This is a genomic window from Blastococcus brunescens (assembly GCF_035320885.1).
Lineage (GTDB): Bacteria > Actinomycetota > Actinomycetes > Mycobacteriales > Geodermatophilaceae > Blastococcus_B > Blastococcus_B brunescens.
This window is the reverse complement of record NZ_CP141261.1, coordinates 4,473,613-4,526,721: the sequence shown is the minus strand read 5'-3', so window position 1 is coordinate 4,526,721 and position 53,109 is coordinate 4,473,613. Positions and strand designations below refer to the sequence as shown.

Annotated in this window: 61 protein-coding genes, 1 tRNA gene and 13 pseudogenes (1 of these 75 only partly in view); 35 read left to right on the top strand and 40 right to left on the bottom strand. The window is 73.6% G+C overall.

All coding sequences use genetic code 11. The features are described 5' to 3' along the window. The first annotated feature begins 1 nt into the window (after window position 1). The 3 genes from U6N30_RS30440 to U6N30_RS30430 all read left to right on the top strand — a co-directional run bounded on the left by U6N30_RS30440 (window position 2) and on the right by U6N30_RS30430 (window position 2,651). Window positions 2-1,462, top strand: coding sequence for a hypothetical protein (locus U6N30_RS30440; protein WP_324275215.1), 1,461 nt, complete (start codon window positions 2-4; stop codon window positions 1,460-1,462). A 141-nt stretch (window positions 1,463-1,603) separates the two neighbouring features. Continuing rightward, window positions 1,604-2,449, top strand: a complete 846-nt coding sequence (locus tag U6N30_RS30435; RefSeq protein WP_324275214.1) for a class E sortase — start codon at window positions 1,604-1,606, stop codon at window positions 2,447-2,449. A gap of 43 nt (window positions 2,450-2,492) precedes the next feature. Then, window positions 2,493-2,651 carry a hypothetical protein gene (locus U6N30_RS30430; RefSeq protein ID WP_324275213.1) on the top strand — a complete coding sequence of 53 codons (159 nt, stop codon included), beginning with the start codon at window positions 2,493-2,495 and terminating at the stop codon, window positions 2,649-2,651. Window positions 2,652-2,666: 15 nt separating this feature from the next. Here U6N30_RS30430 and U6N30_RS30425 read toward each other — a convergent pair. Beyond that, window positions 2,667-3,949: pseudogene (locus U6N30_RS30425) on the bottom strand (competence/damage-inducible protein A). A gap of 133 nt (window positions 3,950-4,082) precedes the next feature. Between U6N30_RS30425 and U6N30_RS30420 the strand changes: the two are divergent. Beyond that, a complete protein-coding gene (locus U6N30_RS30420) occupies window positions 4,083-4,478 on the top strand; it encodes a hypothetical protein (protein ID WP_324275212.1) in 396 nt (131 codons plus the stop codon). A 110-nt stretch (window positions 4,479-4,588) separates the two neighbouring features. Continuing rightward, window positions 4,589-4,807, top strand: coding sequence for a hypothetical protein (locus U6N30_RS30415; protein ID WP_324275211.1), 219 nt, complete (start codon window positions 4,589-4,591; stop codon window positions 4,805-4,807). Between the two features lie 10 nt (window positions 4,808-4,817). Here the strand turns inward: U6N30_RS30415 and U6N30_RS30410 are convergent, their stop codons facing one another. The 4 genes from U6N30_RS30410 to U6N30_RS30395 all read right to left on the bottom strand — a co-directional run bounded on the left by U6N30_RS30410 (window position 4,818) and on the right by U6N30_RS30395 (window position 7,999). Next, the gene (locus U6N30_RS30410; RefSeq protein ID WP_324275210.1) at window positions 4,818-4,976 is read right to left on the bottom strand and encodes a hypothetical protein; all 159 of its coding nucleotides are present in this window, start codon (window positions 4,974-4,976) and stop codon (window positions 4,818-4,820) included. Window positions 4,977-5,138: 162 nt separating this feature from the next. After that, window positions 5,139-6,026, bottom strand: a complete 888-nt coding sequence (locus U6N30_RS30405; protein WP_324278546.1) for a protein kinase domain-containing protein — start codon at window positions 6,024-6,026, stop codon at window positions 5,139-5,141. Further along, window positions 6,026-6,313, bottom strand: a complete 288-nt coding sequence (locus tag U6N30_RS30400) for a protein kinase family protein (RefSeq protein ID WP_324275209.1) — start codon at window positions 6,311-6,313, stop codon at window positions 6,026-6,028. Before U6N30_RS30400 ends, U6N30_RS30405 begins: the two co-directional genes overlap by 1 nt. A 78-nt stretch (window positions 6,314-6,391) precedes the next feature. Beyond that, window positions 6,392-7,999 carry a protein kinase domain-containing protein gene (locus tag U6N30_RS30395; protein WP_324275208.1) on the bottom strand — a complete coding sequence of 536 codons (1,608 nt, stop codon included), beginning with the start codon at window positions 7,997-7,999 and terminating at the stop codon, window positions 6,392-6,394. A gap of 342 nt (window positions 8,000-8,341) precedes the next feature. Here U6N30_RS30395 and U6N30_RS30390 point away from each other — a divergent pair, with 342 nt between their 5' ends. Together U6N30_RS30390 and U6N30_RS30385 are read left to right on the top strand one after the other, a co-directional pair. Then, complete coding sequence (locus U6N30_RS30390) at window positions 8,342-9,118, top strand: enoyl-CoA hydratase-related protein (protein WP_324275207.1); 777 nt, start codon at window positions 8,342-8,344, stop codon at window positions 9,116-9,118. A 109-nt stretch (window positions 9,119-9,227) separates the two neighbouring features. After that, complete coding sequence (locus U6N30_RS30385; RefSeq protein WP_324275206.1) at window positions 9,228-9,656, top strand: hypothetical protein; 429 nt, start codon at window positions 9,228-9,230, stop codon at window positions 9,654-9,656. 101 nt (window positions 9,657-9,757) lie between these two features. Here the strand turns inward: U6N30_RS30385 and U6N30_RS30380 are convergent, their stop codons facing one another. From U6N30_RS30380 to U6N30_RS30355, 6 genes are all read right to left on the bottom strand, one after another. Next, complete coding sequence (locus U6N30_RS30380; protein WP_324275205.1) at window positions 9,758-11,053, bottom strand: P-loop NTPase family protein; 1,296 nt, start codon at window positions 11,051-11,053, stop codon at window positions 9,758-9,760. Further along, window positions 11,047-11,304: a dynamin family protein gene (locus U6N30_RS30375; protein ID WP_324275204.1), complete on the bottom strand. Its 258-nt coding sequence runs from the start codon at window positions 11,302-11,304 to the stop codon at window positions 11,047-11,049. Before U6N30_RS30375 ends, U6N30_RS30380 begins: the two co-directional genes overlap by 7 nt. Then, entirely contained in the window at window positions 11,301-12,560 is a 1,260-nt protein-coding gene (locus U6N30_RS30370) for a P-loop NTPase family protein (protein ID WP_324275203.1), read from the bottom strand. Before U6N30_RS30370 ends, U6N30_RS30375 begins: the two co-directional genes overlap by 4 nt. Continuing rightward, a complete protein-coding gene (locus U6N30_RS30365) occupies window positions 12,506-13,144 on the bottom strand; it encodes a dynamin family protein (protein WP_324275202.1) in 639 nt (212 codons plus the stop codon). The genes U6N30_RS30370 and U6N30_RS30365 overlap by 55 nt, the downstream gene beginning before the upstream one ends. A gap of 209 nt (window positions 13,145-13,353) precedes the next feature. Beyond that, window positions 13,354-14,298, bottom strand: coding sequence for a hypothetical protein (locus U6N30_RS30360; RefSeq protein ID WP_324275201.1), 945 nt, complete (start codon window positions 14,296-14,298; stop codon window positions 13,354-13,356). Between the two features lie 56 nt (window positions 14,299-14,354). Then, the gene (locus tag U6N30_RS30355) at window positions 14,355-14,843 is read right to left on the bottom strand and encodes an IniB N-terminal domain-containing protein (protein ID WP_324275200.1); all 489 of its coding nucleotides are present in this window, start codon (window positions 14,841-14,843) and stop codon (window positions 14,355-14,357) included. Window positions 14,844-15,129: 286 nt separating this feature from the next. Here U6N30_RS30355 and U6N30_RS34950 point away from each other — a divergent pair. Next, a pseudogene (locus U6N30_RS34950) lies at window positions 15,130-15,708 on the top strand (Hsp70 family protein); the annotation flags it as partial. Between the two features lie 35 nt (window positions 15,709-15,743). Beyond that, a pseudogene (locus tag U6N30_RS34945) lies at window positions 15,744-16,157 on the top strand (Hsp70 family protein); the annotation flags it as partial. Window positions 16,158-16,203: 46 nt separating this feature from the next. Here the strand turns inward: U6N30_RS34945 and U6N30_RS30345 are convergent. Next, window positions 16,204-17,028, bottom strand: a complete 825-nt coding sequence (locus U6N30_RS30345) for a hypothetical protein (RefSeq protein WP_324275199.1) — start codon at window positions 17,026-17,028, stop codon at window positions 16,204-16,206. 155 nt (window positions 17,029-17,183) lie between these two features. Between U6N30_RS30345 and U6N30_RS30340 the strand changes: the two genes are divergently transcribed. The 3 genes from U6N30_RS30340 to U6N30_RS30330 are packed head-to-tail and all read left to right on the top strand — an operon-like array spanning window position 17,184 to window position 19,800. Next, entirely contained in the window at window positions 17,184-18,698 is a 1,515-nt protein-coding gene (locus U6N30_RS30340; RefSeq protein ID WP_324275198.1) for a hypothetical protein, read from the top strand. Further along, window positions 18,620-19,306 carry a hypothetical protein gene (locus tag U6N30_RS30335; RefSeq protein ID WP_324275197.1) on the top strand — a complete coding sequence of 229 codons (687 nt, stop codon included), beginning with the start codon at window positions 18,620-18,622 and terminating at the stop codon, window positions 19,304-19,306. The genes U6N30_RS30340 and U6N30_RS30335 overlap by 79 nt, the downstream gene beginning before the upstream one ends. Next, window positions 19,276-19,800 carry a LuxR C-terminal-related transcriptional regulator gene (locus tag U6N30_RS30330; RefSeq protein ID WP_324275196.1) on the top strand — a complete coding sequence of 175 codons (525 nt, stop codon included), beginning with the start codon at window positions 19,276-19,278 and terminating at the stop codon, window positions 19,798-19,800. Before U6N30_RS30335 ends, U6N30_RS30330 begins: the two co-directional genes overlap by 31 nt. A gap of 88 nt (window positions 19,801-19,888) precedes the next feature. On the opposite strand, the gene U6N30_RS30325 is transcribed toward U6N30_RS30330, so the two are convergent. After that, the gene (locus U6N30_RS30325; RefSeq protein ID WP_324275195.1) at window positions 19,889-20,107 is read right to left on the bottom strand and encodes a hypothetical protein; all 219 of its coding nucleotides are present in this window, start codon (window positions 20,105-20,107) and stop codon (window positions 19,889-19,891) included. A gap of 105 nt (window positions 20,108-20,212) precedes the next feature. Here U6N30_RS30325 and U6N30_RS30320 point away from each other — a divergent pair, with 105 nt between their 5' ends. Next, on the top strand, window positions 20,213-20,932 hold the full coding sequence (locus tag U6N30_RS30320; RefSeq protein WP_324275194.1) for an MBL fold metallo-hydrolase: 720 nt from the start codon (window positions 20,213-20,215) through the stop codon (window positions 20,930-20,932). Here the strand turns inward: U6N30_RS30320 and U6N30_RS30315 are convergent. From U6N30_RS30315 to U6N30_RS30305, 3 genes are all read right to left on the bottom strand, one after another. Next, the gene (locus tag U6N30_RS30315; protein WP_324275193.1) at window positions 20,890-21,165 is read right to left on the bottom strand and encodes a GlsB/YeaQ/YmgE family stress response membrane protein; all 276 of its coding nucleotides are present in this window, start codon (window positions 21,163-21,165) and stop codon (window positions 20,890-20,892) included. The two genes, U6N30_RS30320 and U6N30_RS30315, sit on opposite strands and share 43 nt — an antisense overlap. Window positions 21,166-21,297: 132 nt before the next feature. Beyond that, window positions 21,298-21,771: an SRPBCC family protein gene (locus U6N30_RS30310; protein WP_324275192.1), complete on the bottom strand. Its 474-nt coding sequence runs from the start codon at window positions 21,769-21,771 to the stop codon at window positions 21,298-21,300. Further along, on the bottom strand, window positions 21,771-22,511 hold the full coding sequence (locus U6N30_RS30305; RefSeq protein ID WP_324275191.1) for a GntR family transcriptional regulator: 741 nt from the start codon (window positions 22,509-22,511) through the stop codon (window positions 21,771-21,773). Before U6N30_RS30305 ends, U6N30_RS30310 begins: the two co-directional genes overlap by 1 nt. Window positions 22,512-22,664: 153 nt before the next feature. On the opposite strand from U6N30_RS30305, the gene U6N30_RS30300 reads away from it, so the two are divergent. The 3 genes from U6N30_RS30300 to U6N30_RS30290 all read left to right on the top strand — a co-directional run bounded on the left by U6N30_RS30300 (window position 22,665) and on the right by U6N30_RS30290 (window position 24,423). Further along, window positions 22,665-23,693: an ATP-dependent 6-phosphofructokinase gene (locus U6N30_RS30300; protein ID WP_324275190.1), complete on the top strand. Its 1,029-nt coding sequence runs from the start codon at window positions 22,665-22,667 to the stop codon at window positions 23,691-23,693. Window positions 23,694-23,854: 161 nt separating this feature from the next. Further along, complete coding sequence (locus U6N30_RS30295) at window positions 23,855-24,118, top strand: TetR/AcrR family transcriptional regulator (RefSeq protein WP_324275189.1); 264 nt, start codon at window positions 23,855-23,857, stop codon at window positions 24,116-24,118. Further along, entirely contained in the window at window positions 24,115-24,423 is a 309-nt protein-coding gene (locus U6N30_RS30290) for a hypothetical protein (RefSeq protein WP_324275188.1), read from the top strand. The genes U6N30_RS30295 and U6N30_RS30290 overlap by 4 nt, the downstream gene beginning before the upstream one ends. Window positions 24,424-24,430: 7 nt before the next feature. Here U6N30_RS30290 and U6N30_RS30285 read toward each other — a convergent pair whose 3' ends face one another. The 4 genes and pseudogenes from U6N30_RS30285 to U6N30_RS30270 all read right to left on the bottom strand — a co-directional run bounded on the left by U6N30_RS30285 (window position 24,431) and on the right by U6N30_RS30270 (window position 27,398). Further along, window positions 24,431-25,156 (bottom strand): metallophosphoesterase, encoded by a 726-nt coding sequence (locus U6N30_RS30285; RefSeq protein WP_324275187.1) that lies wholly within the window; start codon window positions 25,154-25,156, stop codon window positions 24,431-24,433. Further along, window positions 25,153-25,800, bottom strand: a complete 648-nt coding sequence (locus U6N30_RS30280) for a hypothetical protein (protein ID WP_324275186.1) — start codon at window positions 25,798-25,800, stop codon at window positions 25,153-25,155. The genes U6N30_RS30285 and U6N30_RS30280 overlap by 4 nt, the downstream gene beginning before the upstream one ends. A gap of 73 nt (window positions 25,801-25,873) precedes the next feature. Further along, window positions 25,874-26,703: pseudogene (locus U6N30_RS30275) on the bottom strand (CHAD domain-containing protein). A 149-nt stretch (window positions 26,704-26,852) separates the two neighbouring features. Continuing rightward, window positions 26,853-27,398: a CYTH domain-containing protein gene (locus U6N30_RS30270; protein ID WP_324275185.1), complete on the bottom strand. Its 546-nt coding sequence runs from the start codon at window positions 27,396-27,398 to the stop codon at window positions 26,853-26,855. Window positions 27,399-27,554: 156 nt separating this feature from the next. Here U6N30_RS30270 and U6N30_RS30265 point away from each other — a divergent pair, with 156 nt between their 5' ends. Genes U6N30_RS30265 through U6N30_RS30255 form a run of 3 tightly spaced genes read left to right on the top strand, consistent with a single transcriptional unit; the run spans window position 27,555 to window position 28,347 of the window. Next, complete coding sequence (locus tag U6N30_RS30265) at window positions 27,555-27,950, top strand: PRC-barrel domain-containing protein (RefSeq protein WP_324275184.1); 396 nt, start codon at window positions 27,555-27,557, stop codon at window positions 27,948-27,950. Beyond that, a complete protein-coding gene (locus U6N30_RS30260) occupies window positions 27,947-28,219 on the top strand; it encodes a YsnF/AvaK domain-containing protein (protein WP_324275183.1) in 273 nt (90 codons plus the stop codon). The genes U6N30_RS30265 and U6N30_RS30260 overlap by 4 nt, the downstream gene beginning before the upstream one ends. Further along, window positions 28,216-28,347: a hypothetical protein gene (locus tag U6N30_RS30255; protein ID WP_324275182.1), complete on the top strand. Its 132-nt coding sequence runs from the start codon at window positions 28,216-28,218 to the stop codon at window positions 28,345-28,347. Before U6N30_RS30260 ends, U6N30_RS30255 begins: the two co-directional genes overlap by 4 nt. 6 nt (window positions 28,348-28,353) lie before the next feature. Here U6N30_RS30255 and U6N30_RS30250 read toward each other — a convergent pair whose 3' ends face one another. From U6N30_RS30250 to U6N30_RS30195, 12 genes and pseudogenes are all read right to left on the bottom strand, one after another. After that, on the bottom strand, window positions 28,354-28,476 hold the full coding sequence (locus U6N30_RS30250) for a hypothetical protein (protein ID WP_324275181.1): 123 nt from the start codon (window positions 28,474-28,476) through the stop codon (window positions 28,354-28,356). A gap of 251 nt (window positions 28,477-28,727) precedes the next feature. Continuing rightward, window positions 28,728-28,877: pseudogene (locus tag U6N30_RS34940) on the bottom strand (hypothetical protein); the annotation flags it as partial. Window positions 28,878-29,146: 269 nt separating this feature from the next. Further along, window positions 29,147-30,079 (bottom strand): annotated as a pseudogene (locus U6N30_RS32980) (DsbA family protein); the annotation flags it as partial. Window positions 30,080-30,284: 205 nt separating this feature from the next. Next, window positions 30,285-30,854: pseudogene (locus tag U6N30_RS34935) on the bottom strand (Na+/H+ antiporter NhaA); the annotation flags it as partial. 200 nt (window positions 30,855-31,054) lie between these two features. Then, window positions 31,055-31,336, bottom strand: a complete 282-nt coding sequence (locus tag U6N30_RS30230; RefSeq protein WP_324278543.1) for a nitrilase-related carbon-nitrogen hydrolase — start codon at window positions 31,334-31,336, stop codon at window positions 31,055-31,057. A 46-nt stretch (window positions 31,337-31,382) separates the two neighbouring features. After that, the gene (locus U6N30_RS30225) at window positions 31,383-31,778 is read right to left on the bottom strand and encodes a nitrilase-related carbon-nitrogen hydrolase (RefSeq protein ID WP_324275179.1); all 396 of its coding nucleotides are present in this window, start codon (window positions 31,776-31,778) and stop codon (window positions 31,383-31,385) included. Beyond that, complete coding sequence (locus U6N30_RS30220; RefSeq protein WP_324275178.1) at window positions 31,775-32,998, bottom strand: pyridoxal phosphate-dependent aminotransferase; 1,224 nt, start codon at window positions 32,996-32,998, stop codon at window positions 31,775-31,777. The genes U6N30_RS30225 and U6N30_RS30220 overlap by 4 nt, the downstream gene beginning before the upstream one ends. Continuing rightward, window positions 32,995-34,429, bottom strand: a pseudogene (locus tag U6N30_RS30215) (RNB domain-containing ribonuclease). Before U6N30_RS30215 ends, U6N30_RS30220 begins: the two are co-directional and overlap by 4 nt. 93 nt (window positions 34,430-34,522) lie before the next feature. After that, on the bottom strand, window positions 34,523-34,738 hold the full coding sequence (locus U6N30_RS30210) for an RNA-binding S4 domain-containing protein (RefSeq protein WP_324275177.1): 216 nt from the start codon (window positions 34,736-34,738) through the stop codon (window positions 34,523-34,525). Beyond that, a complete protein-coding gene (locus tag U6N30_RS30205; protein WP_324275176.1) occupies window positions 34,710-35,468 on the bottom strand; it encodes an MOSC N-terminal beta barrel domain-containing protein in 759 nt (252 codons plus the stop codon). The genes U6N30_RS30210 and U6N30_RS30205 overlap by 29 nt, the downstream gene beginning before the upstream one ends. A 7-nt stretch (window positions 35,469-35,475) precedes the next feature. After that, complete coding sequence (locus tag U6N30_RS30200) at window positions 35,476-36,393, bottom strand: aldose epimerase family protein (RefSeq protein ID WP_324275175.1); 918 nt, start codon at window positions 36,391-36,393, stop codon at window positions 35,476-35,478. Window positions 36,394-36,538: 145 nt separating this feature from the next. Further along, window positions 36,539-37,003, bottom strand: coding sequence for a GNAT family N-acetyltransferase (locus U6N30_RS30195; RefSeq protein WP_324275174.1), 465 nt, complete (start codon window positions 37,001-37,003; stop codon window positions 36,539-36,541). A 187-nt stretch (window positions 37,004-37,190) separates the two neighbouring features. Here U6N30_RS30195 and U6N30_RS30190 point away from each other — a divergent pair, with 187 nt between their 5' ends. The 3 genes from U6N30_RS30190 (at window position 37,191) to U6N30_RS30180 (ending at window position 38,770) form a co-directional block, all read left to right on the top strand. Continuing rightward, window positions 37,191-37,676 (top strand): acyl-CoA dehydrogenase family protein, encoded by a 486-nt coding sequence (locus U6N30_RS30190; RefSeq protein ID WP_324275173.1) that lies wholly within the window; start codon window positions 37,191-37,193, stop codon window positions 37,674-37,676. Then, window positions 37,673-38,218 (top strand): acyl-CoA dehydrogenase family protein, encoded by a 546-nt coding sequence (locus U6N30_RS30185; protein WP_324275172.1) that lies wholly within the window; start codon window positions 37,673-37,675, stop codon window positions 38,216-38,218. The genes U6N30_RS30190 and U6N30_RS30185 overlap by 4 nt, the downstream gene beginning before the upstream one ends. Before the next feature lie 105 nt (window positions 38,219-38,323). Further along, window positions 38,324-38,770, top strand: coding sequence for a DUF1707 SHOCT-like domain-containing protein (locus U6N30_RS30180; RefSeq protein WP_324275171.1), 447 nt, complete (start codon window positions 38,324-38,326; stop codon window positions 38,768-38,770). An 81-nt stretch (window positions 38,771-38,851) separates the two neighbouring features. Here the strand turns inward: U6N30_RS30180 and U6N30_RS30175 are convergent. Then, a tRNA-Leu gene (locus U6N30_RS30175) sits at window positions 38,852-38,932 on the bottom strand. Between the two features lie 186 nt (window positions 38,933-39,118). On the opposite strand from U6N30_RS30175, the gene U6N30_RS30170 reads away from it, so the two are divergent. The 4 genes from U6N30_RS30170 to U6N30_RS30155 all read left to right on the top strand — a co-directional run bounded on the left by U6N30_RS30170 (window position 39,119) and on the right by U6N30_RS30155 (window position 41,200). After that, complete coding sequence (locus tag U6N30_RS30170) at window positions 39,119-39,952, top strand: DUF3662 and FHA domain-containing protein (RefSeq protein ID WP_324275170.1); 834 nt, start codon at window positions 39,119-39,121, stop codon at window positions 39,950-39,952. Between the two features lie 19 nt (window positions 39,953-39,971). Beyond that, entirely contained in the window at window positions 39,972-40,439 is a 468-nt protein-coding gene (locus tag U6N30_RS30165) for an FHA domain-containing protein FhaB/FipA (protein ID WP_116452097.1), read from the top strand. A 72-nt stretch (window positions 40,440-40,511) separates the two neighbouring features. After that, the gene (locus tag U6N30_RS30160; RefSeq protein ID WP_324275169.1) at window positions 40,512-40,805 is read left to right on the top strand and encodes a PP2C family protein-serine/threonine phosphatase; all 294 of its coding nucleotides are present in this window, start codon (window positions 40,512-40,514) and stop codon (window positions 40,803-40,805) included. After that, complete coding sequence (locus U6N30_RS30155; RefSeq protein ID WP_324275168.1) at window positions 40,790-41,200, top strand: PP2C family protein-serine/threonine phosphatase; 411 nt, start codon at window positions 40,790-40,792, stop codon at window positions 41,198-41,200. The genes U6N30_RS30160 and U6N30_RS30155 overlap by 16 nt, the downstream gene beginning before the upstream one ends. Window positions 41,201-41,282: 82 nt before the next feature. On the opposite strand, the gene U6N30_RS30150 is transcribed toward U6N30_RS30155, so the two are convergent. Further along, entirely contained in the window at window positions 41,283-41,852 is a 570-nt protein-coding gene (locus U6N30_RS30150) for a hypothetical protein (RefSeq protein ID WP_324275167.1), read from the bottom strand. A gap of 56 nt (window positions 41,853-41,908) precedes the next feature. Here U6N30_RS30150 and U6N30_RS30145 point away from each other — a divergent pair. The 5 genes and pseudogenes from U6N30_RS30145 to U6N30_RS30125 all read left to right on the top strand — a co-directional run bounded on the left by U6N30_RS30145 (window position 41,909) and on the right by U6N30_RS30125 (window position 47,369). After that, window positions 41,909-43,323 (top strand): annotated as a pseudogene (locus U6N30_RS30145) (FtsW/RodA/SpoVE family cell cycle protein). Window positions 43,324-43,513: 190 nt separating this feature from the next. After that, window positions 43,514-44,761 carry a penicillin-binding protein 2 gene (locus U6N30_RS30140; RefSeq protein ID WP_324275166.1) on the top strand — a complete coding sequence of 416 codons (1,248 nt, stop codon included), beginning with the start codon at window positions 43,514-43,516 and terminating at the stop codon, window positions 44,759-44,761. After that, complete coding sequence (locus U6N30_RS30135; protein ID WP_324275165.1) at window positions 44,761-46,506, top strand: protein kinase domain-containing protein; 1,746 nt, start codon at window positions 44,761-44,763, stop codon at window positions 46,504-46,506. Before U6N30_RS30140 ends, U6N30_RS30135 begins: the two co-directional genes overlap by 1 nt. A 108-nt stretch (window positions 46,507-46,614) precedes the next feature. Continuing rightward, window positions 46,615-46,962: a protein kinase domain-containing protein gene (locus U6N30_RS30130; RefSeq protein WP_324275164.1), complete on the top strand. Its 348-nt coding sequence runs from the start codon at window positions 46,615-46,617 to the stop codon at window positions 46,960-46,962. After that, the gene (locus U6N30_RS30125; RefSeq protein WP_324275163.1) at window positions 46,959-47,369 is read left to right on the top strand and encodes a protein kinase domain-containing protein; all 411 of its coding nucleotides are present in this window, start codon (window positions 46,959-46,961) and stop codon (window positions 47,367-47,369) included. The genes U6N30_RS30130 and U6N30_RS30125 overlap by 4 nt, the downstream gene beginning before the upstream one ends. 151 nt (window positions 47,370-47,520) lie before the next feature. Here the strand turns inward: U6N30_RS30125 and U6N30_RS30120 are convergent, their stop codons facing one another. Then, entirely contained in the window at window positions 47,521-47,676 is a 156-nt protein-coding gene (locus tag U6N30_RS30120) for a hypothetical protein (RefSeq protein WP_324275162.1), read from the bottom strand. 12 nt (window positions 47,677-47,688) lie between these two features. Between U6N30_RS30120 and U6N30_RS30115 the strand changes: the two are divergent. Together U6N30_RS30115 and U6N30_RS30110 are read left to right on the top strand one after the other, a co-directional pair. Beyond that, window positions 47,689-47,769, top strand: a pseudogene (locus U6N30_RS30115) (hypothetical protein); the annotation flags it as partial. Between the two features lie 65 nt (window positions 47,770-47,834). Beyond that, window positions 47,835-48,488 carry a PASTA domain-containing protein gene (locus U6N30_RS30110; protein ID WP_324275161.1) on the top strand — a complete coding sequence of 218 codons (654 nt, stop codon included), beginning with the start codon at window positions 47,835-47,837 and terminating at the stop codon, window positions 48,486-48,488. 73 nt (window positions 48,489-48,561) lie between these two features. Here the strand turns inward: U6N30_RS30110 and U6N30_RS30105 are convergent, their stop codons facing one another. Beyond that, window positions 48,562-49,224, bottom strand: coding sequence for an aminodeoxychorismate/anthranilate synthase component II (locus U6N30_RS30105; protein ID WP_324275160.1), 663 nt, complete (start codon window positions 49,222-49,224; stop codon window positions 48,562-48,564). A 44-nt stretch (window positions 49,225-49,268) separates the two neighbouring features. Continuing rightward, window positions 49,269-49,903, bottom strand: a pseudogene (locus U6N30_RS30100) (DUF881 domain-containing protein). 384 nt (window positions 49,904-50,287) lie between these two features. Between U6N30_RS30100 and U6N30_RS30095 the strand changes: the two are divergent. Continuing rightward, the gene (locus U6N30_RS30095) at window positions 50,288-50,443 is read left to right on the top strand and encodes a cell division protein CrgA (protein ID WP_324278542.1); all 156 of its coding nucleotides are present in this window, start codon (window positions 50,288-50,290) and stop codon (window positions 50,441-50,443) included. 537 nt (window positions 50,444-50,980) lie between these two features. Here U6N30_RS30095 and U6N30_RS35875 read toward each other — a convergent pair. Together U6N30_RS35875 and U6N30_RS30090 are read right to left on the bottom strand one after the other, a co-directional pair. Then, window positions 50,981-51,444: pseudogene (locus tag U6N30_RS35875) on the bottom strand (hypothetical protein). Further along, window positions 51,327-52,138: pseudogene (locus tag U6N30_RS30090) on the bottom strand (thiolase family protein). Before U6N30_RS30090 ends, U6N30_RS35875 begins: the two co-directional pseudogenes overlap by 118 nt. 85 nt (window positions 52,139-52,223) lie before the next feature. Between U6N30_RS30090 and U6N30_RS30085 the strand changes: the two are divergent. Then, window positions 52,224-52,640 carry a PH domain-containing protein gene (locus U6N30_RS30085; protein WP_324275159.1) on the top strand — a complete coding sequence of 139 codons (417 nt, stop codon included), beginning with the start codon at window positions 52,224-52,226 and terminating at the stop codon, window positions 52,638-52,640. Window positions 52,641-52,651: 11 nt separating this feature from the next. Here U6N30_RS30085 and U6N30_RS30080 read toward each other — a convergent pair whose 3' ends face one another. Then, a protein-coding gene (locus U6N30_RS30080) for a rhomboid family intramembrane serine protease (protein WP_324275158.1) crosses the window boundary here: on the bottom strand, window positions 52,652-53,109 show its 3' portion. 217 nt of this gene lie beyond the right edge of the window; 458 of the gene's 675 nt are visible here — the last part of the coding sequence; its start codon lies off the right edge, out of view — the gene reads right to left on this strand; the stop codon is at window positions 52,652-52,654.

Sequence of the window (53,109 nt, the reverse complement as noted above, 5' to 3'; positions counted from 1 at the left end):
GGTGGCCAGCGCCGACGAGGGCAGCAACAACGCCTCGGCCGGTGACGGCGCCGGCACCGTCGCCACCGCCTCCAACACCTCCGACTCCAACGCCACGGGCGGGGACGGCGGCGAGGACGGCAACGGGGGCGACGCCGACAGCAACGTCGACCAGGACAGCTCGGCCAGCAACGACGTCGACAACGACGCCACGACCGGCGACATCAATGCCGGCGGTGGCACCTCCGCCGTCATCATCGTGGCCGGCAACGGCAACGAGGTCGAGGCAGGCAGCGAGGAGGGCGACGTCGACGCCTCGCAGGACGTCCACAACGAGGTGAACGTCGCCTCCACGGCCGGCGGCGCCCACGTCAGCGGCAGCAACAACGCCGCGGCCGGCAACGGCGCCAGCAACCACGCCGACGCCTCCAACACCTCCGACTCCAACGCCACGGGCGGGGACGGCGGCGAGGACGGCAACGGCGGCGACGCCGACAGCGACGTCGACCAGGACAGCTCGGCCAGCAACGACGTCGACAACGACGCCGAGACCGGCGACATCAACGCCGGCGGCGGCACCTCCGCCGTCGTCGTCGTGGCCGGCAACGGCAACGAGGTCGAGGCCGGCAGCGAGGAGGGCGACGTCGACGCCTCGCAGGACGTCCACAACGAGGTCAACGTCGCATCCAAGGCCGGCGGTGCCCACGTCTCGGGCAGCAACAACGCCGCGGCCGGCAACGGCGCCAGCAACCACGCCGACGCCTCCAACACCTCCGACTCCAACGCCACGGGCGGGGACGGCGGCGAGGACGGCAACGGCGGCGACGCCGACAGCGACGTCGACCAGGACAGCTCGGCCAGGAACGACGTCGAGAACGACGCCGAGACCGGCGACATCAACGCCGGCGGCGGCACGTCCGTCGTCGAGGTGATCGTCGGCAACGGCAACACCCTCGAGTGCTACTCCGAGGAGGGTGACGTCAACTGCGACCAGACCATCACCAACATCGTCAACGTCATCTCGCTGGCCGAGGGCGCCGAGCTCACCTGCTCGAACAACGCCTCCGCCGGCAACGCCGCCATGTGGGTCTGCACCGTCAAGGACCACGGCAACGGCACTGACAACGGCACTGACAACGGCAACGGCAACGGCAACGGCAACGGCAACGGCAACGGCAACGGCAACGGTCACCAGCCGGGTCACCAGCCCGGTGCCCAGCCCGGTGCCCAGCCCGCCGGTCACCACCACCACCACGACGACTGCCCCGAGCACAAGTCGGCAGCCGCTCCCGTGCACCACATGAAGAAGGCGGCCCCGGCCTACCACCGGACCGCGATGAACACCCACGCACAGCCCAAGGGCCAGCTGGCCTACACCGGTGCTGAGACCACCGCCCCGCTCGCCCTGGGTCTGATCGCCCTCGGCTTCGGTGGCGCCCTCACCTTCGCCGGACGTCGTCGCAGCACCACCGCGGCGGCCTGATCCACCGGCCCGCCGCCCAGAGCACCAAGGGCGGCGGGCCGGGCTCCACAACCAGGACGTCGCCTGCCGGGAAGCAGTCCCCGGCAGGCGGCGTCCGTCCCGCACCTCAGCCGTACCGCCCTCCGGCAGACAGGATCCGTGGTGAGCAGCGCAGTCGACCTCGAGGCCCCGCCACGCGAGACCGGGCCGGACGCCGAGCCCCGTCGCCGAGGCGACTGGCTCCGAGCCCTCGTCCGTGGCGTGGGGCAGACCCTGATCACCTTCGGCCTCGTGGCGCTGCTGTTCGTGGTCTACGAGCTCTACGTGACCGACATCCTCGCCGCGCAGGAGCAGGACCAGCTCTCCCAGCAGATCCAGGAGCAGTGGGCGGATCTGCCTCCTGCGGACGCACCCACCGTCACCCCACCCGAAGGCGCCCCCGCCCCCGGGCCGGCACCCGCTCCCGCGCCCGCGCCCGCGCCCGAGTCGATCGACGCCGGTCTGGGCGACCCCTTCGCCGTGCTCCACATCCCGCGCCTGGGCGAGGACTACGAGCGGGTCGTCGTCGAGGGCACAGCCCAGGTGCAGCTTGCCCAGGGGCCCGGCCACTACCTCGACACGGCCATGCCGGGCCAGGACGGCAACTTCGCGGTCGCCGGCCACCGCATCGGCCGCGGCTCACCATTCCTCGACCTGGACCGGATGCAGCCCGGCGACGCCATCGTCGTCGAGACGGCGAGCAACTGGTACGTCTACCGCGTGCTCGGCGACCCGGCCACCGGCGACTTCGGCACGGACCCGAGCGGCGTTCCCGGCCGCCAGATCGTCCACCCGTCCCAGATCGACGTCATCGCGCCGACGCCGGGCGGGGGCGATCCCTCGGGCGCCTATCTCACGCTGACGACCTGCCACCCGAAGTACTCCGCCGCCCAGCGGCTCGTCATCCACGCGCGGCTGGACGGCTCCCCGTCAGCAAGGCCTCGGCCCCCGACGGGCCACCCGCCCTGAACGGCTGACCTCCCTACCGATCGATCCGACTCGGAGCTCCCGCATGTACAGCTGGATCTGGCGACACCTCCCGGGCAACGCCGCGGCCAAGGTGCTCGCAGCGTCGGTCATGGCGCTCGCGGTCGCCGCCCTGCTGCTGTTCGTCGTCTTCCCGGAGGTCGAGCCGCTCCTGCCGTTCACGAACGTCACCGTCGCCGAGTGATCCCGGCCGGTCGGATCAGGCGGCCGGGCCACCGAGCAGCGACCAGCGCAGCAGGTGCATCGCCATCGTGACGGACCGTTCCCGGACGGCGGACCGCGTGCCCGGGAGCCGCAACGCTCGCGTCTGCCTCCCGTCGGGGCCGGCGACGCAGACGTGCACGGTGCCCACGGGCTTGTCCGCCGTGCCCCCGCCGGGACCGGCCACCCCGGTGATCCCCACGCCGACGTCGGCGCCGAACCGCGATCGGGCCCCTCCGCGAGCGCCACGGCGACCTCCGGGCTGACGGCGCCGTGCTCGGCCAGCATCTCGGCCGGGACGCCGAGCAGCTGCTGCTTCGCCGAGTTGGCGTACGCGGTGACGCCGCCCAGCACCCAGGCCGACGACCCGGGACGCTCGGTCAGCCGGCCGGCCAGCAGTCCGCCGGTGCACGACTCCGCCGTCGCGACCGTCCATCCCCGATCGAGGAAACCCCGTGCGACGAGCTCGTCGAGGGTCGGACCGGTCGAGAAGAGGGTGGTCGCGTAGTCGTCGGCGAGCACGGCCGAGAGCCGCTCGTAGGCCGCCTGCGCCGACGCCGGGAACCGGGTGACGATCTCCAGCTCGCCGTCCCTGAGGCACGTGGTGATCTCCAGTCCGGCGAGCTCCTGCTCGTGCGCCCGCAGCGTGGCTGCCAGCTGCGCCTCGAGCGTCCCCCACAGGCGGACGGTCTCCTGTCGCAGTTCCTGCGCGCCGGCCAGCGCCGCACTCGTCGCCGGGGCGGCCACCGCGGCCGGCCACATCCCCTGCAGCTCCGACGGTGGCCCCGGGAGCACCACGACCGTCGGTCCGTCGCGGCCCTCTCCCGGCGGCACCACAAGCCCCGGCGCGGTGCCGATCGGTTCCAGCACGGTGGCCCCGGCAGGCACCCGGGCCTGCTTGCGGACCCCGGCTGCCGTCGCGGCGGGAGCGGAGTGCCAGCCACGCCGGGCGGCCAGCCGTTCGACGATCGCGGCGATCCGCCGCTCCAGCTCGGCATCCACCGACGACGACCGTCCCTGGACGTCGCCCACCACCTCGGCGGTGAGGTCGTCCGCCGTCGGACCCAGCCCGCCGGTGGTGATCACCAGCGTCGCGCCCGTCCCGGCGAGGAAGGACAGGGCGGCCCGGAGGTCCTCCGGGCGGTCACCGACGACCACGATGTGGCCCACGTCGACGCCCAGCAGCCGCAGCTGCTCCGCCAGCCAGGGGCCGTTGCGATCCGCGACGCGACCGGTCAGGACCTCGGTCCCGGTGACGACGATGCCTGCGCGCGCGCTCACGCCGACGACCCTAGGGGCGACACCCACCGGGGCGCCTCGCCGGGCCGCCCCCGGCGCGCGGATAGCGTGCGGGGCGGCGCGGTCCGATCAGCGGGCCACCGGAGTTCCTGACGCAGGACGCAGAGGAGGAGCCGTGAGTTCACCCGATCCCCAGCTGCCCGTGGAGCCGGAGGCCGGCAAGCCGCCCCGCACGCAGGAGATCCCCGTGGCGCAGTCCTCCACCGGGGCGACGGCCGCCCCGAACCTGCCCCCGCATCCCGGCGCCACCACGCCGGCGCCCGTGCAGCCGGTCGACACCCCTGCTCCCACCGGCCCGGTCGACTTCGTCCCCGGGCTGCCCGGCGCAGGCACGCCACCGCCGCCCCCACCGTCCCGGCCCGTGCCGGAACCCGCGCCGGTGGCCGCGGAGGGAGCAGCCGCCCCCAGCTGGCCCGAGACCCTCGAGTCCGAGGGCGTCCCGGAGAAGAGCCCCGGAAGTTCCGGGTCAGGGTCCCGGGGGACCGCGCGACCGTCGTCGGCCTCGCCCTGACCCTGCTGTCGGTCGTCCTGCTCGAACTCGGGCTGATCATCCGGTGGGACGACGTCGAGTCCTCCTGGGACAGGATTCCGCTCTGGTCGGCGTTCGCGACAGCGTGCGCGTTGCTCGCAGCGGCGGCGTTCGTCGCCGTCGCCGTCGCGGCCGACCGGGTGCGCTCCGGCACGGCCTGGAAGGTGGCTGCCGCAGGCCTGGTGGGCCTCGCGGCCTTCTGGCTGCTGGTCGTCCTGCCCGTCGTCGCCACCGACCGCGGCTTCGTGCTCACCGCCGCGCTCGCCGCCCTCGGCGGGGCGCTGTGGGTGGGGCCGGCTCGGAAGGACTGACCGTCCCGGCTCAGCCGTTCCGGCCGTTGCCGTTGCCGTTGCCGTTGCCGTTGCCACCGCGGTTGCCATTGCCGTTGCCGTTGCCACCGGCGTTCCCGTTGCCGTTGGCGTTGCCGTTGGCGTTGCCGTTGCCATTGCCGTTCCCCGGCCCGCCTCCCGGCTCGACCACGCCCCCGCCGGGGCTCCCGGCCCCTGGCCCAGCAACCTCCGACAGGGGCGGGGACCCGGCGCCGCCGGGGGCGCGGCCGGGACGTCGGGGACGACGGCGGCAGGTGGCGCCACCGCGTAGGAGACGACCACGGTCTGCCCTCGCGGACCGCGCCGGCCGGAGTCACGCCGGTGACAATCCCGGGGCCCTGCGCCGCCGTCTCCTCGGCGACCCGCTCGACGGAGAGGCCCAGCGCGCCGAGCTCGGCCTCGACCTCCCCACTGGCCGGCCGACGTAGTCGTCGGCGACCAGCACCACCGGTGAGGATCCGGCCTCCTCCGTGACCGGTGGTGGCGAGTTGCCGAGGAACTGGGTACCGGCGAGGGCGACTCCGGCCCCCACGAGCACCGCGGCGAGCGGCGCGAGGAGCCGCCTCGTCCGACGCCGGCCGGGCACGGATGCGGGCGACAGGGCGGCGAACTGCCGCGTGCCCCCGTCGCGCGGTGGCGGGGTGAGCATGCGGCCGGCCAGCACGTCGGTGACGGCCGCCCAGAACGCCGCTCCGTCCGGGAAACGGGCGTCGGGATCCTTGAGCAGCGCGCGACCGATCAGGTGGCGGACGTTCTCCGGGACGTCGCCCGGCAGCTCGTCCGGCACGTCCCGCAGCTGCTTGAGCGCAATCTGCACGGAATTCTCGCCGTCGAACGCGCGCCGGCCGGCCAGGCACTCGTAGCCGATGAGGCCCAGTGCGTAGACGTCGCTGGCTGGTCCCGCCTTGCCGCCGGCCGCCTGCTCGGGCGAGAGGTAGTGGGCGGTGCCGACAACCTGCCCGGTCTGGGTGAGCGGCACGCTGGACGCCGACCAGGCGATCCCGAAGTCGGTGATCTTCACCGTGCCGTCGTCCCCGACCAGGATGTTGCCCGGTTTCACGTCCCGGTGCACCACCCCGGCGGCGTGCGCGGCGGCCAGCCCGGCCGCGGTCTGCTGCAACAGGTCCAGGGTCGGGCCGAGCGGCAGGCGCCGCTCGCGGGCCAGCACGTCGCTGAGCGCCTCGCCCCCGACCAGCTCCATCACGAGGTAGGCGAGGTGTTCGGGCGCGCCGTCCCCGCGGGGACCTCGCCGTAGTCGTGCAGCGCGGCGATGTTCCGGTGCGCCAGGACGGCGGTGTGCCGTGCTTCCGCCTGGAACCGGGCCAGGAAGGTCGGGTTGCCGGTGTACTCGCTGCGCAGCACCTTCACCGCGACCGGACGGTCCAGGAGGGTGTCCCGGCCGCGCCAGACCTGGCCCATCCCGCCGGTCGCCAGCAGGGAGACGAGGTCGTAGCGACCGCCGAGGGCGCGCCCGCCCGGTTCCACCATCCCGTCCCCTGTCACCGATCAGCCCGACCTCCCAGCCTGGCACCCCATGGGCCCCGGCACCTCTCGGAGGCCCTTCTGTCACTCGGGCGGGGGCGTCACCGCACTGGAGGACGTGGACGTGGTGGCCGTCGGTGAGGGCTGCTCGCTGACGGTGCTCCGGGTGGTGGTCGGCGATGCGGACGTCGAGGACGTCGTGGGCGTTCCGGCGAGGGTGGGAGCCGGGGCAGAGGTTCGCGCGGTCGTCCGCGGCGCCGGCTCGGGTTCCGGTTCCGGTTCCGGTTCCGGCACCGGGGCCGGGGCCGGGGCCGGGGCCTCCTCCTGCACCGCCGGTGACCCGCCGCCCGCGGCGCCGGTGACCGCCGGCCGGTCGGTCGCGCCGTCGCTCGAGGCGTCCCCCGTCGCGTACGTGACGACGACGGTGTCGCCGGGCGAGAGCGGCCTCCCGGCCGGCTCGACGCCGGTGACCTGATCGGGGATGACGTCGTCCCGGGGCTCGGCGCGGGGCTGGACGTCCAGCCCCAGCCGGGTCAGCTGCCGCACGACCTCGTCGACGGGCCGGCCGATGTACTGGTCGGCGTCCAGCACGATGGACCCGCTGTCGCGCTGCTCGGCCGCCTCGGCGGGGTGCCGTCGGTGTCGTCGGCGAGGGCCATCAGCAGGGCGACCGCGATGCCCGCACCGGCGAGCAGGCCCAGCAGCGGGAGCAGCACCATGGCCGCCCGGCTCCTGCGGCGCCCGGCCGGAGGGCGGGTGACCGATGCCGTCTGGAGCGTCTCGGGACCGGAGGGCCGCGGGGAGGGACACCGTCGAGGGGACCGCCACCGTGGCCGGGGCCGCGGGCAGCGGACGTCCGGCCAGCACGTCGTCGATGGCCGCCACGAAGGCGGCGCCGTCCGGGAAACGGGTGTCGGCGTCCTTGGCGAGCGCCCGGCCGATGAGCTCGCGCACCTCGGCCGGCAGGTCCTCGGGCAGGGGCTCGGGATCCTGCTGGACCTGCTTGAGGGCGATGGTGACGGCGTTGTCGCCGGAGAACGCCGGCTGCCCGGTGAGGCACTCGTAGCCGATGAGCCCGAGGGCGTAGACGTCGCTGGCCGGTGTCGCCGGGCGGCCCTCCGCCTGCTCGGGCGAGAGGTACTGCGGTGTGCCGATGACCTGACCGGTCCGGGTGAGGGCGACGCTGCGTGCCGACCAGGCGATGCCGAAGTCGGTGATCTTCACCCCGCCGTCCGGGCGCACGAGGATGTTCCCGGGCTTGACGTCGCGGTGCACCATCCCGGCGCCGTGGGCCTCGCCGAGGCCGAAGGCGGTCTGGCGGAGCAGCGCGAGCGTCGTCTCCGTGCCGAGCGCCCCTTCGCGGGCGACGAGCGCGGACAGCGGCTCGCCCTCGACCAGCTCCATCACGAGGTAGGCGAGGGTCTCACCCGTACCGTCCTGCGCGGTCTCCTCGCCGTAGTCGAAGACGGCGGCGATGTTGGGGTGGCTCAGGGAGGCCGCGTGCTGGGCCTCGGCCCGGAACCGGGCGACGAAGGTGGGGTCGCCGGTGTACTCGCTGCGGAGGACCTTGACCGCCACCGGGCGGTCGAGCGCGAGGTCGTGGCCGTGCCAGACCTGCCCCATCCCGCCCGCGGCGATGAGCTGGTGCAGGTCATACCGGTCGCCCAGGCACCGACGTCCTGGTTCGACCACGGAGGTCACTCCTTCACCCTGTCCGGCCTGCTGCGGTAGGCCGCCACGATGCCGCCCGATGGGCCGGCTCCCGCCTACCCCTCGGGACTATCTGTCCATTTCGAGTCCCGGTTACACATGCAGGACGACGCAGGAGCCGGTGTCGCTCGGCACACCTGTGCGCTCCTGCTCGCACGCGGGCCGGTTCGGGGTGCGCGCTGCGGTGGGTGCACTGACGGGCACGCACCTGCTCGGGACCCGGTTCCACGTGGAACGCACGGCCGGTCCGGCCCTCCGCGTCCATGGATGGGCATGGCAGGGTTGGCTCTGCTCGAACGACCGACACGAGGAGGCGGGACGACGATGTCCGACACCGTGACCAGGGCCGACGACGGCGGCGTGGCCGTCCTGACGATGCTGCGCCCCGGCCTCTCCTCCGCGCTGCGCACCGACCTGCTGGCCGCCGTGCACGAGGTGGCCGCGGACGAGTCGGTGCGCGCGGTGCTGCTGACCGGTTCCGGCCGGGCGTTCTGCGTGGGCCAGGACCTCGCCGAGCACATCGAGGCGCTGCGCGGGAACGCCGCGACGTCCCTCTCGGTCGTGGAGGACGAGTACAACCCGCTGATCCTGGCCCTGTCCGCGCTGCGCGTCCCGGTCGTCGTCGGTATCAACGGCGCGTGCGCCGGGGCGGGGCTCGGGATCGCCCTCGCCGGTGACCTGCGGGTGGCCGCGGTGGGAGCGAAGTTCACGACCGCGTTCACCGGGGTGGGGCTCTCCAGCGACTCGGCGCTGGCATCGCGGCTGGTGCACTGCGTCGGGGGATCACGCGCGGCCCAGCTGCTCCTGACCCCCGACCCGTTCGCGGCCGAGACGGCCGAGCAGTGGGGTCTGGTGCACCGCGTGGTCCCGGCGGAGGACGTGCTCCCCGAGGCGCGGGCGCTGGCCGCGCGGCTGGCCGCCGGGCCGACGGCGGCCTACCGGGCGGTGAAGACGGTGCTGGCGACGGCGGCCACCGACTCGCTGGAGGAGACCCTGGCGCTGGAGGCCCGGCTGCAGACGCAGCTGGGGCAGACGGCGGACCACCGCGAGGCGGTCGAGGCCTTCCTGGAGAAGCGGGCGCCACGGTTCGTCGGCAACTGACTACGGCCGGGCGGTCACCACCTCCTGAACCGGCCCGTTCGTTCGTCCCGTGACAAGGCGTCGACCGTGTTGCAGGCTGCTCACGACGAGCGCCCTTCGAGGAGGTTGTGTGTCCCACCCTCTCAGCGAGCCGGCAGAGAGCGCCCCAGCCGGCGGGTCCGGTGATCGGCCCCCTCCCGCCGCCGCCCCGGCCGGGTTTCAGCCCGGCACCGCCGCCACCGGACACCCCGACCGGGGGCGACGGCCCGGCTTCCTGCGCGCCTCGGCATGGCTGTGGGTGGGCAGCTCCGCAGCAGGCGCGCTCGGTCTCGCTGCCGCGTTCGTCAACTACGACGCGGTCCGGGGCCGCGTGACCGACGCCGCGCTGGCGGCTGACCCGGCGCTCGATGCAGGCGTCCTCGACACCGGGGTCACGGCGACCCTCAGCGCCATCCTGGGAGGCACCGGTGTGCTGATCGTCGTGGCCGTCCTGTCCCTGGTGCTGGTGCTGCGGCGCACCCCGGCATGCGCTGGGTTCTCACGGTCACGGGCGTGCTGACGCTGTTACTGCTCCCCTGGTACTGAGCCTCGTCGCTCGGGGCACCGCCGTCGACGACCTGGCGTTTCTGGTCCAGGCCGGCCTGGTCGTGCTCGCCGTGGTCACCCTGTTCGGCCGCTCGTCACGGGCCTGGCTGCGCGGACCCCGCACCTGAGTCCGGCACGTCGAGAGTTGCGAGCACCCATTCGCAGGACCGGAGCAGGACGCCGCACGCATCCACGGTGGCCCGCCCGGCCAGCGGGTCCTCTGCCCGTGTCCGCCACCGGTCGAGGGCTGCCATCGCGGCTGCGCGCAGCTGCTCGACCGTGGCGTCCTCCGGCAGGCCCAGCCGGTCCGCCGGTCCGTCCCCTCTGCACCGAGCAGCCGCTCGGCCTCGGACCGGACCGCCAGGGGAACGGCCCGTGCATGGCGCGGGAACGCGCCAGCAGATCCAGTTCCACGAGTTCCTGCGAGCCGACCTGGATGCGTTCCACCTGCACCATCAAGTCCGCCGCGGCCGGGAGCGGTCGCTGCCGCAGCAGCCGCTCGACCAGTCGCACGGCCGTCGCCGCCCTGAGTGCTGCGCTGCGACGGGTGAAGTGGACGGCGAGCAGCCGGTGCAGCTCCGCCAGTCCACTACGCCGGAACAGCTGGTCGCTCAGGGCGCCGGTGTCGGAGACTCCCGTGCGGATCAACGCCACCGCCAGCCGGATGCCGAAGAGCCCGAGCCGTTCGAGAAGGGTGACCCGGAGATCCCGCGAGACGGGAACCGGCGCCTCCACTCGGCAGAACCGGTCCGCGGTCAGGAGCATCGCGTCGAGGTCGGCGCGGTCGGCCGTCGCGAGGCTGCGCAGGGCTACGAAGTCGCGGTGTCGCAGCATCCGGCCGGCCAGGCCGACCAGTCCGGCCACCGGGACGACCGCCTGGCTCAGCGCGCGCACGGCGGGGTCCTCGGACGTCCGGCGGGCGACCTTCTCCGCGGCCAACAGGGCGTCGATCCGGCCTGCCCCCACCTCGTCGGCCCGGGACAGGACGGTGATCGTGGTCGTGTGCACGCCGGCCCCACCGGTCGCCTCCTGGAACCGGGCGAGAAATGCGAGGTCCTCGGGCTGCATCTGACGGGTCAGGAACACCACCGCGTCGGCACTCGGGAGCTGCTCCTCGCCGAGGAGTGCCCACGCGCGATCGCTGACGCCGACGCTGAGCGAGGAGATGCCGGGAGTGTCGATCAGCGTCGCCGCGGCCAGCCCGGCCGTGGGCCAGTCGACCACCAGGCGCTCGACGTCCTCGGGCGCGGTGCCACCCAGGTCGAGCTGCAGCGCCCCGTCGACGCGGTGCACCGGCAGAGGACGCCACACGCCCTCGACCGGGTGCAGCGCCACCCGCGGCACGGCGCCGTGGCGGTACCAGGTCACCACCCGGGTGCACTCCCTGCGTCGGTCGGCGCGAGTCGCTCGCCGACCAGGGCGTTGAGCAACGTCGACTTTCCTGCCTTCACCCGCCCGACCAGGGCGATCCGCAGCGGCTCGTCGAGGCGCTGCCGCTGGGCCCGCAGCAGCGCGAGCACGTCCGGCTCGTCGCCGTAGGCCTCGACGGCGTCGTCGAGCAGCACGCGGACGTCGTCGACGACGCCGGCGCCGTGGGGTTCGGGATGCGGCGCTCCCGTCACCGGAGGGCCGCCGGGGCCGCTTCCAGCCGGGCGACCTCCTTGCCCAGCCGGTCGAGCGTGTCCAGCTGCGCGCGCACCGACCGGATCCGGTCGGTGCGCTCCGCCGTGGCCGCCTTCGTCGACCGTTGCGCCGCTGTCACCGCGTCGGCCAGCGTGCGGGACAGCTCGTCGACGGTGTCGGTGATCAGGTCCCGCAGCGTCCGCTGGACCAGTCGCAGCCGGTCCTTGAGCTGCTTGCCGACCTGGAAGACGACCTCGTCGAGGTGCCGGCGGACGATGGTCTTCGCCTCGTTCTGCCGACGTTGGCGCCGGGCGGCCTTGTCGTCCTTGTACGCCTTGCGACCCAGGACCACGCCGACGGCGAGGGAGAGCGGGTTGATGACGGCCATGCCGGCCAGGCTGGTGACCAGCCCGGTCATCAGCACGCCGGTATAGGAACCGCGCAGCCCGATCAGCAGGCGCTCGCGCATCGGCAGGAAGCCGTTCTCGATGGTGGCGACGTCGACGAGCGACCTCAGCGCCTCCGTGGCGGTGCCGATGTCGAGATCAGGTGCGGCCACGCCGCCGTCCCGGGCAAACTGCTCGACGACCCGCTCTGCCAGGTACTCCGAGCGCTGGCCGGCCCAGACGTAGCTGTCGGTCACGGCCGACGCCAGTCGTTCGTCCAGCCACTCGGTGAACTCCGCCCAGACCGGCCCGGGGTCCCGGGCGTCGATGGCCTCCTCCGCCTCCCGGATGATCGCCCGCGACCGGTCCCGCAGGTCGTAGTCGATGTCGGCCATCAGATCGGTGACCCCGTCGCCGAGCAGCTGCTGCCACCGCGACGACCGGCGACGCAGGTCCTCCACCCGCGTGCGGGCGTTCGACAGCTCCGTGAGCAGGGCCTCGTTGCCCGCCGGGTCCTGCAGTGCAGCGAGTTCGGCCCGCAGTGCCAGCGACAGCTGCTCGGTGACCGAGGTGAGGTCGTGCACCGTCGCCCGCTGGCTCAGGGTCTCCGCCCGCCCGACCACTTCCCGGCGCAGGTGGTCGGCGAGGGCGCCCAGCCCGGACTCGGCATGGAGCTCGCCGTCCTTCTGCTGCACTGCCAGGACGGCGAGGCTCGAGGACACGGGGAACAGCGGCGCCTCGATGTCCTCCCGGGCCAGGTGCCTGCGGTCGAGGTCGACGATCGCGCGCCAGTCCGGGTGCACGTCGATCTTGGTCACCACGCACACGACGGCGGGGCACATCGCCAGCGCGTGCCTGATGAACGACATCTCCGGGGCGGTGTACTCCTGGGAGGCATCGGAGACCACGACGACCGCGTCCGCGCTGGGCAGGAGATCGATGGTCTGCAGCGAGTGCCCCGCGCCGATACCCCCGACCCCGGCGGTGTCGACCAGCTCGAGCCCGCCGGCGAGGAAGCGGCGGGGCAGCTCGACCTCTGCGCGGACGAGTTGGCGGCCGTCGGCAGGCTCCGCACCGCGCGTCGTGCGCGCCGACAGGGACTCGATCGGTAGGGGACCCGCTCGACCTGCCCGTCCACCGTCGGCTGGGCCGCCCCGCCCCCGGGCATGCCCTCGGCGGCGTCGTAGACGAGTTCCGCCCGGGCCGCGGATCCTTCCCGGATCACGGTGGGGACGACGGTCGCGACGTCGTCTGCCACCGGGCAGACCGGCGCGCCGACGAGCGCGTTGACCAGTTGACTCTTGCCCTGCTTCGGCTCGCCGACGACCAGCACCCGGACGCTCGGTGCCTCCATCCGCTCCCGGACCAGCGCCAGCCGGCGATGCAGGTCCGCCCGGCCGGCGGTATCGGCGAGGGCGCGTGCCCGGTCTATCAGCTCGATCGGTGTCGCCACAGTGCCCCTTCCGACGTTCCTGCCGCCATCACACCAGCACCCTCACACGACGGCCATCACAGCAGGGGACGCCGACTGGCGCACAGGCCCGAGCCCGGCCCCGAACCTGCCCGGGAGGGCAGGAGGGCCGGGCTCGGGACGGATCACCCGGTGGCGGCGATCGGTCTACACCGCCACCGGGTCGAACCCATCCGGTCGGACAGCGGCTGTCAGGCGGCGCCGTCGATGGTGGCCTCGTTGTCGTTGATCTGGAACGAGTCCTCGATCTCGGTGTCGATGTTGGTCGAGTTGTCGTTGAAGGAGTCCTCGAACTCGACGTCGACGTCGGTGTTCGTCGAGTTGTCGTTGAAGGAGTCCTCGACCTCGACGTCGGTCGAGTTGTCCGTGTTGAACGAGTCCTCCACCTCGACATCTGTGTTGGTGGAGTTGTCGGTCGAGTTGTCGTTGAACGAGTCGCTGACGTTCGTGGAGTTGTCGGTCGAGTTGTCGTTGAACGAGTCCTCGACATCGACATCGACCTCGGTCGAGTTGTCGGAGTTGTCCTGGAAGGAGTCCTCGATCTTCACCGAGTTGTCCGTCGAGTTGTCGGTGTTGAAGGAGTCCTCGACGTCGACGTCGACATCGGTGGAGTTGTCGTTGAACGAGTCGCTGATGTTCGTCGAGTTGTCCGAGTTGTCGTTGCCCGAGTCGTTCACCGAGTTGTCGGAGTTGTCCTGGAACGAGTCCTCGATGCGGACCGAGTTGTCCGAGTTGTCCTGGAACGAGTCCTCGATGCGGACCGAGTTGTCCGAGTTGTCGGAGTTGTCGTTGAACGAGTCGGTGTAGGTGTTTCCGACGTTCTCCGAGTCTTCGACGACCGTGTTGCCGTCTCCGACGATGACATCCTTCGAGTCCTCGATGACGGTGGTGCCGTCACCGATGAAGACGTCCTCGATGTCGAACTTGTACTCCTGGCTGTTGTCGACGTAGGCGTGGTTGTTGCTGCCACTGACGACCGTGCCGACGGTGGTGGAGTTGTCCGACTTGTCGTTGAAGGAGCCGTTGAACGAGTCCTCCACGTCCACGTCGACATCGACCGAGTTGTCCGAGTTGTCGACCTCGTTGCCCTCGCCCACGGCGTTGCCGTCGCCGGTCACGGTGTTGCCCGAGTTCACGTTGTTGAACGAGTCCTCGATGTCGTCCCCGGCGACGACGGCGTGGTCACCGGTGTTCAGGACGATGTCCTCCCCGAAGACCTTGTAGGAGTCGCCCCAGACGCTGTGCGAGGCGTCGATCTCGTAGTGGTAGTTGTGCGAGATGTACTTGATGTGCTCGATCGCGGCCGACTCGTGACCGTGGCCGTAGTCCTTGTCGCCGTGGTCCTTGCCGTGGTCCTTGTCGCCGTGGCCGTAGTCCTTGCCGTGGTCCCCGGCCGGCTTCTCTTCGTCGCACTCGTCCTTCGCCGGCGCCTTGTAGCCGCCGTCGTGCTCGTCCCGGCCCCAGCCGCCGCCGTACCCCCACCGGATGAACCGGCGGCCGCTGCCACCGGGGCCATGTCGGCGACCATCGGCATGACGGCCTCCACGTCGGCCGCCGTCAGGTCATCGAGGCCGGCGGCCTCGAGCTCGCCCTGCGGGTCCTCCTCGAACCGCTCCGCCGCCTCCGGGTCGCGCAGCAGGTTGAGGATGAAGTCGAGGAGCGAGGTGTAGAGGTCAGACATGGCTGTTTCTCCTGAAGGTCCGGGCCGCCCGCCGTGGTCGGCTGCCGGATGCAGTCAAGGTCCGACCGGGCGAGCGGCCCATCGGGGAATCCCCCTCTCTGCACCCCCATTGGGGGTTCAGCCGCTGACACAGCGTTAGGGGTGCGGGGTGTCGCCGCTCCCTGGAGCCCCACCCGCCCCAAGAGTCCGATTCCGACCCGCAATCGGGTCGCGCACAGTTACGTTCGCCCGGTGCATCGCGGACAACTGATTCCCCAGGTGAGGCGGTCCCTGCGCGCAGCAACTCATCGGAGGACCGGACTCCCGGCGATCCGTACGGGGTCGGCATCGACATCGGCGACCAGACCATCGCCGCCGCCACCTGCGGAAACGGGGCCGCAGCGACCGCCCTTCCGCTCGGCGCGACGGTCGTCGTCCCGGCCTCCGTGCAGCTGCCCCCGACGGGCACCCGCAGCTGATCGATACGTCGGTCGCACTTCCGGGCTCCTCAGCACCGGTTCTCCGTAACTATCTGTCACGGGTAGGTGTTCCGATTCCCCTCCAGGTATCGGGCCGACCGGTGCACGCGCCCGACGTCGTGGCCTCGGTCGTGTCGGCCGTCCAGGCGATCGCTGAGGCGCGCGAGGGGCGGCCGCCGTCCTGGACGGTGCTCACCGTGCCGCCGTCGTGGGGACAGCACCGGCGCGCCGCCCTCAGCGAGGCCCTCACCACCGCTGTGCACAGCCCGGTCACCCTCGCGTCCGCTGCGGTGGCGGCGGCCCGTTCGCAGGTGGCCGCCGACGGAGCGGTGCGCATGAGCACGCTCGCGGTGTACGACCTGGGCGCCAGCACCCTGGACACCGCCGTCGTCCGGATCGCCGACGACGGGACCGTCGAGCACCTCGGCGTACCCCCGCCCCGCTGGCATGGGGTGGCCGCGATGTCGACGACGCCGTCCTCGGCCACATCCGGTCCTGCCTCGGCCTGGCGTCCGGAGAGGCGCGCATCACGCCCGAGGTGCGGCGCTCCCTGGCCGGGCTGCGGGCCCGGTGCGTGGCGGCGAAGGAGGCCCTGTCCACCGACACCGACGTCCGGCTCGACATCGAGCTGCCCACGGGCGACACGGTGCTCCGGCTCGTCCGGGAGGAGCTCGAGGAACTCCTCGTCGAGCCGATCCAGATCTCTCTCGACGCCCTCCGGGACACCGTCGAGGCGGCCGGTCTACGGGTTGCCGACCTCGATGGTGTGGTTCTCGCCGGCGGTGGTGGGCGGATGCCGCTGATCGCCGAACTGCTCTCCGCCGGCCTGGACCGCCCGGTCCTCGTGCCCGCGGACCCGGCGCTGGTCCCGGCGCTCGGCGCCGCACAGCTCGCCGTCGACCTCATGGGCACCTCGGCCACGGAGACGGCGGACGGGGAGCACACCGCGTCGACAGCGGCGATCCCGGTTCCGGTCGGCCCGCCGCCGGCCGAGTCGGTGCCGGCCGGAGCCGCCGCAGAGCGGTCCGCCGCCGTCCCGCACCGGAGGCCTGCGGTGCGGCGCGCCCCGGCGGCGCGTCCCCAGGCCGCCCCGCGGTCCCCACCGCGCCGGGCGGCCGGCGCAGCGGGTCCCGTGCCTTGGTCGTCGCGGCACTGCTCGTCGCCCTGCTGCTCGTTCCGGCGTCAGTGGCCGCCCTGCAGAACTGGGAGCCGGTCACCGCGACGACAGCGGAAGCCGGCGCCGAGAAGAGCGACCAGAACCAGTCGCCCGGATCGTCGAGCAACCGCCGACCCGGCAGCGCCGGGAGCAGCAGCACCGACGTCAGTTCGGACACCACGGACCGACGCTCGCCCGCCGCGCGTTCGGCGAGCGGGATGTCGCTCGCGGCGGCCGGACGGACCGCCCCGGCAGCCCGCGGTGCGGCCGACAGGGAACCGCTCGCCGCGGCCGCCGGCCGGCGGGCGCTCACCGCAGCGCCCGGCAGCACACTGGACGCTGCGGCAGCGGACGGCTCGTCCAGCGCGCCGGCGCCCAGCACGTCCGCGCCCACCACCCCCGCGCCCACCACCCCCGCGCCCACCACCCCCGCGCCCACCACCCCGGCACCCACCACCCCGGTACCCACCACCCCGGCACCCACCACCCCGGCACCCACCACCCCGGCACCCACCACCTCCGCGCCCACCACCCCGGCGCCCAGCAGTTCCGCACCGCCGCCGGAACCCACGACGCCCGAGCCGACGGCCCCTCCCCCGCAGCGGAGACGAGCACGGCGCCGGAGAGCAGCAGCCCACCCGAGCCCAGTGCCGCACCCGAGTCGGGGGCGGATCCGTCCGCAGGTACCGCCACCGGCGATGCCGCCACGGGCTCGGGGACGGCAGAGTGAGCGAGGCCCGCACCCTCGCCCGGATCCCGGTCCGCGCGACGGAGAGCCCGCCGACGTGGGCAGGATCCTCCCGCGCGCTGGCCCGCCGGGTGGTCGACGAGCACGACGGCGGGGACGGCGCCACCCATGTCGCCGTCCGCGGGGTCGGCGGCACGGGGAAGACCGCCCTGCTGGCCGAGCTCGCGCGAAGTTACCGGGCCGCGGGGATCACGGTGGTGGATGCCCAGGGCGCCCCGGAACCGGGCGACGTCACCCATCCGCTGGCGGTCCTGGTCGATGACGCCCAGCGCCTCACCCTCCGAACCACCGGCCGGCTGCGCGCTCTCCTGCAGCAACCCCGGGTGCGGCTCGTGCTCGCCTACCGTCCGTGGCCCCGCCCGCCCGCGCTGCTCGACCTGGTCGAAGCGATGGCGGGGGACCGGCACCTGGTGGTGCTCAACCATCTCGACCGGGATGCGGTCCGCGACTGCGCCGAACACCGATTCGGCCCCTTGGCCCCGGAGCTGATCGACCTCGTGGTGCACCAGACCGGCGGCCTCCCGGCACTCGTGGAACCGATGCTGCGCGCCCTGGCCGCAACCCGACCCCAACGGGTCGGCGGAGCTCCGGCCCACCGGGCGACCGGCACCCCGTCCGCGCTCACCCAGGCGCCGGCTCCGGTGACCGAGCGGGTCCTCGCCGACCTGGCCGAGCTTGACGAGTGCACCCGGTGGGCGCTCCACGCACTGGCCGCGGGCGCGCCGCTGGACGCCGACGTGCTGGCCGATCTGGTGTCCGTGCCCAGCGACGAAGCGGTCGACCTCGTGCAGCGGGCACAAGCGACCGGCGCCGTACTCCCGTCCGGAAAGATCGTTCCCGTCGTCCGAGCGACGCTGCTGTCCAGCACACCGGCCGACGCCACCCGGGCAGTCCGGCGCAGGCTGTTCGTCCTGTCGCTCGATCGCGGGGAAGAACCGATCGAGCTGGCCCGGACGCTGGCCACCGACCGGGTACGTGATCCGCGGGTCGCCCAGCTGCTCGTGGCGCACGCGGATGCCGCGGTCACCGGGGACCCCGCGCTGGCCGGAGAGTTGCTGTCGGAGGCGGCCGACGCCGGCGCCCCGCCCGCGTCGCTCGCCCTGCGCCGGGCTCTCGCCGCTGCGCTCGCCGGGGACCTCGACGGCGCCCTGCAGTGGGCCGACGCCACGCTGCGCGACAGTTCTGCCCCGGATCACCAGCAGGCCGCCGGAGTCACCGCCGCCGTGCTGGCCCAGCGAGGACTCCTGCACAACACCGCCCAGCTGTACCGCGTGGCTGGTCCGGACCGCGCCGGGTCCGCGGCGCTCGCCCTGCTCGCCCTCGGGGCGCGTGACGAGGCCGAGACGGAGCTGGCCGCGGCCGAGGAGGCGGCACGGGGCTGGTGCCCCACATCCTGTCCGGCTGCGAGTCACTCATGGCCCAGGGAGTCCTGGAGTCGATCCGGTCGGGGCCGAGCACGGCGGAGACAGCGGCGACCGCGCTCTCCACCCTGACCCGCGCCGCGGCCCTGCTGGAGCCGGTCGGTCGCACCGCGCTGCTCATGGACACCCCTGCGGCTCTCGCCGCCCTGGTCGCGTTGCACACCGGCGAGCTGGACAGCGCCGAGTCCGTGCTCGAACGGGCGATCGCCGCCGACGTCGGCGGTCCCCCGGCCCGCCCCCGCCACCAGCTCCTCCTCGCCTGGGTGGCCATGCTCCGGGGACGGCCGGCCACGGCGGCGCAGCGGATGGCCGAGGCGCAAGCGGGCAGGGACCGACCGGAGCCGCGCGACGAGCTGTTCCTGCGCGCCCTGGAAGTAGGGCTCGCCCGACGGGCGAGCGACCTGCCCGCACTGCTGCGCGCCTGGGCCCGGGCGCGCGAGGCTGTCCTCCGCCATCCCGTGGACCTCTTTACGCTGCTGCCCCTCGGGGAGCTGGTCGTCGCCGCGGCGCGCCTGGGGAGACCGCCCGACTCGCGCCGCACCTCAACGAAGCGAATGCGCTGCTCGCCCGGCTGGGCGACCCGCCGTTGTGGTCGACGTCGCTGCACTGGAGCGGCGCCCAGGCCGCGATCGTCACCGGCGACCCCGCCATGCTGCGGCCGCACGCCACCGCACTGGTGACCGCCGCCCGCACGAGCTTCTACGCCGCCGTGCTCGCGGACGCCGGGCGCAGCTGGCTGCGGATCCTGGTCGGCGAGGTCGACGCGACCGCGGTGCTCACCGCGGCCGAGCGGCTCGCGGGGATCGGACTGACCTGGGACGGGTCACGGCTGGCCGGCCAGGCCGCGGCGCGGGCGGTCGAGGCGCGCGATCGCACCTGCCTGCTCCAGTGCGCTCGAGCGCTCGCGGGCGAGGAAGAGGTGTCCCCGCCCACCGGCCGTGAACCCGCGAAGGCCGCGGCGAAGGGCGCGGCCACGAGCATGCTGAGCACACGGGAACGGGAGATCGCGGCGCTCGTCGTCGAGGGACGGACCTACCGGGAGGTCGGCGGCAAGCTGTTCATCTCGGCCAAGACAGTGGAGCACCACGTCTCCCGGATGCGGCAGCGGCTCGGCGCGAGCAACCGTTCCGATCTGCTGGCGCGGCTGCGCGCCGAGCTGGCTCCGGAGGAGTGACCCCTCCGGGACGAGTGCACCTGCCGTCGGGGCGAGCTCCCCCACCCGGCGACAGGGCGTCAGTAGGGCCGGCCTCGGAGGGCCGGCGTCATCGGGAGAGCAGGGCGCAGGCAGGGCAGACGTCGCGCGCAGCCACCGGCCACGACTCCTCCGTCGACACCCGGGCCAGCGAGCCGCAGAGCGTGAGCTCGCAGGCGCCGTCCACCTCGGCCGGCGGACGGTGCACCTCGACGGCGTGCCACATGGCCGCGGTCGGTCCGTGCGCGCGGCTGCGGGCGGCGACGAAGAGGGTCGTCTGCAGGATCATGCTGACAACGTCGGCACCGGACCCGTCCGGGGTTACGCCCGGCGCGGGCGCCCTCCCCCGAAGGGTGAGCCAGCGCCACCCGCGCCGCGGGGCAGGATCGCCGTCATGGAGCTGACCAAGCACGGCCACGCCTGCGTGGCCCTCAGCGACGGAGACCGCAGGATCGTCATCGATCCCGGCGCCTTCACCGATCCCGCCGCGTTCGCAGGAGCCGGTGCGGTGCTCATCACCCACGAGCACCCGGACCACTTCGAGCCCGAGCGGCTGCGCGCGGCGCTGGACGCCGATCGCGCGCTGGAGGTGTGGACCACCACGCCGGTGGCGGCCCGGCTGGAGGGGCTCGGTACCCGGGTGCACGTGGTCGGCCACGGCGACGCCGTCACGGTGGCCGGCTTCGACGTGCGCGTGCACGGCGAGCTGCACGCGGAGATCCATCCCGAGATCCCGCGGATCGCCAACATCGGCTTCCTGGTCGACGGCGGCGCCCACGGGGCGGTCTTCCACCCTGGGGATGCGCTGACCGTCCCGGACGAGCCGGTGGCCACGCTGCTGGTGCCGCTGCACGCACCCTGGTCGCGCACGGCGGACGTCATCGACTACGTGCGGGCCGTACACGCCGACCAGGTGTTCGCCGTGCACGACGGGCTGCTCAACGACACCGGGCTCGGCGTCGTCGGCGGGCTGCTGGGGAGCGAGGGCCAGGGACCCCCACGCCCTACAGCCGGCTGGCCCCGGGGGACACGACCGAGCTCTGAGGCTCGTCCGCGTCCCCCGGGAGCGGATCAGCGGACGGCGCGGTTGGACCGACCCGCCATGCCCGCGTAGGCACCGACCAGCACGATGGCGGCGACGACCGCGAGCACGAAGCCCAGGACGTTGAGCTCGAAGATGTCACCGGTGCCGATGAGGCTGGCGATGAAGCCGCCGATGAGCGCGCCGAGCACGCCCAGCGCCAGGGTGGCGACGATGCTGATGGACTGCTTGCCCGGAAGGATCAGCCGGGCGAGCGCACCGATGATGAGGCCGACAACGATCAGGCCGAGGATGTCGAAGAGCACAGCGTTCTCCTTCGTTCGACCGGCGCGGCCCCCATCCGGCAGGTGCCGGTTGCGCACGCCGGTGCACGACAGGAGCCAGTACCCCCAAGATCGCTGCCTGATGCACTCATCCACCGAAGGGGTTGCGTCGCGTCAGGAGGAGTGGGCGACCCGGTCGACGTGCGCGGGCACCTTGGCTACCTCCGCGTCCACGGTCCGCTGCACCAACCGTCGGAGGGCACGGCGCTGGAGGTGCCGGACGATCCGGCTGCCCCCGATCGGCTCGTGCGTGACGCTCATCGTCACGCGCGTGCCGCCGTCGCCGGTGCCGGCCAGCTCGATGCGCGTCGTCCACGTCTCGGGCGTGAGCCGCAGGCGGGTGGTCACCACGTGCGGCGGCTCCCACGTGAGGATCTCGCCCTGCGGCGCTCCGGCGACGGGCGCGCCGTCGAGCCGGCCGGGGGCGCAGACGAACGTCGTCCCGACGCCCGGTGAGCCGGGCTCGTCACCCAGGACGTAGGAGACGTCGCAGACCGAGCAGTACGGCTCCAGGACGGCGAGCGCCTGCCAGACCCGGGTTGGCGACTCGGGGACGACGCAGTCGCCCGACGCGGTGGTGGCGCTCATCAGCGGCCGCCGACCGAGACCTCGAACTCGACCTGGCTGACGTCGGGCCGCAGGCGCGAGAAACTGTGCACCAGCGGGTGGCCGGTGCTGTCGCGGACCGTCGTCCGCACGACCAGCAGGGGCGAGCCGGCGACGATGCGCAGCAGGTCGGCCTCGTCGGGGGCGGCGGTGCCGACGTCGACCACGATCCGTGCGGTGGCCAGGTCGGCCCCGTACTCGCGGCGCAGGTAGTCGTACAGCGAGCCCTCGCTGAAGTCGGCCTCGACGGCGCCCGCGTACAGCTCGGCGGGCAGGAAGCTGTGCGCGACGTGGTTGGGCTCGCCGTCGACGCTGCGCAACCGCTCCAGCTCGACGACGTCGGCCGTTCCGTCGAGGGCGAGCTCGACCGCGACCGCGGCCGGCACCGGGACCACCCGCTGGGTGAGCACCTTCGTGCCGACCTGGGCGCCCTGCTCGCTCATCACCGAGCTGAAGCCCGCGATGCGGTGCACGAAGCTCTCGCGGTACTCGTGCCGGATCGCCGGCCGGGTGACGTAGGTGCCCCGGCCCTGCTCGCGCACCAGGTGCCCGTCCGCGACGAGGCCGTCGACCGCCCGCCGCAGCGTGATCCGGCTGACGCCGTACTCCGCGCACAGCACCGGCTCCGGCGGCAGCACGGTCAGTTCGGGCAGTGCGGCCACCCGGCGACGGAGATGCTCCCGCACCGCGAGGTACTTCGGTCCGGAGACGGGGCTGCCCACGAGGGCAAAGGTACGGGATTCCAAGACGTCTGGTCGTCATGTCGTATGAGACGTCACAGCGGATCCCACGCGATGAGACACATGCGCGTGACAGCCGAATCGTCAGGACGTCATGACGTATGGTCGGGGCTCGACCATCGAGGGAGAAGCCCGTTGCGCATCGGTGTCCTCACCGGCGGGGGCGACTGCCCCGGCCTCAACGCCGTCATCCGGTCGGTCGTCCGCACCGCGTCCACGCACTACGGCAGCGAGGTCGTCGGTTTCCGGGACGGCTGGCGCGGGCTGCTGGAGGACCGCACCACCCCGCTCGACATCGCCGCGGTCGATGGCCTGCTCACCCGTGGCGGGACGACGCTCGGCTCGGCCCGGGTGGCACCGGAGCGGCTGAACGCCGAGCTACCGCAGATGAAGGACGTCCTGGACACCCACGGCATCGACGTGCTCATCCCCATCGGTGGCGAGGGCACGCTCACCGCGGCGCACCTGCTGTCCGAGGCGGGCGTCCCCGTCGTCGGCATCCCGAAGACGATCGACAACGACATCGACGAGACCGACCTGACCTTCGGGTTCGACACCGCCGTCAGCATCGCCACGGAGATGATCGACCGGCTGCACACCACCGCCGAGTCCCACCAGCGCGTGCTCCTCGTCGAGGTCATGGGCCGGCACGCGGGCTGGATCGCGCTGCACGCCGGCCTCGCCTCCGGGGCCCACCTCACCCTGGTGCCCGAAGAGCCGTTCGACATCGAGCAGGTGTGCCGGCTGGTCACCGACCGCTTCGAGCGGGGCGACTCCCACGTCATCGGCGTCGTGGCCGAGGGTGCCCATCCCCTGCCCGGGACCATGGAGCTCCGCGACGGCGGGGTCGACGAGTACGGGCACCGCCGGTTCACCGGGGTGGCCCAGCAGCTCGGGGCAGAACTCGAGCGGCGGACCGGCAAGGAGGTCCGCACCACCGTGCTCGGGCACGTCCAGCGCGGCGGCACCCCCACCTCGTTCGACCGGGTCCTCGCCACCCGGTTCGGCCTGCACGCCACGATCGCCGCCCACGAGGGGCAGCACGGCCAGATGGTCGCGCTCCGCGGCACCGAGATCGAGCTCGTCCCGCTCGAGAAGGCCGTGGCCCGGCTCAAGACGGTCAGCCGGTCGCGGCTGGCGGAGACGGCCGCCTTCACCGGCTGACCCAGCGGCCGTCCGGCGACATATGCCCAGGTGATGGCCCATGACTTGGCGTCCTGTGAAGGGCGTCCGGGAGATCGGGGGCGCACAATGGGGCGGCCGTCATCGCTCCGCAACCCTCGGCGCGACGACGACGCAACGCCGGCAACGGAGGACGACCGAACGTGACCGACACGCTGGACTGGCGCGCCCGCCGATGGGCCACCACCCATCAGCGGATCTACGACACCGCCATCGCGCTGTTCCAGGAGCTCGGGTTCGACGCCGTGAACGTCGGGCAGATCGCGCGCGGCGCCGAGGTCTCGGTGCCGACGTTCTACGCGCACTACCCGTCCAAGGAACACCTGGTCATGCAGCTCCCTCCGCGGAGGAGATCAGCGCCCTCGTCGCCGCGCTGCCGACCGACCTCCCGCTGCGGGAACGCATGAGGCACGCCGCGCCGCTCTGGGTGTCGTCGTGGAGCCCCGAGCTCCACGAAGCCACCCTGACCCGGTGGCGGATCATCGCCGGCGTACCCAGCCTGCGGACACGAGCTGCGGAGTTCGAGCGGGTGACCGCCGGGCTGATCTCCCAGGCACTGGCAGCCGAGGCGGCGGGCTCCATTCCGCCCGGGGACGCAGTCGTCGTCAATGCCTACATGGCCACCTTCACGTCGGCCGTGCTGGCCTGGGCCGACTGCGACGGCGAGCGGAAGATCGAGGAGCTCGTCGACGAGGCGTTCGACGCCCTGTAGTCGCTGCTCAGGAGAGCGGCGAGCGCAGCTCGATCACGGTCACCTCGGGGCGAGCGCCCACCCGCATCGGCGGGCCCCAGTAGCCGGCTCCCGACGTGACGTACAGCTGCGTGTCCCCGTGCCGGGACAGCCCTTCGACGGCCGGCTGGTCGAGCCTGATCACGTAGTCGAAGGGCCAGAGCTGACCGCCATGGGTGTGGCCGGAGAGCTGCAGGGCCACGCCGGCCGCGGCCGCCTGCTCCACCTGCACCGGCTGGTGGGCCATGAGGACGACGGGTACGGCATCGTCCCGCCCGTCGAGCGCCGCGTCGAGGTTCGCCCCGTGCCCGGGCAGCCCGGACAAGGCAGCGGTCCGGTCGTCGATGCCGGCCAGGTCGACGAACGCCCCGCCGGCACCGATCGCCACCCGCTCGTTGCGCAGCACGTCCACCCCGAGAGTGCCCAGGTGCCGCAGCCAGGCGTTGGTGTCGACGAAGTACTCGTGGTTCCCGGTCACGAAGAAGACGCCCTGCTCGCTGACCAGGTCCGCCAGCGGGGCCGCCTCCTCGCGCAGCTCCGCGACCTCGCCGTCCACCAGGTCCCCCACGATCGCCACGACGTCCGGCCGCTGCGCGTTGACCAGCTCGACCAACCGCTCGAAGCGGCGCCCGCCGTAGGTGGCCGACAGGTGGCCGTCGGAGAACGTCACGATGCGCAGGCCGTCCAGTGCCGGGTCGAGGTTCGCCAGCGTCACCGGAACCCGTCGGACGACGGGCGGGGAGTTCGCGAGATAGGCCCCGGTACCCGCCGTCCCCAGCGCGACGGCGCCGGCCGTGACGGCGAGGCTCCGCGCCAGGAACAGGCGCCTGGGCAGCGGGTCCGTGGCAGCGCGATCCTCCCGGATCGCACCGCTCTGCACATCGCCGTCCTCCCGGACGGCCCCGCCGCCAGGTGCCGTTCCCCCGACCGGCAGAGCCGCTGCGTCGCCGCTGCGCGGAGCCCTCCGGGCCCCACTCGCGACGACCTCGTCGGCGGACTCCCGAGCACGGCTCTCGGCCCCACTCGGCTCGACCTGCCGGTCCGTGCGGCGCAGCCAGAGCCCTCCCACCAACCGGACGGGTTCGAGGACGAGGAGGACGAGGAAGGCGTAGAAGGCGACGCCGAGCCAGGAGTAGGCGATCCAGTCCAGGGGCGCCGCCGCGTCGAGGGGAGGGCGCGCCGCAGGGAGATGGCGAGGGCGGGGAGCAGGGCGAGGGCGACGGTGAGCAGCGTCAACCGGCGGCGCAGGCGACCGGGGCGGGTCGTGCTCCGGACCAGCCGGAACCAGAGGTAGCTGTGCAGGAGCAGCATGGCGAGCAGCACCACGGTGGCGAAGCCGAGCAGTGCGATCAGCGGCACGGACACGCCTCCCGCCCGGTGCCCGTCACGGGTCCACTCTCCCAGGTGGCCGGGCCGGCGCCGGGACGCCGGGCTACCGAGCCGCGCGCTTGAGCACCCTGCGCACGTGGGACTCCATCGCCCAGAACTCCTGCCGTGCGCGCTCGGCCCGGGATTGCTCGAGGGCGTGCAGCAGTCCGTAGGTGAAGGAGTTCGCCCCGCCGTCGGCCGCCGCCGCGCCTGCTCGCAGGCAGAGCTCGCGGGTGACGACGGTGTCCTGCAGGACCCCGAGCACCTTCTGGATCCGCTTCGCCGCCCGCACGACGTCCTTGGCGCCGCCGAGTTCCGGGCGGGCGATCTCGGTCACGTAGCGGACGCCCTTGGCCGCCTTCCGCACGTCGTGGAGCGGCTCGTCGCCCTCGCTCTCCGGAGCGTTCTCGGCCGCCTTCAGCCGACGGCGCAGCTTGCGCACCGAGCGGCCGACGGCGTCGCGGAGCACCGGCTCGACCCGCTCGTCGGCCCGGCCGGTGAGTGGCGGGTCCGCGACCATCCCGTGCAGGGCGTCGAGCAGTCGCAGGTACCGCCGGTCCGAGAGGGTCGCTCGTGCGCGGTCCAGACCGGCGTGCGCGTCCTCCGCATGCATCTCCCTGAGCCGCGCCTCGACCGGTCCGAGGACCAGCTCGACCGGCTGGTCGGCCACCAGCTCCCGCAGGTGGGCGAGGGCGACCTCGTCGTCCCGCGCCCGCCCCAGCTGCCCGCCCAGCCAGGCGAGCTCCTCGCGCAGGGGTCGGTCACCTGCCGATCGAGGACGATGCGCAGCGCAGCCAGCGTGCTGCGCAGGCGGCGGGCACTGACCCGCAGCTGGTGGAGGGCATCGGGCTGATCCGTCCGCAGCGCGACGTCCGCGGCCTGCAGCAGGTCCACCTGGTCCGCGAGGGCCGCCGTGACGAACTCGCCCGCACGGGGGCCCTTCTTCCGCCGCGCGGGCTCCGGACGCCCGGTCGCCTGCAGCCGGCCGGCCAGTGCCCGCCCCACCTTGGACGCCGTCGACGCGGGGCGGGCTCCGGCCGCGGTCAGGCGGTCCCCACGGCGGCGCCCAGCTCGACGGTTCCGTCGCCCAGCTCCACCTCCACCTCGCGCCAGGTGTGCGCCTCGTCCGGGCGATCCGGACCCGCGGCCGGGACGGTGGCGGTCACCCGGTCGTCGGCGACCTCGGCCAGCAGCCGCCCCTCCGCGTCGCGCAGGGCGGTCACCACGCGCCGGGTGCGCAACGTGGCCACCGGCGCGGTCGGCGCTCCACGCAGCAGGCCGACGACCGGTGCGCCCAGCACCTTCGGCGGGTTCTTGACCGACCGGCCCAGCGGCGCGTGCAGTTCCCGGCGGGCGGTGCCCGCGGGGAGCTTCAGGTGCCAGCCCGCGTCGGACCCACCGGTCCGGCGGCGCAGCGTCACCCGCGCGCGCAGCAGCCGCAGGTCCGCGGTGTCGTGGTAGACCGCCTCCAGCTCGTGCTCCACGGGCGGGTCGACGCCCGCGACGCCGTCCAGCCCGGTCAGCGCCGGGAGTTCGAAGACCTCGTCGACGTCGTACTTCGTCTCGATCTCGAGGTGCCCGCTGGCCATGCCGGCCTCCCACTCCGGCCACGCACTCGGCGGCCACTCCCCCGAACCTAGGTCGGGCGATGTTCGCTTGCGACCGCGGCTGGGCACCGCAGACCCCGACGGGCGCTCGTCGGCGGGCGCCATGCGGAGGGAGCAGGACCATGCTGGACGAGAGAGGTGTCCGCAGCCATCGGCAGTACCGCCTACGACGCGAGCGGCGAGAAGATCGGCACCGTCGAGCACTTCTACGTCGACGACCGCACGGGCGCGCCGTCCTGGGTGGCCGTCACCACGGGGCTCTTCGGCACCCGCCAGTCCGTCGTCCCCGCGCTGGACGCCACCTTCGCCGACGGCGGCCTGCGCCTCCCCGTCGCCGTGGACGCGGTGAAGAGCGCGCCGCACCTGACCGGGGACCACCTGACGCCCGACGACGAGGCCGAGCTCCGCCGGCACTACGGGACCGGCACCGCTGCCCCCGGCACGAGGAGCCGCCGGTGGCCCCGGCCGCCGCTCCCACCGTGGAGATCCCCGCGGAGGCGCCGCCGCCTCCCGCGACCGACGACGGGGCGATGACCCGCAGCGAGGAGCGGCTGGTCGTCGGCACCGAGCGCGTGGCGACCACCCGGGCACGGCTGGTCAAGTACATCGTGACCGAGGAGGTGCAGATCACCGTGCCGATCCGGCGCGAGGAGATCCGCCTCGAGGAGGTCCCGATCGACGCACCGGACGACGGTCCCGGCGAGTCGCTGCTGACCGAGAGCACCTCCGTGTCGGGGGCAGGCACGCCATATCCAGCGGCCTGCCCGACGAGATCGTCCTGCACACCGAGCGGCCCGTCGTGACCGTCGAGGTCGTGCCGACCGAGCGCGTGCGGCTGCGGACCCAGCTGGTCGAGGGGCAGGAGACGGTCACCGGGCAGGTGCAGCGCGAGCAGGTCGTCGTCGACGAGGACGCCTCCCGACGCGTCTGACGTCCCTCAGCCCGGACCGGGGCGGACCGTCCCGAGCAGGTCCTCCGGTCCGGGGTCGACCAGCACCCGCCCGTCGGGGGCGACGACGACGGGGCGCGCCTGCGCGAGGGCGTCGTTCTCGGCGAGCACCGCACGTGCCGCCTCGTTCTCGGCCGGGTCCAGCCACTCGTGGACGAGGCCGTGCTGGTCCAGCAGCTGCCGCAGCCGGGCGCTGGCGGGCCAGCGGGGTCGCCCACGACGCGCAGGGCCGAGGCCCGGCCGATCAGCATGGCCCGGCGCAGCAGGAATGCCCGCATGATCAGGTCGGCCAGCTCCCGGTCGGCAGCCATCACCTCGCGCAGCCGCCGCACGGCCAGCGTGACCACCACACCGGGCTCGGCCACGACCACCGACCGGACGGCTCGCTGGCCGGCGAGCAGGTTCAGTCCGCCGAGGAACCGGCCGGGACCCACCACGGACACCACGTGCTGCTCACCACCGTTCCCGGGCTCCGGGTCCTCGACCACCGCGACGGTGCCCTCCAGCACCACGACGAAGTCCCACTCACCGGCACCTCCCCGGACCAGCACCTCGCCCGCCGTCGTCGACCGGCGGCGTCCGGCCCGGCGCAGGACGGCGAGCTGCCGGTCGTCCAGCCGGGGCGAGGCGCCGCTGAGGTCGGCGGTCTCCGCCAGCCCGTCGACCGCGGGCAACCGGGCCGGCGGCGACAGGGGCGCCGGGGCGCGGCTCCCGGATGCGGGCGCCGCCTGGGAGCGCTCCACGGGCGCGCCCTCGGATCGGTGCGCAGCAGGGCCGCCGCCAGCTCATCGGTCCCGGCCCGGCCGGTGTGGCGGACGCCGTTGACGAAGAAGGTGGGGGTGCCCTCGACCCCGCTGGCCTCACCCCCGGCCACGTCGTCCCGGATGTGCTGCGCGTGGGTGCCGTCGCCGAGCTCGCGGGCGAACCGCTCGAGGTCCAGCCCCAGGGCCGACGCGTGGTCGAGGAGGTCGGGCGCTTCCAGGGCGTCCTGGTGGGCGAACAGCTTGTCGTGCATCTCCCAGAACCGCCCTTGGGCGCCGGCGGCCTCGACCGCCTCCGCGGCGAGCTGGGCGTGCGGGTGCACCTCCAGCAGGGGCAGGTGCCGGAAGACGTAGCGCAGGTCGTCGCCGAACCGGTTGCGCAGCTCGCTGACCACCCCGGTGGCGCGTCCGCAGAAGGGGCACTCCATGTCGCCGTACTCGACCAGCGTCAGCGGGGCGTCGACCGGACCGCGGACGTGGTCCACCGCCGGGTCGACCGGCGGGTCGAGCAGGACCGGCCGCTCCGGCGGGCCACCGCCCCGGCCCAGCAGCCGGAAGAAGAGGGCGCCGAGCGCGGTGGAGACCACGGCGGCGGCCAGGATGCCGACGGTGGCCTCCTCCCGCAGCGCCTCGTCGTCGAAGGCGAGGTCGGTGACGAACAGCGAGACGGTGAAGCCCAGGCCGGTGAGCGCGGCGCCGCTCCAGATGCTGGCCAGGCTGATGCCGGGCGGCAGGACGCCGAGCCGCGTGCGGACGGCGAGGGCCGCGGCCAGCCCCACCCCCAGCAGCTTGCCGACGGCCAGTCCGACGAAGACACCGATGGTGACCGGTGAGGTGAGGGCCCGCTCGACCAGTGCGCCGTCGATGCGCACCCCGGCGTTGGCCAGCGCGAACACCGGGACGACGACGTAGCTGCTCCACGGCACGAGCACCGCGCCGATCCGCTCGTTGGGGAGATGGCCCGCTCGACCGACAGCTTCGCCTCGCGGGCCAGCGCCGGCTCCGGCGACTGCCGGAACGCGCGCGCCAGCGACCCCGCTCGCTCGACCTCGGCCCGGCGCGGCGGGTAGGCGCTGACCAGCAGGCCGAGGACGACGCCGCCGATCGTGGCGTGCACCCCGACTCGTACATCGCCACCCACATCACGGCGCCGACCGCGAAGTAGGCCGGCCCGCGCCACACCTGCATGCGGGACAACCCGATGAACGCCGCCACGCAGAGCGCGGCGACGCCGAGAGCGACCAGATCGATCTCGTCGGAGTAGAAGATGGCGATCGCGCTGAGCGCGCCGATGTCGTCGACCACCGACAGCGACAGCAGGAAGACCCGGAGCTGGACGGGGGCGTTGCGGCCGAACAGCGCCAGGGCGCCGAGCACGAAGGCGGTGTCCGTGGCCATCGGGATCCCCCACCCGACCGCCCCGTCCCCGCCGGCGTTGATGGCCAGGTAGAGCAGCGCCGGGATCACCAGGCCCGCGACCGCCGCCAGCGCCGGGACGGTGAGCCGGCTGCGCTGCACGAGCTCGCCCATGGAGAGCTCGCGGCGCACCTCCATGCCGATGAGGAAGAAGAAGAACACCATCAGGCCGTCGTTGACCCAGTGCTGCAGGTCCATGGCGATCTCGGCATTGCCGAACCGCAGCGCCAGCTCGGTGTGCCAGAGCCGCTCGTAGGAGCTGGCCCACGGCGAGTTGGCCCAGATCAGGGCGGCGAGGGTGGCCGCCACCATGAGGCCGGCCCCGGCGACACCGGAGCGCATCAGCCTCCGAACGGGGGCGGAGAACTGCGCGGCGAGGTGCGCCGACCCGGTGCGGCTCCCGCCGGCGAGCGTGGTCACCCCGCGAACGCTAGGGCCCCGACGTTCCCGGCGGGAGTCCTGGTCGGTCCCCCTGCGATCGGGCAGGAAGCGGAGCCGGTCGCGGGTGGCGGTCACCTCGGCCGGGTCGACGTCGGCCAGCACGATCGTCTCGACCCCGGCCGCCGTGGCCAGCAGCTCCCCATCGGGCTGATGATGCGGCTGTCGCCGGCGTGCTCGGTGCCGTCGCCGGCCGTGCCGACCCGGTTGCAGCCGACGACGTAGGCCTGGTTCTCGATGGCCCGCGCCTGCAGCAGCGTCTGCCAGTGCAGCCGCCGCGGACTGGGCCAGTTCGCCGGCACCAGGTAGACGTCGGTGCCGGGCGCGGCCCGCCAGAAGACGTCGGCGAAGCGCAGGTCGTAGCAGATGAACGGCGTGATCCGGAGGCCCCGATCTGCAGCGTCACCGGCCCTCGCCCGCCCGGAACCGCTCGTGCTCCCCGGCGTGGGTGAACGGGTGCAGCTTGCGGTAGCGGTGCGTGCTGCCGTCCGGCCCGGCGAGGACGAAGGAGTTGTACGGCAGCCCGTCCTCCTGACCGGCGTCCGCGGCGATCTCGGGGCAGCTGCCGCCCACCCACACCCCGTGCTCGGCGGCCTGCCCGGCCAGGAACCGCGCCGAGGGGCCGTCCTCGGGTTCCCCGATGCCCGGCGTCATGGAGAACCCGGTGCTGAACGTCTCGGTGAGCAGCACCAGCTCCGCGCCCGCCCCGACGGCGCGGGCGACCTGCGGGGCCAGGCGTGCGAAGTTGGCGTCCCGGTCCTCCCACACGATGTCGTGCTGCACCGCCGCGATCCTCATGATCGTCCACTCCCCTTCCTGCCCAGCCCGGTCAGCCGTTCCACCGCGTCCGCCAGCACCGCGTCGCTCTTGCAGAAGGCGAACCGGACGAGGTGCCGGCCCAGGTGCGCGTGCTCCGGCGCGTAGAAGACCACGGTCGGGACGCCGACCACCCCGGCGCGCTCGGGCAGCGCGCGGCAGAACGCCAGCCCGTCGCCGTCGGGCTGGACCGGGCGGACGTCCACCGTGGCGAAGTAGGTGGCCTCCGGGCTGATCACGGGGAGCCCGGCCCCGGCCAGCCCCTGGACCAGCACGTCCCGGCGGTACTGGAGGTCGCGGGCGACGCCGGCGAAGTAGGCGTCCGGCAGCGCCAGGCCGGCCGCGACGGCGGGCTGGAAGGGGCCGCCGTTGACGTAGGTGAGGAACTGCTTGGCGGTGCGGACGGCGGCGACGAGGGGCGCAGGTCCGCAGATCCAGCCGATCTTCCAGCCCGTGACGTTGAACGTCTTCCCGGCGCTGCCGACCACGAGCGTGCGCTCGCGCATGCCGGGGAGCGTCGCCATCGACACGTGCTCGGCGTCGTCGAACACCAGGTGCTCGTAGACCTCGTCGGCGAGGACCAGCAGGTCGTGCTCGACCGCGGCCTCGGCCAGCAGGGTGAGCTCCTCGCGGGTGAACACCTTGCCCGTCGGGTTGTGCGGGGTGTTGAGCAGCAGGATCTTCGTCCGCGGCGTGATGGCCGTCCGCAGGTCGGCGGGGTCGAACGTCCAGGAGCCGGCCGGGTCGGTGGACGACGACGGAGCCGGCGGGTGCAGCGGCACCGGCCGGGCGACGCCGCCGGCCATGGCGATGCCCGCGGCGTAGCAGTCGTACATCGGCTCGAAGAGCACCACCTCGTCGCCGTTCTCCAGCAGCGCGAGGAGGGCGGCCGACAGGGCCTCGGTGGCGCCGGCGGTGACCAGCACCTCCGTCTCGGGGTCGTGCGACGGCCCGCCGAAGCGCTGCACGTGCGCGGCGATCTCCTGCCGGAGCTCGGGGATGCCGGGGCCGGGCGGGTACTGGTCGGCTGCGGTGCCGATCGCGGCCCGGGCGACGTCGAGCACCTCCGGCGGGCCGGGGTAGTCGGGGAAGCCCTGGCCGAGGTTCACCGAGCCGGTGGCCACGGCGAGCGCGCTCATCTCGGCGAAGACCGTCGTCCCGAAGCCCTGCAGCCGGGCCGACAGGTACGGGGCCCGGCTCATCCGGCTCCCTCCAGGGCGAAGCGCACGGTCCGGCCGGTGACGTCGGCCTGCTCGAGCCGCACCTGCACGCGCGTGCCCGGGCGCAGTCCTCGCCGGTGCACCGGCCGCGGATCGCCAGGTCGTCCAGGACGACGGTGCCCCGGCCGTCCTCGGCGTCGACCACCACGGCGGAGAAGGTCTCGCCCTCCCGTCCGCGCAGCAGCCACGCCTCGGTCGCGTCGAGCACCGCGCGCTCGACGTCCCTGGTGCGCCGGTCGGAGGCAGCCATCAGCGCCGGCAGCTCGGGCAGGGCCGCCCGCAGCTCGGGATCGGGTTCCCGGCCGGCAGCCAGCGCGAGGCAGACCTCCGTGCCGAACCGGTCGACCAGCCGCCGCAGCGGCGCGGTGACGTGCGCGTACGGCGCGCCCACCCCGCCGTGTCCCGGCTGCCCGGGCGGTGCGCCGTCGAACGCGGTGTAGGCCGCGCCGCGCAGCAGCGTGACCGCCTCCTCGAGGAAGGCCGCGTGGCCCGGCCGGGCCGGGTCGAGCCCGGCGATGACGGCGCCCGGTCCGGCGCCGTCCGGCCAGTCCACCCCCAGCGCCGGGGCGAGCAGGCGGAGCCGGTCGACGTCCTGGGGCCGCGCCGGCGGGAGCGTCCGCAGCAGACCGACGCGACCCTCGAGCATCAGCCCGGCGGCGCACCGCCCGGTGAGCAGCGAGATCTCGGCGTTCCAGCCCTCGACGGGCAGGTCACCGCGGAGCACCAGCGTCCACCCGCCGTCCGGCGTCGCCTCGACCTCCTGGTCGGGGGTGCCGAGCTCGATGGCGCCGCGCTCGGCGGCCCGACGCTGGAGCAGCGCGCCGAGGGTGGGCAGCAGGGCGAGCGGCTCGGGCAGCGTCCCGGCGTCGGCCTGGGCCTGCACCGACGGGTAGTCCAGCTGGGCCCGGCTGCGCACGCGGGCCCGGCGCAGGTCGACCCGCACCGGCTCGCCGTCGGCGTCCAGGTCGATGGTCCAGAGCGCGGCGGCGCGCAGCTGCCCCGGCAGCAGGCTCGCCGCCCCTCGCTCAGCACCGGCGGGTGCAGCGGCGTGCGGCGGTCGGGACTGTAGAGCGTCTGCCCGCGGCGGCGGGCCTCGGCGTCCAGCGGTCCGCCCAGCTGCACCACCGCGCCGACGTCGGCGATCGCGTAGCTGACCCGGTAGCCGTCCTCCAGGAGCGCCAGGTGCACGGCCTGGTCGAGGTCCCGGCTGCCGACCGGGTCGAGGGTGACGAGCGGGACGTCGGTGGCGTCGAGCTCGGGCAACGGCGGCCGGGCGGCGCGGCGCTCGGCCTCGGCCAGGACCTCGCCGGGGAACTCCTCCGGGACGTCGAACTCCGCGCGGATCCCCGCGAAGTCCGGCTCCTCACCGGCGGCCACCGGCCACCGGGGCACACGGACGGGGGCGCGGACCATGCCGTCAGCCTGGCAGAGCAACCGGTTCCACGTGGAACCACGGCCGCCTGCAGGGGCCCACCGCGCGCGCGTGAGTGGTGGGAGCAGGAGTCCTCACCCGATGCGGACGTCCTCCATGCCGTCGATCTGCACGACGTCGCCGTGGTGCAGCTGCCGGCCGCGGCGCTCCTCGGGCTCGCCGTTGACCCGGACCGCGCCGGAGAACAGCACGTCCTTCACCTGGGCGCCGGTCGGGACCGCGTCGACGAGCTTGAGCAGCTGCCCGACCCGGATGGTGTCCTCACCGGGGCGGAGGTCGACGGCACGCATGCCCCTCAGTCTGCCGATCCGTCGAGCAGCAGGGGATCGCCGGGGCGCACGGTCCCGGCGCTGAGGACGGCGGCCCGCACGGCGAGCAGCCCTCGCGCTCGCGGTGGATGTCCTTCAGCACCGAGGTGTCGCGGGCGATGCCGCCGGGCTGCGGTCGGGTGGTCATGACGCAGCGGGGGATCGGGACACCGAACCGCAGCCGCACCGTGCCGAGATCCGCTTCCTGCCCCCGCAACCCGTCCTCGCCGTCGCCGTCGAGGACGACGTTGGCCCGGAACCGTCGGCGGTCCCAGGTGCCGAGCGTGCCCGTCGAGACCAGGGACAGCCGGATGCGCGGGCTGTCGTGGAACGGTCCGGGTGCGCCCTCCCACTGCAGCCACTCGGTCGGGTCGGGCACCTCCTCGTCGACGGGCGCCTCGTAGGTGGGTGCCGCATCGTCGTCGTCGGGTGCCGCCCGCAGCTCCACCCGACGCCCCAGCCAGTCCGAGAGAACGGTCTCGTCGGTGGTCACCGTGCCGTCGGGCAGCACGACCTCCACCCCGCCGTCGGCGCGCAGCCGGGCGGAGCCGAACAGCAGCTCGGGCACCCGCCGGGCGGTCAGGCCCAGACCGGTGTCGCGGTCGAACAGCGCCCATCCCCGGTCGCCGGCGATGCCGAGCGGGCCGATCTCCGCCTCGTCCAGCCGCTCGCCCTGCAGCGACTTGACCGGGTAGCGCCAGAGTTCCAGCACGCGCACGTCAGGCCGCCGTCCAGGACAGGGTCCAGGTGCCCGCCCACTCCTGGCCGGGCTCGAGGACGAGCAGGTCGACGCCGTCGGCCAGCGAGTTCGGCGGGCACGTCATCGGCTCGACCGCGAGGGTCCGGCGGTACCGGCCCTCCGGGAGCACGTCGCCGGTGAACACCTGCAGCCACGACCACGCGCCGTCGACCGCCAGCTCGAGCTCGCCCGCCGAGCCGCGCAGCCGGGTGCGCGCCCAGCCGTCGTCGTCCCGGACGAGGTCGGTGAGGGCGTCGTCGATCTCGCGGTCGCCGATCCGCCCGACGCCGCCGTCGAACGGTGTCCGGTTCCCGGTCGGCAACCCACCGTGGAGCTCCAGCAGCGTGCGGACCGGCACGGTCAGCTCGGCGTCGCCGATCCCGCCGTCCCGCGTCGCGCCGACGGAGAGGTAGGGGTGCATCCCCGCGCCGAGCGGGGCGGCCTCGGTGCCGACGTTGCGCGCCCGGACGGTGACCGTCAGCCGGTCGGGGGCCAGCCGGTAGTCCACCGCGCCGGCGAGGCGGAACGGGTAGCCGGGGTGCGGCTCGATCACGGTCCCGACGGTGACGGCGTCGGCCGCGGACTCCAGCACCGTCCACGGCTGAGAGGTGACGAGGCCGTGGATGGCGTGCGGCGCCTCGGGCGAGGCGACCTCCAGTTGGAGGTCCTGGCCGGACCACGCCCAGCGGCCGTCGCGGAGCCGGTTGGGCCACGGCAGGAGCACCGCACCCGGGTAACCCGCGGCCACCGTGCCGGCGGGGTAGGTGTCGAGCAGCTCCCAGTCCCCCACCGCCAGCCGGCGCACGCCACCGCCGCGCAGATCGACGGCCAGGTCGGCCGCGCCGGCGGTCAGCCGGACGTCGGTGGGCTCGGACTCGGGCCACGCATGCTGGGACATGCCGATCAGCTCACCACAGCAGGGGCAGCCGGTCAGCGGGGAACACCGGCGCCGGCTCGCCGACCAGCCGGATGCCGGCCTCCTCGGCGTAGGTCCGGCCGTGCCGCGCGAGCACCGCCGCGGCCGTCTCTCCGGGGTACCCGCGTCACCGCCGGTCGAGGACCCGTTCGAAGAAGAGACTGTCCGTGGCGTCCGGGTCGCCGACGTAGCCGCCGAAGGCCCCGATCGGCAGGTAGCCGGTCGAGGAGTACAGCCCGATCGCCTCCGGCTGCAGCGGGCCGGTCTCCAGTCGCAGCGTCGTCCAGCCCTGCTGGCGGGCGGCGCCCTCCAGTGCCTCGAGCACCGCCCGGGAGACGCCCCGCCCACGAGCGGCCGGCACCACGTACATGCGCTTGACCTCGGCCACGCCGTCGGCGAGCGCTCGCAGGGCGCCGCAGCCCAGCGGCGTCCCGTCGTCGTCCCGGGCCAGCAGGACGACGCTGACGTCGGCCGCCGACGGGTGCGTGCCCGGCTCGTCCTTGCCGCCGTACCGCGCCCGCACCTCGACCTGCTGATCGGTGGTCAGCCGCTGGACGTCGGGGTCGTCCCAGGCCGCCCGGTGGATCTGCACGCGAGGATCCTGCCAACCGCGTCGTACCGTCCTGGGTACCGCCTGATCCGAGGAGCACCGTGCCGGTCGACCGCGAACTGCCCACCCCCGAGGCGCACGACCTTCTCGCGCTCACCCGCGAGCTGGCCGACGCCGAACTCGCCCCGAAGGCCGCGCAGTACGAGCGCGAGGAGCGCTTCCCCGCGAGGTGTTCCGCACCCTGGGGGACGCCGGGTTGCTGGGGCTGCCGTTCGGCGAGGACGTGGGCGGCGGCGGGCAGCCGTACGAGGTCTACCTGCAGGTGGTCGAGGAGCTGGCCGCGCGATGGGCCAGCGTGGCCCTGGGCGTCAGCGTGCACACCCTCGCCTGCTTCCCGATCGACCGGTTCGGCACCGACGCCCAGCGTCGCGACCTGCTGCCGGACATGGTCGGCGGGCAGCTGCTCGGCGCCTACTGCCTGTCGGAGGCGCACGCGGGCTCCGACCCCGCGGCCATGCGGGCCGCCGCCAAGGCGAGCGAGGGCGGGTGGCAGGCCAACGGGGAGAAGGCCTGGGTCACCCACGGCGGGCACGCCGACTTCTACTCGACCTTCCTGCGCACGCCGGACGACGGCGAGCGGGCCATCTCCTGCTTCCACCTGACGCCGGACCTCGCCGGCTTCTCCCCGCCAGGCCCGAGGAGAAGATGGGGATGACCGGGTCCACGACGGCCGCGATCCGCCTCGACGACGTCTCCGTGCCCGCCGACCGCCTCGTGGGCGACCGCGGCCGGGGGCTGTCCATCGCGCTCGCCGCCCTCGACTCCGGCCGCCTGGGCGTCAGCGCCGTCGCGGTCGGCCTCGCCCAGTCCGCCCTCGACGTCGCCGTCCGGTACGCCGGGGAGCGGGAGGCGTTCGGCCGGCCGATCATCGACCACCAGGGCGTGGCGTTCCTGCTCGCCGACATGGCTGCGGCCGTCGAATCCGCCCGGGCCACCTACCTGGTCGCCGCCCGCCGCAAGGACGCCGGCAAGGAGTACGGCCGCCAGGCGAGCATCGCCAAGCTGGTGGCCACCGACGCCGCCATGAAGGTCACCACCGACGCCGTCCAGGTGCTGGGTGGCGCCGGCTACACCCGCGAGTTCCCCGCGGAGCGCTACATGCGCGAGGCGAAGGTGATGCAGATCTTCGAGGGCACCAACCAGATCCAGCGGATGGTCATCGGCAAGGCGCTGGCCCGCGAGGCCGCAGCTAGCTGACGCCCGGCCGCCGGGCGTTCTGCACATCGAAGCCGTGACGTCCGTCAGTGGACCTGGCGGGGCGGCACGGACGAGACTGGGAGCTCCCGCACCAGGAGAGCAGCGATGCCCGAGCCCCACCTGCGCGCCGCGGACGCCGACCGCGCCGCCGTCGCCGACGTCCTCGGCCGGCACATGTCCGCCGGACGGCTGACCGTGGCCGAGTACGACGAGCGCCTGGCGCGCGCCTACGCGGCGAAGACCTACGGCGAACTGGAGTCACTCACCGCTGACCTGCCCGCCGCGGTCCCGGATCACCGGCCGGATCCCCTGCCCACCCCCAGCGCGGGGTCGACGGTCGCCCGGCACGGCTGGGACGGCGACCCGCACTCCTGGCGCTCGTGGCTGACCACGTCCTTGATCGTGGTCACGATCTGGGCGGCGACCTCGCTGGCCAGCTGGGAGTTCCACTACTTCTGGCCGGTGTGGGTGATCGGCCCGTGGGGTGCGGTCCTGCTGGCGCAGACCCTCACCGGAGCGAAGGGCGACGCGCACCACGACCGGCCGGCCTGAGCGCTCCGGGACGCGGAGCACCCCGGACGCAGAGAACCCCGCCTCCGGAGGCCCGGGAGACGGGGTGCTGGTCGAACTGGGTGGGCAAGGGGGAGTTGAACCCCACGTCCTTTCGGACACACGGACCTGAACCGTGCGCGTCTGCCATTCCGCCACTTGCCCTGGCGCCCGACGAGATTAGCAGCCGGGGGCCGCAGCCCGGCCGGGGGGCGTCGTTCCCCCGGCGATGGCGCCGCTCCGGAAGTGTCGTGCGGGGAGTCGCGAGTTACCGGCCGGTCCGCCCGGCACGTCCCGGCTACGATCACGGTTGGCACAACGGGACGACAGGCCGAGCGTAAAGGAGCGACTGTGGGTGTGCTGCAGCGCTTCGAGCGACGCCTCGAAGGCATGGTCGGGCTGGCCTTCGCCCGGCTGTTCAAGGGCAAGGTGCACCCGGCCGAGATCGCCAAGGCCCTCCAGCGCGAGGCCGACGAGCAGAAGTCCGTCATGGGCGAGGGCCGCGTGCTGGCGCCCAACGTCTACGTCGTGACCCTGGGCCGCACCGACTTCGAGCACCTCGGGCAGTGGTCGGACCAGCTGGCCGGCGAGCTGGCCGACATGGTCACCGAGCACATCGACGACGAGGGCTACCAGGTCTTCGACAAGGTCACCGTCCGGCTCGAGGAGGACGCCGACCTCCCGACGGGCGTCTTCGAGGTCAGCTCCCACGTCGCCGACCCGGCCCGTCCCCCGGCGCGCGACGACTTCGCCGTCGCCGCTCCCCCGCGCCCACCGACCGGTGCCCACCCGCCGCTCCCGCCGCTGCCCCCGCTCCCGCCGCTGCGCGGCCGGGTGGCCACCGACACCGGCAAGCAGGGCCCCTCGTTCACCGGACGCGCGGGCCAGCGGCCCGGGGTCACGCACGTGCTGGTGGTCGACGGCCCGGGCACCCGGCACGAGCTCACCACCGGCCGGAACGTGATCGGCCGCGGCACGGAGGCCGACATCCGGCTGCCCGACACCGGGGTCAGCCGCAAGCACGTCGACGTCGTCCTCGACGGCGGCACCGCGACCGTCGAGGACCTCGGCTCCACCAACGGCACGCTGGTCAACGGCCGGCGGGTCAACCGGCACGCCCTCTCCGACGGCGACGTCATCCGGATCGGCCACTCGGTCCTGGTGTACCGGGCGGAAGGCCCGTGAGCGGATCGGCGATGGTGCCGTGAGCGAAATCGTCCTGCAGGTCTTCCGGTTCGGGTTCCTGCTGCTGCTCTGGCTGTTCATCTTCGCTGCCTTCCGCGTGGTCCGCGCCGACCTGTTCGGCGGGCGCACCGGTCGCGTGGCGTCGGTACCGCCCCGTGCCGCCGCGGCGGTCACCGGCAGGAAGCGTGGCCAGCGCGGCCCCAAGACGCTCGTGGTCACCGCCGGTCCGCTGACCGGCACGAAGATCACCCTCGGCGACCAGCCGATCCTCATCGGCCGGGCCGACGACTCGACCCTGGTGCTCACCGACGACTTCGCCAGCTCCCGCCACGCCCGCCTGACCAACCGCGGTGGCCAGTGGTACGTGGAGGACCTCGGCTCCACCAACGGCACCTACCTCGACCAGCAGCGCGTGCAGGGTCCCCTGCTGGTGGGTCCCGGTCAGCCGATCCGCATCGGGCAGACTGCCCTGGAGCTGCGCACGTGAGCACACGCGCCGGCTCCGTCAGAAGGACAGCCATCGGGCGCACACGCCCCCGAGCGCCAGCGAGGTGGATGCATGAGCCTCGTCCTGAGGTATGCGGCGCGCTCGGACCGCGGCCTGATCCGCGGCAACAACCAGGACTCCGTCTACGCCGGCCCCCGGCTGCTCGCCGTCGCCGACGGCATGGGCGGGCACGCGGCCGGCGACGTCGCCAGCAAGGTGGTCATCGCCGCGCTGGAGCACCTGGACGACGACGCGCCCTCCGGCGACATGCTGCAGGCGCTGCGCGAGGCGGTCTTCGAGGGCAGCGAGCACCTGCGCGAGGTCATCCGCGAGTCCCCCAGCTCGAGGGCATGGGAACCACGCTGACGGCGATCCTCTTCGCCGGCGGCCGGCTGGCCCTGTGCCACGTCGGCGACTCCCGCGCCTACCTGGTCCGCGACGGCCAGCTCTCGCAGATCACGCACGACGACACGTTCGTGCAGACCCTGATCGACGACGGCCGGATCACCGCCGAGGAGGCGAACAGCCACCCCCAGCGGTCCCTGCTGCTGCGGGCCCTCAACGGGCAGGAGGTCGAGCCCGACCTCTCCATGCGCGAGGTGCGGGACGGCGACCGCTACCTGCTGTGCTCCGACGGGCTGTCCGGCGTGGTCAGCGAGGAAACCTCTTCGAGGCGCTCAAGGACCCCGATCCCCAGTCCACGGCCGACCGGCTCATCGAGCTGGCCCTGCGCAGCGGCGGGCCGGACAACATCACGGTGATCGTCGCCGACGTGGTCGAGGACACCGGAGGCCGCGGCCGGCTCGACCCCGTGATCGACGGCGCGGCCGGCGACAACGTCGGTCAGCGCCAGGTGGACAACCGCTCGGCCGCCGGCCGGGCGGCGCTCGCCGATCCGCAGCCCCCGGCCCCGCCACCACCCACACCGCCGACGGGCGGCGGCTCCTCCGCCCGCCGCCGCCCGCTACGACTTCTCCTGGTGGCGGTGGCAGCTCTCGTCGTGCTCGTGGCGGGAGCTGTCGGTATGTACGTGTGGGCGCTCGGGCACTGGTTCGTCGGTGTGGAGGGCAGCGGGGACGAGGAGCAGGTGGCGGTCTTCCGCGGCCTGGACGTCTCCATCGTCGGCTTCGACTTCTTCGAAGTCGACCGGACCAGCGGCATGGCGGTCACCGACCTCACGCCCGCCGCCCGCAACCGGGTCCGTGGCGGCATCACCGCCGACGACGCCGACGACGCCGACCGGATCCTCGCCGCGCTGCGCGCGCAGCGACTCCCGCTCTGCCCCTCCAGCGCATCGGCCGAGCAGGCCCCGGAGGAGTCCACCGCGACGCCGACACCCGAGCCCACCGGCTTCCCGGACGCACCGCTGACGACCGAGGGCGTCCCCGGGGACAGCGAGCCGTCGCCGACCACGTCGGCACGAACGACGACGTCGTCCGTGCCGGGGAGAACTGCCGGGAGGCCGACTGATGGCCGGGCCGGCGACCGATCCGCGGGGCACCGCGACCGGGCAGTCCGTCCCGACCCGTCGCGGGACCGAGGCGCTGCTGCTCGGCTTCGCCGTCCTGATCACCGTCGTCGCGCAGTGCATCGTCGACCTGACCATCACCGGCTCGCTGCGCCCGGAGATGGCCGGGTTCAGCGTCTGGATCACCGCGCTGTGGGTGGTCGCGCACCTCGTCATCCGCAAGTGGGCCCCCTACGCCGACCCGCTCCTGCTGCCCGCGGTCGCGCTCCTCGTGGGTCTCGGGCTCACCGTCATCCACCGGCTCGACCTCGCCGCCGAGCAGGTCGACAGCGACATCACCCGCGAGGACGCCCCGGTCCAGCTGATCTGGGCAACCCTCGGTGTGGCGCTCTTCGTGGCCTTCCTGGTGTTCGTCCGCGACCACCGCACGCTCTCGCGCTACGCCTACACGCTGGCCCTCGGCGGGCTCGCCCTGCTGGCGCTCCCGGCCCTGCTGCCGGCCTCCATGTCGGAGGTCAACGGCGCCAAGATCTGGATCCGGGTCGCCGGCTTCTCGATCCAGCCCGGCGAGTTCGCCAAGATCTGCCTGATCGTCTTCTTCGCCGCCTACCTGGTCGACAAGCGCGACGTCCTGGCGCTGGCCAGCCGCCGGGTCGCCGGCATCGAGCTGCCCCGCGGTCGCGATCTCGGCCCGGTGCTCGTGGCGTGGATCCTGTCGATCCTGGTGCTGGTCTTCGAGCGCGACCTCGGCAGCTCGCTGCTGCTGTTCGGCATCTTCGTGGTGATGCTCTACGTCGCCACCGAGCGCTCGAGCTGGCTGCTCATCGGCGTCGGCCTCTTCGCCGGCGGCGCGTTCATCGCCTACCAGGTCTTCGGTCACGTGCGGGCCCGCGTCGACACCTGGCTCGATCCCTTCGCCTACCAGGACGGCGCGGGCTACCAGCTGGTCCAGTCGCTGTTCGGGCTCGGCACCGGGGGCATCTTCGGGGCGGGCCTCGGCGGGGGCGGCCCGACCAGGTGCCGGTCGCCAAGAGCGACTTCATCGCCTCGGCCGTCGGCGAGGAGCTCGGCCTGTTCGGCCTGGTCGCCGTGATCATCGTCTACCTGATCCTCGTCGAACGCGGGCTGCGGACCTCCCTCGTCGTCCGGGACGCCTTCGGCAAGCTGCTCGCCGCCGGGCTGGCCTTCGCGGTCGCCTGGCAGGTCTTCGTGGTCCTCGGCGGCGTCACGGGGCTGCTGCCGCTCACCGGTCTGACCACGCCCTTCCTGGCCTACGGCGGGTCCTCGCTGGTGGCGAACTTCGTCCTCGTGGCCGTGCTGGTACGCATCAGCGACGCGGCCCGGCGGCCGGCCACCCCGCAGGCGCCGCCGCCGGTGCGTCTCGGTGATGCGCCCACCGAGGTGGTCACGCCGTGAACGCCCCGCTGCGCAAGGTCGCGATCAGCGTGCTCGTGCTGTTCACGCTGCTGATCATCAACGTCAACATCATCCAGGTCGTGCGCTCGGACGAGCTGCGCACCGACCCTCGAACACCCGCGTACTGGCCGCGGCGTACGACCGGGAACGTGGGTCCATCGTCGTCGACGGCACCGCGATCGCCGAGTCGGTGCCCACCGACGGCCGGCTCAAGTACCTCCGGCAGTACCCGCAGGGCCCGTTGTACGCGGCGGTCACGGGGTACCACTCGCTCATCTACAACAACTCGCAGCTCGAGTACGCGGAGAACGACGTCCTCTCCGGGTCCGACGGGCGGCTGGCCCTGCGCCGCCTGGCCGACATGTTCACCGGCCGCGACCCGGCCGGCGGCGACGTCGTCCTGACCCTGGACCCCGCCGTCCAGGAGGCCGCCATGGCCGGTCTCGAGGGCGTCACCGGAGCCGTCGTCGCCCTGGACCCGTCCACCGGGGCCGTCCTCGGCATGGCGAGCACGCCGTCCTACGACCCGACCCTGCTGTCCAGCCACGACCCGGCGGCGATCCGCGCGTACTGGGAGGAACTGGAAGCGGCCGAGATCGACCCGCGGCGGAACCGCGCGATCGGCGACAACTACCCGCCCGGCTCGCTGTTCAAGGTGATCGTTGCGGCGGCCGCCCTCGAGGACGGCCTCACGCCCGACTCCGTGGTGCCGGCGCCCCGCGAGCTCCCCTCCCGAACAGCAGCCGGGTCATCCCCAACTTCGGCGGCTCGGCGTGCAGCCCCAGCGGGGAACAGTCCTCATCGACGCCCTCACCATCTCCTGCAACACCGCCTTCGCCCAGCTGGGGATCGACATGGGCGAGGAGCGCGTCCGCGAGATGGCCGAGGCGTTCGGCATGGACGGCGAGGGTTTCGAGATCCCCTGGACGTCGCGCCCAGCGGCGTGGGCGACATCGTGGACGACGCCGCCCTCGCCCAGACCTCCATCGGCCAGCGCGACGTCCGCATGACCCCTCTGCAGGCGGCGATGATCGCGGCCACGGTGGCCAACGACGGCGTGCAGATGAAGCCCTACCTGGTCGACCAGGTGCAGGCGCCCGACCTCACGGTCATCGACTCCACCGAGTCCGAGGTGTGGCGGGAACCGATCTCCGCCGAGGTCGCCAACCAGCTGACCGAGATGATGGTCAGCGTCGTCGCCGACGGTTCCGGCCGGGCCGCCCGGATCCCCGGGATCGAGGTGGCCGGCAAGACGGGCACCGCCCAGGTCAGCGAGGACGTCGCGGACCACACGTGGTTCATGGGCTTCGCGCCCGCCGACGACCCGCAGATCGCCGTCGCGGTGTTCGTGGCCAACGGGGGCGGCACCGGCGGCGAGCGGTCGGCGCCGATCGCCCGCCAGGTCATCGAGGCCTACCTCGACGGGCAGGGCGGCTGATGGCGCTGTCCACCGGGAGCCTGCTCGCCGGCCGCTACGAGATCACCGCCCCCATCGCCGTCGGCGGGATGGGCGAGGTCTGGAAGGCCCGCGACCGGGTCCTGGACCGGATCGTCGCCGCCAAGGTGCTCAAGAGCGAGTACACCAACGACCCCAGCTTCCTCGCGCGCTTCCGCAACGAGGCCCGGCACACCGCCGCCCTGACCCACCCGAACATCGCCTCGGTCTACGACTACGGCGAGACCGTCGACGACACCGGGACCCAGCAGCTGGCGTTCCTCGTCATGGAGTTCGTCGAGGGTCAGCCGCTGGTGACGATCCTGCACGACGAGGGAGCCCTGCCCGTCGACTGGACGCTGTACGTGCTCAGCCAGTCCGCCGACGGGCTGTCGGCGGCGCACCGGGCCGGTGTGGTGCACCGCGACATCAAGCCGGGCAACCTCATGGTCCGGCCCGACGGCGTGGTGAAGCTGACCGACTTCGGCATCGCCCAGGCCCGGGACACCACCCCGCTGACCCGCACCGGCATGGTGGTCGGGACCGCGCAGTACCTCTCCCCGGAGCAGGCGCAGGGCCTGGAGGTCACCGCGGCCTCCGACGTCTACTCGCTCGGCGTCGTCGCCTACGAGTGCCTGACCGGGGCCCGCCCGTTCGACGGCACCTCGCAGGTGGCCATCGCGCTGGCCCACATCAACCGGCCCCCGCCGCCGCTCCCCGCCCACGTCCCCCGGCGGTGCGGCTGCTGGTCGAGCGAGCGCTGGCCAAGGACCCCGCCGACCGGTTCACCGACGGCGGCGCCTTCGCCGAGGCCATCCGCCGGGTGGCGGCCGGGGAAGCCTCGCGCCCGTCGCCGGCCCGACCACCGCGCCCGCCCAGGTGGTCGCCGGCGCGGGCCTGGCCGACTCGCTGACCCAGGTGATCCCCGCGACCGGCACCGCGTCGGCGGCGGCCGGCCGGGGCGGCCCCCGACGGGCGCCGCCCGGCCCATGCCACCGCTGCACGCGAACCCCGAGGACGACGACTGGTACCCCGAGGACGAGCCGGCCCGCGGCCGCGACCGGCGGAGGACCTATGCCTGGGTCGCGGCCGCGGTCGTCCTCGTCCTCCTGCTCGCGGGAGGCGCCTGGTTCCTGCTGGGCAGCGGCGACCGAGGCAGGAACGACGACGCCGCCGGCGCCACGACCTCTGCCAGCGCCAGCACGTCCGGCGTCGCCGGCGTCCCGCTGGACGGGACCGCCTACATCGGCCGTCCGGCCGTCGAGGTCCGGGCCGAGCTCGAGGGCGCCGGGCTCGTGGTCGAGGAGGAGGGCGCGGACGCCGACCAGCTGGCCTCCTCCGGCCAGCCCCTGGACGCCGGGGACGTGGCGGCGCTCGACCCGTCCGGCGGCACCGTGCCGCCCGGCAGCGAGGTCACCCTCTTCGTCGCCGCGGAGGCGTACTCCCCGGACGGGGGGACGAAGAGGAGCCGGCTCCCACGCCCACCCCTTCCGCCACGCCCACCAGCTCAGCCCCGCGCACCACAGCCACCTCCTCCAGCAGCACGTCGACGTCCACCGCCTCGTCGACCTCGCCGACGGCGACGACGACGACGCAGCCCGGCAGGCCAGAACCCGAACCGGAACCCGAACCGGAACCGGAACCCGAACCGGAACCGGAACCGGTCGATCCTGCGGCTGATGGGGAGGTCGTGGCACCGTGATCCAGGCTGCCGGGATCTCCCAGGATTCGGCGTGGCCAACGGTTAGGCTCGCCGTCGGCTCCCTGCCTGCCGGGGTCCCCGCCCGGCGGGGTCCCCGCCCGCTCGTCGAGGCCCTCGCCCGGACGACGCACCGCCCCGCCCGAGAGGACCTCCGATGACCACGCCGCAGGTGCTCGGCGAGCGCTACGAGATCGGTGGCGTCCTGGGTCGGGGTGGCATGGCAGAGGTCCACCGCGGCCGCGATCTGCGGCTCGGCCGCGAGGTGGCCGTGAAGGTGCTGCGTCACGACCTCGCCCGCGACCCGTCCTTCCAGGTGCGGTTCCGCCGCGAGGCGCAGGCGTCGGCGTCGCTCAACCACCCAGCGATCGTCGCCGTCTACGACACCGGCGAGGACCGCACCAGCACCGGTGCGACTCCCTACATCGTCATGGAGTACGTCGAGGGCGAGACGCTGCGCGACGTGCTGCGCCGGGAAGGGCACCTCTCCCCGAGCGTGCGATGAGCCTCTCGGCCGACATCTGCGGCGCCCTCGACTTCAGCCACCGCAACGGCATCGTGCACCGGGACGTGAAGCCCGGCAACGTGATGATCACGCCCCAGGGCACGGTCAAGGTGATGGACTTCGGCATCGCCCGGGCCGTCTCCGACTCCGCCGCCACGATGACCTCGACGGCGGCGGTCATCGGCACCGCGCAGTACCTCTCGCCCGAGCAGGCCCGCGGCGAGAGCGTCGACGCGCGCTCCGACGTCTACTCCCTCGGCTGCATGCTCTACGAGCTCGTGACCGGCGCACCGCCGTTCACCGGCGACTCCCCGTGGCCGTCGCCTACCAGCACGTGCGCGAGGACCCGAAGCTGCCCTCCTCGATCAACCGGCAGGTCCCGCCCGAGCTCGACGCGATCCTGCTGAAGGCCATGAGCAAGAACCCGGCCAACCGGTACCAGTCGGCCGCCGAGATGCGCAACGACCTGCTCCGCGCGCTGGCCGGTCAGCGGGTCGAGGCGACCCCGGTCATGGGCGACGAGGAGAAGACCACCATCCTCGCGGCCACCCCCGGCGGCTACGGCGACGACCGCTGGGACGACGAGGACGAGCTGGAGCGCAAGCGCCGGAAGCGGCGCATCATCGCGATCGTCTCCGTGCTGGCCGTGCTGCTGATCGGCGCCGTGATCGCCGTCGCCGTCGCGATGAGTGGCGAGGACCCGCCGGCGGCCACCCTCAGGTCCAGGTGCCCAGCGTCGTCGGGCAGCAGCAGGCCGCGGCCGAGCAGGCGATCGAGGGCGCCGGCCTGGTGGTCGGGGAGGTCGAGCAGCAGGTCACGCAGAACGAGGCCGAGGTCGGTGCCGTCATCCGGACGACCCCGCCGGCGGCGCGATGGTCGACGAGGGCACCGAGGTCGGCCTCACCGTCGGCGTCGCCCCGGACACCATCGCCGTGCCCAACGTGGTCGGCCTGGACGAGGAGCGTGCCCGGAGCACCCTGGAGGAAGCAGGCTTCACCAGCATCAACTCGCGGCAGGCCGAGTCTCTCGAGGAGGAGGGGCAGGTCGTCGCGGTGGATCCGGGTGAGGGCGAGCAGGTCGAGCCCAGCACGCCTCTCACCCTGCAGGTCTCCACCGGCACCATCGAGATGCCCGACGTGACCGGTCAGAACCAGGACGCCGCGACGCAGACGCTGCAGTCGGCCGGCATCAGCAACATCGCCACCGAAGAGGTCGACTCCGACCAGCCGGCCGGCACGGTGGTCACCAGCAATCCCGCGGCGGGCAATCAGGTGGGTGCCGACACCCGGGTCGTCCTCCAGGTCTCCGGCGGCCCGGCGGCCGAGCCGATGCCCGACCTGATCGGTGTGCCCGAGGCCGATGCACGGAGTGGGCTCGTCGCCCGCGGCGTCAGTCCGGCCGACATCGTGGTCCAGTACGTCCCCGCCGAGCCCGGCGAGGTTCCTGGTGAGGTCGTGGAGCAGTCCGTCGACCCTGGCACCGAGCTGACTCCGGGCACGACCGTCACCCTCACCGTGGCGCAATAGGCGGCGGCACACCGGAACGGCAGAAGGGGCGCCTCCCGCTACGGGAGGTGCCCTTCTGCCGTTCCGGCCGGGCTCAGGCGGTGGCGGCCGACAGCCGTCGCACGGAGGCCGACGCGGCGTCCACGACGGCGGGGTCAGGCTCGAGGCCGCAGGCGGCCAGCCAGGTGGCCAGCATCCGGTGCCCGCCCTCGGTGAGGACGGACTCGGGGTGGAACTGGACGCCCTCGATGGGCAGCTCCCGGTGCCGCAGGGCCATGACGATCCCCGACGGCGTCGCGCCGGTGACCTCGAGTTCGGCGGGCACCGTGGCCGGGTCGACGGCGAGCGAGTGGTACCGGGTGGCGGTGAAGGGAGACGGGAGCCCGGCAAGCACGCCGTCACCGTCGTGCACGACCTGGCTGGTCTTCCCGTGCAGCAGCTCCGGCGCACGCACCACCACGGCGCCGAAGGCCTCGGCGATGGCCTGGTGACCCAGGCAGACCCCCAGCACCGGCGTTCCCGCCTCGGCCGCGGCCCGCACCATCGGCACGGTGACGCCGGCGCCGGCAGGCGTCCCCGGGCCAGGCGAGAGGAGCACCCCGGCGACCTCGAGGTCGGCGAGCTCGTCGACGTCGACGGCGTCGTTGCGCCGGACGATGCAGCGGACGCCGAGCTGTCCCAGGTACTGGACCAGGTTGTAGACGAAGCTGTCGAAGTTGTCGACGACGAGGACCGGACGGTCCGCGGCAGTCGTCACTCGAGTTCCTCTCATCCGGTGGCTCCACACCTGAGGGAGTCGGCTCAGCCGGAGGTGGCGAACTCCAGGTCCAGGGCCCCATCGTAGGCGGGCAGCTCGACCACCGGTCGCTCGCGCACCGTGAAGGTGAGGCCGAAGGCGTCGACGGCCTGCTGGAACACCGCCACCTGCGGCGAGGCCGCCAGCTGCGCCCGCACCGCGGAGGGGTCGGCGATCGCGGTCACGACGAACGGAGGGAGTAGGTGCGGCCCTGTAGCAGGAGTGTGTTTCCGACGCAGCGCACCGCGCTGGTGGCGATGAGCCGCTCGTCCATGATGGCGACCCCGTCGGCCGCGGCCGCCCACACCGCGTTGACGACGGCCTGCACGTCGGACTGGTGGATGACCAGGTCGTCGGCGCGGGCGTTGGCCGGCCGGCTGCCGTCGGGCCGGGACGGGGCGTCGTCCAGCGTGATGACGACACCGGGGCCGGTGAGCGGCACCAGGGCCGCCGACAGCGCGCCTGCCTCTCCGGCGCTCTGCGCGGCCGCCACGTCGGTGTCGCGGGACCCGGCCTGGCTGGTGAGCCGCTCGACCTGCCGCTGGAGCTGCCCCAGCTGATCGTCCCGATCGGCGATCGCACTGGTGCGCTGGTCGATGAGCTCGGAGAGTTCAGTGATCTCACCGGCCCGGAGGTCCATGCCCTGGGCGGTCCGGCCGGAGGTGGCGAACAGGAGGCCGGCGAGGAGGGCCACGACGGGCACCAGCGCACCCCAGGCGGAGATCCGGCCACCTCGCAGGACGGAGCCCCGGACCAGGGACCGGGGAACGGCGAACGCTGCACGGACACCTCCTCGGGGAACTCCTGCGGTGCGCCGGCATGTGCCCGGACCCGACGTCCCCTCACAGCTTAGGCTGGGAACAGTTCCGGCCGGAGGTGACAGCCCGGCCCACGGAAGGAGTCCGCCGGTGCCCAAGTCCAAGGTCCGCAAGAAGTCGGCCTACACGCCCCCGAGGGCGTACTGCAATCACGCTCTGCACAGGGGCGAGCGGTGCAGCCCAGCCCGCGGTGGTTCGCGCCGGTGATGGTCGGGCTGATGCTGATCGGCCTGCTGTGGATCGTCGTCTACTACGTCGCAGGCGACCAGATCCCGCTCATGGTCTCGCTGTCCGCGTGGAACTTCGCGATCGGTTTCGGCGCCATGGTCGCCGGACTGATCATGTCGATGCGCTGGCGCTAGCTCCCGACCTCCGCGGAGGCCCTCGTCCCCGCCAGGGACGGGGGCCTCTGTCGTCGTGGCCCCCGTCCCTGGCGTCGGCCGGCACGCGAGCCGGTGAACGGGGCGGGGTCTCGTTCTGTGCACAGACGAACGCTGCGTCCACAGGTCGACATGACGCTCCACCCCCAGGGTTGTCCACCGAGTGTGGAGAGACGGAACGGACCCGGACTGCTCTGACCTGCGGAAACGCCTCTCGTGAGGCTCCTGTGACAGGAGCACCACGGGGGTAACTACAGCAGTGTGAGTCTGTCCCCAGCTGTGCATGGAGCTGTGGACGTGTCGACAAGGACGTACGGCCGGGACGGTGACCGACCGGTCACGGCACCCCGCTGACCTGCGGGTACGTGGACCACGGTGGCGCCTGAGCCCCGAGTGACGGCGCGGCCGGTACCGTTCCGTCGCGGCGCGGACGTCGTCCCCACCCCCGGGGGCCAGGCACCCCGGAGATGGCTCAGGGCGGCCGCCGCGAGGGACGACCGCCCTGAGCGGAGGGGAACGTCAGCCGTCGACAAGCTCCAGGACGGTGGCGTTGGCCATGCCGCCGCCCTCGCACATCGTCTGCAGGCCGTACCGGATGCCGTGCGCCTGCATCTGATGGACGAGCGTGGTCATGATCCGCGCGCCCGATCCCCCAGCGGGTGTCCGAGGGCGATCGCGCCGCCGCGCGGGTTGAGGCGGCCGGCGTCGGCACCGATGTCGGCCAGCCACGCCATGGGCACCGGCGCGAACGCCTCGTTGACCTCGTAGACGCCGATGTCGTCGATCGACAGCCCGGAGCGGGCGAGGACCTTCTGCGTCGCGGGGATCGGCGCGGTCAGCATGATCACCGGGTCGTCCCCGGCCATCACCGTGGTGTGGATCCGCACGAGCGGGGTGAGCCCCAGCTCCCGGGCCTTCTCGCTGGTGGTGACCAGGAGGGCCGCGGCGCCGTCGGAGATCTGGCTGGCGTTGCCCGCGCTGATGACGCCGTCCTCCTTGAAGGGGTCTTCAGGGATCCGAGCTTCTCCAGCGTGCCGCCGGGCCGGATGCCCTCGTCGGCGCTCACGACCGTGCCGTCGGGCGTCGTGACCGGCGCGATCTCCTCGTCGAAGGCCCCGTCGGCCTGGGCCTTGGCGGCCTTCTCGTGGGACGCCAGCGAGAACTCGTCGAGCTCGGTGCGCGAGAAGCCCCAGCGCTCGGCGATCATCTCCGCACCGACGCCCTGGTTCGGGTACACGCCGTCGTAGCGCTCCAGGTACCGGGGGCCGAGCGGCTTCCCGGCCGACCCGTCACCGCGCGCAGCCCCCATCGGCACCCGGCTCATCGACTCGACGCCACCGGCGACGACGACATCGGCCTGCCCGCTGATCACCGTGGCCGCCGCGAACGCCACCGCCTGCTGGGACGAGCCGCACTGGCGGTCGATCGTCGTGCCGGGGACGCTCTCCGGCCAGCCCGCCGCCAGGGAGCGTTGCGGCCGATGTTGAACGTCTGCTCGCCGACCTGGCTCACGCAGCCCCAGAACACGTCCTCGACCACGGCGGGGTCGATGCCCGACCGTTCGGCCAGGACGCTGAGCACGTGCGCGGAGAGGTCGACGGCGTGCACGCCGGACAATCCTCCGCCGCGCTTGCCCACGGGCGTCCGGACGGCGGTACAGATGACGGCATCTCGCATGGTCGAACTCCTCGACGACGGTCCGGGCGCCGAACGGTCAGCCCTGACCGATCGTAGAACGGCCCGGCGGTGGCAGGCTCCGGCCATGACGTGGTCTCCGCCCGCCCGGGACACCGCTGCCTCGGCCTTCCTGGGCGTCCTCCTCGCGGTGGGCGTCCCGTTCGTCGTCGATGCGCCGGGCCGGATCCTGGCCGTCGCCGGCGCGGTCCTGCTCCTCGCCATGACGGCCCGCGACCTGCTGACCCGGCCGCGGCTGGCCGCCGGTCCCGACGGGGTCGTCGTCCGGCGGCTCACCGGTCGCACCGTCCTGCCCTGGCCGGGCCTGCGGGTGCGGGTGCGGGAGACCCGGCGGTTCGGGCTGCGCGGCCGGACCCTCGAACTGGACACCGCCACCGGACCCGAGGGCGACGGCACGCTGGTCGTGCTCGCCCGTCGAGACCTGGGGGCCGACCCCGAAGCGGTGGCCCGCGCGCTGTGGAAGCTGGACCCGACGGTCCGCTAGATGCCGGTCCGCTAGATGCTGAGCACGGCGACCGTCGGGGCCGTCACGGCCACGACCGCCAGGACGACACCGAGCAGGGCGAGTCCCGGGAGCTGCAGATCCGTCCGCCGCCGGGTCGCGACGAGGACACCCGCGGCCAGTGCGCCGGCCACGAGCCCACCCAGGTGACCGAGCAGCGAGACGCCGGGCAGGAAGCTGATGAACACGTTGATGGCCAGCAGCGTCAGCAGGCCTCGGATGTCCTGCCGGCTGGCCAGCAGCAGCACGCCCAGGGCCCCCAGGAGCCCGTAGATGGCCGTGGAGGCGCCGGCGACGTATCCGCCCGGGTTGCCGAACAGCTGGATCGCCACCGCGCCGCCCAAGGCGGAGACGAGGTAGAGGCCCAGGAACCGCCACCGGCCCAGCTGACGTTCCAGCTCGGAGCCGAAGAGGAGCAGCGCGAGCATGTTCATCGCCAGGTGTACGGGCC

What these genes read in the sequence shown, in the direction of transcription:
- U6N30_RS30430 (WP_324275213.1), top strand. Translation starts at nt 2,493, where the DNA reads ATGTACAGCTGGATCTGGCGACACCTCCCGGGCAACGCCGCGGCCAAG.
- U6N30_RS30405 (WP_324278546.1), bottom strand. Translation starts at nt 6,026, where the DNA reads ATGGAGCTGGTCGGGGGCGAGGCGCTCAGCGACGTGCTGGCCCGCGAG.
- U6N30_RS30400 (WP_324275209.1), bottom strand. Translation starts at nt 6,313, where the DNA reads ATGGTGGAACCGGGCGGGCGCGCCCTCGGCGGTCGCTACGACCTCGTC.
- U6N30_RS30390 (WP_324275207.1), top strand. Translation starts at nt 8,342, where the DNA reads ATGTCCGACACCGTGACCAGGGCCGACGACGGCGGCGTGGCCGTCCTG.
- U6N30_RS30370 (WP_324275203.1), bottom strand. Translation starts at nt 12,560, where the DNA reads ATGTCGTTCATCAGGCACGCGCTGGCGATGTGCCCCGCCGTCGTGTGC.
- U6N30_RS30355 (WP_324275200.1), bottom strand. Translation starts at nt 14,843, where the DNA reads ATGTCTGACCTCTACACCTCGCTCCTCGACTTCATCCTCAACCTGCTG.
- U6N30_RS30335 (WP_324275197.1), top strand. Translation starts at nt 18,620, where the DNA reads ATGGCCCAGGGAGTCCTGGAGTCGATCCGGTCGGGGCCGAGCACGGCG.
- U6N30_RS30330 (WP_324275196.1), top strand. Translation starts at nt 19,276, where the DNA reads ATGCTGCGGCCGCACGCCACCGCACTGGTGACCGCCGCCCGCACGAGC.
- U6N30_RS30325 (WP_324275195.1), bottom strand. Translation starts at nt 20,107, where the DNA reads ATGATCCTGCAGACGACCCTCTTCGTCGCCGCCCGCAGCCGCGCGCAC.
- U6N30_RS30320 (WP_324275194.1), top strand. Translation starts at nt 20,213, where the DNA reads ATGGAGCTGACCAAGCACGGCCACGCCTGCGTGGCCCTCAGCGACGGA.
- U6N30_RS30310 (WP_324275192.1), bottom strand. Translation starts at nt 21,771, where the DNA reads ATGAGCGCCACCACCGCGTCGGGCGACTGCGTCGTCCCCGAGTCGCCA.
- U6N30_RS30290 (WP_324275188.1), top strand. Translation starts at nt 24,115, where the DNA reads ATGAGGCACGCCGCGCCGCTCTGGGTGTCGTCGTGGAGCCCCGAGCTC.
- U6N30_RS30270 (WP_324275185.1), bottom strand. Translation starts at nt 27,398, where the DNA reads ATGGCCAGCGGGCACCTCGAGATCGAGACGAAGTACGACGTCGACGAG.
- U6N30_RS30260 (WP_324275183.1), top strand. Translation starts at nt 27,947, where the DNA reads ATGACCCGCAGCGAGGAGCGGCTGGTCGTCGGCACCGAGCGCGTGGCG.
- U6N30_RS30225 (WP_324275179.1), bottom strand. Translation starts at nt 31,778, where the DNA reads ATGAGGATCGCGGCGGTGCAGCACGACATCGTGTGGGAGGACCGGGAC.
- U6N30_RS30220 (WP_324275178.1), bottom strand. Translation starts at nt 32,998, where the DNA reads ATGAGCCGGGCCCCGTACCTGTCGGCCCGGCTGCAGGGCTTCGGGACG.
- U6N30_RS30210 (WP_324275177.1), bottom strand. Translation starts at nt 34,738, where the DNA reads ATGCGTGCCGTCGACCTCCGCCCCGGTGAGGACACCATCCGGGTCGGG.
- U6N30_RS30200 (WP_324275175.1), bottom strand. Translation starts at nt 36,393, where the DNA reads ATGTCCCAGCATGCGTGGCCCGAGTCCGAGCCCACCGACGTCCGGCTG.
- U6N30_RS30185 (WP_324275172.1), top strand. Translation starts at nt 37,673, where the DNA reads ATGACCGGGTCCACGACGGCCGCGATCCGCCTCGACGACGTCTCCGTG.
- U6N30_RS30180 (WP_324275171.1), top strand. Translation starts at nt 38,324, where the DNA reads ATGCCCGAGCCCCACCTGCGCGCCGCGGACGCCGACCGCGCCGCCGTC.
- U6N30_RS30160 (WP_324275169.1), top strand. Translation starts at nt 40,512, where the DNA reads ATGAGCCTCGTCCTGAGGTATGCGGCGCGCTCGGACCGCGGCCTGATC.
- U6N30_RS30155 (WP_324275168.1), top strand. Translation starts at nt 40,790, where the DNA reads ATGGGAACCACGCTGACGGCGATCCTCTTCGCCGGCGGCCGGCTGGCC.
- U6N30_RS30135 (WP_324275165.1), top strand. Translation starts at nt 44,761, where the DNA reads ATGGCGCTGTCCACCGGGAGCCTGCTCGCCGGCCGCTACGAGATCACC.
- U6N30_RS30130 (WP_324275164.1), top strand. Translation starts at nt 46,615, where the DNA reads ATGACCACGCCGCAGGTGCTCGGCGAGCGCTACGAGATCGGTGGCGTC.
- U6N30_RS30125 (WP_324275163.1), top strand. Translation starts at nt 46,959, where the DNA reads ATGAGCCTCTCGGCCGACATCTGCGGCGCCCTCGACTTCAGCCACCGC.
- U6N30_RS30110 (WP_324275161.1), top strand. Translation starts at nt 47,835, where the DNA reads ATGGTCGACGAGGGCACCGAGGTCGGCCTCACCGTCGGCGTCGCCCCG.
- U6N30_RS30095 (WP_324278542.1), top strand. Translation starts at nt 50,288, where the DNA reads ATGGTCGGGCTGATGCTGATCGGCCTGCTGTGGATCGTCGTCTACTAC.
- U6N30_RS30085 (WP_324275159.1), top strand. Translation starts at nt 52,224, where the DNA reads ATGACGTGGTCTCCGCCCGCCCGGGACACCGCTGCCTCGGCCTTCCTG.